General features: G+C 42.8%; 49 protein-coding genes and 1 pseudogene. 44 read left to right on the top strand and 6 right to left on the bottom strand.

Annotation, left to right across the window (positions count from 1 at the left end):
* Window positions 1–190 precede the first annotated feature (190 nt).
* On the top strand, window positions 191–1,576 hold the full coding sequence (locus GMC92_RS07640) for a glycoside hydrolase family 1 protein (protein ID WP_155200099.1): 1,386 nt from the start codon (window positions 191–193) through the stop codon (window positions 1,574–1,576).
* A gap of 380 nt (window positions 1,577–1,956) precedes the next feature.
* Entirely contained in the window at window positions 1,957–3,765 is a 1,809-nt protein-coding gene (gene glmS, locus GMC92_RS07650; RefSeq protein ID WP_155200100.1) for a glutamine--fructose-6-phosphate transaminase (isomerizing), read from the top strand.
* Window positions 3,766–3,822: 57 nt separating this feature from the next.
* Here the strand turns inward: glmS and GMC92_RS07655 are convergent, their stop codons facing one another.
* Window positions 3,823–4,680 (bottom strand): 5'-nucleotidase, lipoprotein e(P4) family, encoded by an 858-nt coding sequence (locus GMC92_RS07655; protein ID WP_003004374.1) that lies wholly within the window; start codon window positions 4,678–4,680, stop codon window positions 3,823–3,825.
* 435 nt (window positions 4,681–5,115) lie between these two features.
* On the opposite strand from GMC92_RS07655, the gene GMC92_RS07660 reads away from it, so the two are divergent.
* The 19 genes from GMC92_RS07660 to GMC92_RS07750 all read left to right on the top strand — a co-directional run bounded on the left by GMC92_RS07660 (window position 5,116) and on the right by GMC92_RS07750 (window position 22,248).
* Window positions 5,116–6,117 carry a uroporphyrinogen decarboxylase family protein gene (locus GMC92_RS07660; RefSeq protein ID WP_023919550.1) on the top strand — a complete coding sequence of 334 codons (1,002 nt, stop codon included), beginning with the start codon at window positions 5,116–5,118 and terminating at the stop codon, window positions 6,115–6,117.
* Window positions 6,118–6,134: 17 nt separating this feature from the next.
* A complete protein-coding gene (locus GMC92_RS07665; RefSeq protein WP_023919548.1) occupies window positions 6,135–6,335 on the top strand; it encodes a hypothetical protein in 201 nt (66 codons plus the stop codon).
* 99 nt (window positions 6,336–6,434) lie between these two features.
* Window positions 6,435–7,436 carry a uroporphyrinogen decarboxylase family protein gene (locus GMC92_RS07670; protein ID WP_023919547.1) on the top strand — a complete coding sequence of 334 codons (1,002 nt, stop codon included), beginning with the start codon at window positions 6,435–6,437 and terminating at the stop codon, window positions 7,434–7,436.
* Window positions 7,437–7,462: 26 nt separating this feature from the next.
* The gene (locus GMC92_RS07675; protein WP_023919545.1) at window positions 7,463–8,341 is read left to right on the top strand and encodes a transporter substrate-binding domain-containing protein; all 879 of its coding nucleotides are present in this window, start codon (window positions 7,463–7,465) and stop codon (window positions 8,339–8,341) included.
* Window positions 8,342–8,407: 66 nt separating this feature from the next.
* A complete protein-coding gene (locus tag GMC92_RS07680; RefSeq protein ID WP_155200101.1) occupies window positions 8,408–9,100 on the top strand; it encodes an amino acid ABC transporter permease in 693 nt (230 codons plus the stop codon).
* Window positions 9,101–9,103: 3 nt separating this feature from the next.
* Window positions 9,104–9,790: an amino acid ABC transporter permease gene (locus GMC92_RS07685; protein ID WP_024056362.1), complete on the top strand. Its 687-nt coding sequence runs from the start codon at window positions 9,104–9,106 to the stop codon at window positions 9,788–9,790.
* Window positions 9,791–9,809: 19 nt separating this feature from the next.
* Entirely contained in the window at window positions 9,810–10,574 is a 765-nt protein-coding gene (locus GMC92_RS07690) for an amino acid ABC transporter ATP-binding protein (RefSeq protein ID WP_155200102.1), read from the top strand.
* A 108-nt stretch (window positions 10,575–10,682) separates the two neighbouring features.
* On the top strand, window positions 10,683–11,081 hold the full coding sequence (locus tag GMC92_RS07695; RefSeq protein ID WP_049473089.1) for a DUF1310 family protein: 399 nt from the start codon (window positions 10,683–10,685) through the stop codon (window positions 11,079–11,081).
* Between the two features lie 191 nt (window positions 11,082–11,272).
* Entirely contained in the window at window positions 11,273–11,668 is a 396-nt protein-coding gene (locus GMC92_RS07700) for a DUF1310 family protein (protein ID WP_155200103.1), read from the top strand.
* Window positions 11,658–13,253 carry an alpha/beta hydrolase family protein gene (locus tag GMC92_RS07705; protein ID WP_155200104.1) on the top strand — a complete coding sequence of 532 codons (1,596 nt, stop codon included), beginning with the start codon at window positions 11,658–11,660 and terminating at the stop codon, window positions 13,251–13,253. Before GMC92_RS07700 ends, GMC92_RS07705 begins: the two co-directional genes overlap by 11 nt.
* The gene (locus GMC92_RS07710; RefSeq protein ID WP_049473086.1) at window positions 13,232–13,612 is read left to right on the top strand and encodes a type III secretion protein; all 381 of its coding nucleotides are present in this window, start codon (window positions 13,232–13,234) and stop codon (window positions 13,610–13,612) included. Before GMC92_RS07705 ends, GMC92_RS07710 begins: the two co-directional genes overlap by 22 nt.
* A gap of 18 nt (window positions 13,613–13,630) precedes the next feature.
* Window positions 13,631–13,930, top strand: a complete 300-nt coding sequence (locus GMC92_RS07715; RefSeq protein WP_049485861.1) for a hypothetical protein — start codon at window positions 13,631–13,633, stop codon at window positions 13,928–13,930.
* Between the two features lie 355 nt (window positions 13,931–14,285).
* Window positions 14,286–16,415 (top strand): AAA family ATPase, encoded by a 2,130-nt coding sequence (locus GMC92_RS07720; protein ID WP_021154368.1) that lies wholly within the window; start codon window positions 14,286–14,288, stop codon window positions 16,413–16,415.
* Between the two features lie 225 nt (window positions 16,416–16,640).
* Window positions 16,641–16,886 (top strand): hypothetical protein, encoded by a 246-nt coding sequence (locus GMC92_RS07725; RefSeq protein ID WP_003009969.1) that lies wholly within the window; start codon window positions 16,641–16,643, stop codon window positions 16,884–16,886.
* Window positions 16,887–17,042: 156 nt separating this feature from the next.
* Window positions 17,043–17,369: a preprotein translocase subunit YajC gene (gene yajC, locus GMC92_RS07730; protein WP_003004444.1), complete on the top strand. Its 327-nt coding sequence runs from the start codon at window positions 17,043–17,045 to the stop codon at window positions 17,367–17,369.
* 154 nt (window positions 17,370–17,523) lie between these two features.
* Window positions 17,524–18,273: an isoprenyl transferase gene (locus tag GMC92_RS07735; protein ID WP_003009971.1), complete on the top strand. Its 750-nt coding sequence runs from the start codon at window positions 17,524–17,526 to the stop codon at window positions 18,271–18,273.
* Between the two features lie 9 nt (window positions 18,274–18,282).
* Window positions 18,283–19,086 (top strand): phosphatidate cytidylyltransferase, encoded by an 804-nt coding sequence (locus GMC92_RS07740; RefSeq protein WP_023919527.1) that lies wholly within the window; start codon window positions 18,283–18,285, stop codon window positions 19,084–19,086.
* A gap of 36 nt (window positions 19,087–19,122) precedes the next feature.
* On the top strand, window positions 19,123–20,382 hold the full coding sequence (gene rseP, locus GMC92_RS07745; RefSeq protein WP_155200105.1) for an RIP metalloprotease RseP: 1,260 nt from the start codon (window positions 19,123–19,125) through the stop codon (window positions 20,380–20,382).
* Window positions 20,383–20,397: 15 nt separating this feature from the next.
* Window positions 20,398–22,248, top strand: coding sequence for a proline--tRNA ligase (locus tag GMC92_RS07750; protein ID WP_129824488.1), 1,851 nt, complete (start codon window positions 20,398–20,400; stop codon window positions 22,246–22,248).
* A 54-nt stretch (window positions 22,249–22,302) separates the two neighbouring features.
* Here the strand turns inward: GMC92_RS07750 and GMC92_RS07755 are convergent, their stop codons facing one another.
* Window positions 22,303–22,854 carry a hypothetical protein gene (locus tag GMC92_RS07755; RefSeq protein WP_118095931.1) on the bottom strand — a complete coding sequence of 184 codons (552 nt, stop codon included), beginning with the start codon at window positions 22,852–22,854 and terminating at the stop codon, window positions 22,303–22,305.
* A 476-nt stretch (window positions 22,855–23,330) separates the two neighbouring features.
* Between GMC92_RS07755 and GMC92_RS07760 the strand changes: the two genes are divergently transcribed.
* The 13 genes from GMC92_RS07760 (at window position 23,331) to GMC92_RS07820 (ending at window position 37,934) form a co-directional block, all read left to right on the top strand.
* Window positions 23,331–23,618: a WXG100 family type VII secretion target gene (locus GMC92_RS07760; RefSeq protein WP_003009979.1), complete on the top strand. Its 288-nt coding sequence runs from the start codon at window positions 23,331–23,333 to the stop codon at window positions 23,616–23,618.
* 131 nt (window positions 23,619–23,749) lie between these two features.
* Entirely contained in the window at window positions 23,750–26,773 is a 3,024-nt protein-coding gene (gene esaA / locus GMC92_RS07765; protein WP_338324050.1) for a type VII secretion protein EsaA, read from the top strand.
* Complete coding sequence (essA, locus tag GMC92_RS07770; protein ID WP_024054630.1) at window positions 26,770–27,225, top strand: type VII secretion protein EssA; 456 nt, start codon at window positions 26,770–26,772, stop codon at window positions 27,223–27,225. The genes esaA and essA overlap by 4 nt, the downstream gene beginning before the upstream one ends.
* Window positions 27,226–27,468: an EsaB/YukD family protein gene (locus tag GMC92_RS07775; protein WP_003013697.1), complete on the top strand. Its 243-nt coding sequence runs from the start codon at window positions 27,226–27,228 to the stop codon at window positions 27,466–27,468. It abuts the gene before it with no gap.
* A 1-nt stretch (window position 27,469) separates the two neighbouring features.
* The gene (gene essB, locus GMC92_RS07780) at window positions 27,470–28,759 is read left to right on the top strand and encodes a type VII secretion protein EssB (protein ID WP_338324049.1); all 1,290 of its coding nucleotides are present in this window, start codon (window positions 27,470–27,472) and stop codon (window positions 28,757–28,759) included.
* Window positions 28,760–28,762: 3 nt separating this feature from the next.
* Window positions 28,763–33,184, top strand: coding sequence for a type VII secretion protein EssC (gene essC, locus GMC92_RS07785; protein WP_155200107.1), 4,422 nt, complete (start codon window positions 28,763–28,765; stop codon window positions 33,182–33,184).
* A complete protein-coding gene (locus GMC92_RS07790) occupies window positions 33,177–34,262 on the top strand; it encodes a hypothetical protein (RefSeq protein WP_118095926.1) in 1,086 nt (361 codons plus the stop codon). The genes essC and GMC92_RS07790 overlap by 8 nt, the downstream gene beginning before the upstream one ends.
* 4 nt (window positions 34,263–34,266) lie before the next feature.
* Window positions 34,267–34,563 carry a DUF5344 family protein gene (locus GMC92_RS07795; protein WP_118095925.1) on the top strand — a complete coding sequence of 99 codons (297 nt, stop codon included), beginning with the start codon at window positions 34,267–34,269 and terminating at the stop codon, window positions 34,561–34,563.
* A gap of 22 nt (window positions 34,564–34,585) precedes the next feature.
* Window positions 34,586–35,965, top strand: a complete 1,380-nt coding sequence (locus tag GMC92_RS07800; RefSeq protein WP_118095924.1) for a T7SS effector LXG polymorphic toxin — start codon at window positions 34,586–34,588, stop codon at window positions 35,963–35,965.
* Window positions 35,966–35,995: 30 nt separating this feature from the next.
* Window positions 35,996–36,520 carry a hypothetical protein gene (locus GMC92_RS07805; protein ID WP_118095923.1) on the top strand — a complete coding sequence of 175 codons (525 nt, stop codon included), beginning with the start codon at window positions 35,996–35,998 and terminating at the stop codon, window positions 36,518–36,520.
* Window positions 36,521–36,533: 13 nt separating this feature from the next.
* Window positions 36,534–36,956: a hypothetical protein gene (locus GMC92_RS07810; protein WP_118095922.1), complete on the top strand. Its 423-nt coding sequence runs from the start codon at window positions 36,534–36,536 to the stop codon at window positions 36,954–36,956.
* A gap of 46 nt (window positions 36,957–37,002) precedes the next feature.
* Entirely contained in the window at window positions 37,003–37,410 is a 408-nt protein-coding gene (locus GMC92_RS07815; RefSeq protein ID WP_118095921.1) for a DUF5082 family protein, read from the top strand.
* 23 nt (window positions 37,411–37,433) lie between these two features.
* Complete coding sequence (locus GMC92_RS07820) at window positions 37,434–37,934, top strand: DUF3592 domain-containing protein (RefSeq protein WP_118095920.1); 501 nt, start codon at window positions 37,434–37,436, stop codon at window positions 37,932–37,934.
* A 353-nt stretch (window positions 37,935–38,287) separates the two neighbouring features.
* Here the strand turns inward: GMC92_RS07820 and GMC92_RS07825 are convergent, their stop codons facing one another.
* Together GMC92_RS07825 and GMC92_RS10940 are read right to left on the bottom strand one after the other, a co-directional pair.
* A complete protein-coding gene (locus GMC92_RS07825; RefSeq protein ID WP_238676506.1) occupies window positions 38,288–38,635 on the bottom strand; it encodes a Fic family protein in 348 nt (115 codons plus the stop codon).
* A 30-nt stretch (window positions 38,636–38,665) separates the two neighbouring features.
* Window positions 38,666–38,761: pseudogene (locus GMC92_RS10940) on the bottom strand (Fic family protein); the annotation flags it as partial.
* Window positions 38,762–38,898: 137 nt separating this feature from the next.
* On the opposite strand from GMC92_RS10940, the gene GMC92_RS07830 reads away from it, so the two are divergent.
* The 5 genes from GMC92_RS07830 to GMC92_RS07845 all read left to right on the top strand — a co-directional run bounded on the left by GMC92_RS07830 (window position 38,899) and on the right by GMC92_RS07845 (window position 48,710).
* The gene (locus GMC92_RS07830; RefSeq protein WP_118095919.1) at window positions 38,899–39,432 is read left to right on the top strand and encodes a hypothetical protein; all 534 of its coding nucleotides are present in this window, start codon (window positions 38,899–38,901) and stop codon (window positions 39,430–39,432) included.
* A gap of 195 nt (window positions 39,433–39,627) precedes the next feature.
* Entirely contained in the window at window positions 39,628–44,022 is a 4,395-nt protein-coding gene (locus GMC92_RS07835) for a PolC-type DNA polymerase III (protein WP_155200108.1), read from the top strand.
* 17 nt (window positions 44,023–44,039) lie between these two features.
* Entirely contained in the window at window positions 44,040–44,189 is a 150-nt protein-coding gene (locus GMC92_RS10755) for a hypothetical protein (protein WP_173019412.1), read from the top strand.
* 172 nt (window positions 44,190–44,361) lie between these two features.
* Window positions 44,362–47,214: an AAA family ATPase gene (locus GMC92_RS07840; RefSeq protein WP_118397458.1), complete on the top strand. Its 2,853-nt coding sequence runs from the start codon at window positions 44,362–44,364 to the stop codon at window positions 47,212–47,214.
* A gap of 254 nt (window positions 47,215–47,468) precedes the next feature.
* Window positions 47,469–48,710: an aminopeptidase gene (locus GMC92_RS07845; protein ID WP_118397338.1), complete on the top strand. Its 1,242-nt coding sequence runs from the start codon at window positions 47,469–47,471 to the stop codon at window positions 48,708–48,710.
* Between the two features lie 315 nt (window positions 48,711–49,025).
* Here the strand turns inward: GMC92_RS07845 and def are convergent, their stop codons facing one another.
* Window positions 49,026–49,640, bottom strand: coding sequence for a peptide deformylase (gene def, locus GMC92_RS07850; RefSeq protein ID WP_003004253.1), 615 nt, complete (start codon window positions 49,638–49,640; stop codon window positions 49,026–49,028).
* 60 nt (window positions 49,641–49,700) lie between these two features.
* Window positions 49,701–50,387, bottom strand: a complete 687-nt coding sequence (locus GMC92_RS07855; RefSeq protein ID WP_155200109.1) for a cyclic nucleotide-binding domain-containing protein — start codon at window positions 50,385–50,387, stop codon at window positions 49,701–49,703.
* 145 nt (window positions 50,388–50,532) lie between these two features.
* On the opposite strand from GMC92_RS07855, the gene GMC92_RS07860 reads away from it, so the two are divergent.
* The 5 genes from GMC92_RS07860 to rpsO all read left to right on the top strand — a co-directional run bounded on the left by GMC92_RS07860 (window position 50,533) and on the right by rpsO (window position 57,448).
* The gene (locus tag GMC92_RS07860; RefSeq protein ID WP_155200110.1) at window positions 50,533–51,696 is read left to right on the top strand and encodes an MFS transporter; all 1,164 of its coding nucleotides are present in this window, start codon (window positions 50,533–50,535) and stop codon (window positions 51,694–51,696) included.
* Between the two features lie 105 nt (window positions 51,697–51,801).
* Entirely contained in the window at window positions 51,802–52,953 is a 1,152-nt protein-coding gene (locus tag GMC92_RS07865) for an MFS transporter (RefSeq protein WP_155200111.1), read from the top strand.
* Window positions 52,954–52,955: 2 nt separating this feature from the next.
* A complete protein-coding gene (locus tag GMC92_RS07870) occupies window positions 52,956–53,684 on the top strand; it encodes a pseudouridine synthase (protein ID WP_155200112.1) in 729 nt (242 codons plus the stop codon).
* A gap of 372 nt (window positions 53,685–54,056) precedes the next feature.
* Window positions 54,057–56,768: a Cna B-type domain-containing protein gene (locus GMC92_RS07880; RefSeq protein ID WP_155200113.1), complete on the top strand. Its 2,712-nt coding sequence runs from the start codon at window positions 54,057–54,059 to the stop codon at window positions 56,766–56,768.
* A 410-nt stretch (window positions 56,769–57,178) separates the two neighbouring features.
* Entirely contained in the window at window positions 57,179–57,448 is a 270-nt protein-coding gene (rpsO, locus tag GMC92_RS07890) for a 30S ribosomal protein S15 (RefSeq protein WP_003004251.1), read from the top strand.
* Window positions 57,449–57,671: the final 223 nt, after the last annotated feature.

The raw sequence follows: 57,671 nt of genomic DNA on the forward strand, positions 1-57,671 counted from the left end.
TCTTCATAAGTTAATTTCATAATAAAAACACCCCAAAAGTTAGATTTTTTTCTGTCTAACTTTTGGGGTGCAGTTCAATTTTTCCTAAGGGGCTTTTTCTTTAATCTGCGTAAGAAAGACTGTAAATTGTGCCTAGGTTTTGGGGGAGGATTCGCTACAATAGAGCTAGTAGAATGAGGAGGATTAGGACATGTATCAATTTCCAAAGGATTTTTTATGGGGGAGTTCGACCTCGGGCCCTCAAACGGAAGGACGTTTCGCCCAGGATGGAAAGGGAGACAATCTCTGGGATTACTGGTATAGGATCGAGCCCAACCGCTTTTATCAAGGGCAAGGACCAGAGAAAACATCGACTTTTTATGAACACTGGGAAGAAGATCTGGACCTCTTGTTAGAAACTGGGCACACCGCCTTTCGAACCTCTATTCAGTGGTCCCGTATTTTCCCAGAAGGACGAGGGGAGATCAATCAAGCAGGTGTTGATTTTTACCGCCGTGTCTTTGAAAAGATTAAAGAAAAAGGGATTCACCTCTTGGTCAACCTCTATCATTTTGATTTACCGATGGCTCTTCAAGAGCAAGGGGATGGTTGGGAAAATAAAGAAACCGCCTATGCTTACCAGGAATATGCGCGTTTTTGTTTCAAGACCTATGGGGATCTGGTTGATCAGTGGATCACCTTTAATGAACCCATTGTGCCTGTGGAGTTTGGTTATTTTTATGATGCCCATTTTCCTCATAAGGTAGATGCAGCTGCAGCTGTAAAAGTAGCCTACCACACCCAGTTAGCAAGCTCTCTAGCGGTCAAGGCCTGTCACGAGGTGGATCCCAATTCCCGGATCGGGATTGTGCTCAATTTGACACCAGCCTATCCTCGGAGTCAGCATCCAGAAGATATTAAAGCTGCTCGTATCGCCGAGCTCTTTCAAGCCAAATCTTTTTTAGATCCTTCGGTTCTTGGCCACTATCCTCAAGAATTAGTGGAGATCTTGCGGGAGCGTGATCTCTTGCCAGATTATGATCCCTTTGAGTTGCGCTTGATGGAGGAAAATACCGTCGACTATCTAGGTGTTAACTATTACCAACCACTCCGTGTAGCAGCTCCTCGTTATGCTCCGAATCCAGCTTCTCCCCTACTCTTTGAGCAATTTTATGAACCCTATGTCATGCCAGGTCGCAAGATTAATCCCCACCGTGGTTGGGAAATCTATGAGCAAGGCCTGTATGACATTGCCAAAAATATCAAGGAAAACTATGGCAATATCGAGTGGATCCTGACAGAAAATGGGATGGGGGTCGAAGGAGAGGAAAAATTCCGCAAGGATGGAGTGATCCAAGACGACTACCGGATTGACTTTGTCAAAGACCATCTTCGTGAGCTCCATCGGGCTATTCAAGATGGTGCCAATTGTAAAGGCTATTTGATCTGGACCTTTATTGACTGCTGGTCTTGGCTCAATGGCTACAAGAACCGCTATGGTTTAGTTGAGTTGGATCTCGAAAGTCAAAAACGCACCCTCAAAAAATCCGGCCATTGGTTCCGTGAATTGAGCCAGCAGAATGGATTTGAAGAATAGAAAAACAGAGAGTGGGACAGAAATCGGTCATTCGTTAGAATTCGATTTCGTCGTCCCACCTCCGCACAGTTGAGTAGGGCTGTAAAAGCTGATGAAATCAGCGTAGTAGAGTCCACTCAACCACTGCGTCTTGCTCGATAATCCAAAGTCAATTGAGAGGCTAGGACTTTTGTCCCAGCCTCTTTTCTTAACCCTTTCTTAACTAGACCAATTTTCTTATATTTCCTAGTTGACAAACTGGAAGAAGCATTGTATACTGACTCCGCTGGTTACTTTTTTGGTAAATTAGACTAGACCAATTTCAAAGTAACTGAGAAATCGACCATGGGTCGTTTGACTAAGTAAAGGGGAAAGTATAGCAAGGCTATATCGTAAAGACTATGTGCGGAATCGTTGGTGTTGTAGGAAATACAAATGCTACTGATATTTTGATTCAAGGACTTGAAAAGCTCGAATACCGAGGTTATGACTCTGCGGGTGTTTTTCTGGCTAGTGAAGGCAAGAGCCAATTGGTAAAGGCAGTTGGCCGCATTGCAGAATTGTCGTCTAAGGCAGAAGGTGTTGAAGGAACAGCTGGGATCGGACATACTCGTTGGGCAACTCACGGAAAACCAACTGAGGATAATGCCCACCCACACCGTTCGGAGACAGGTCGCTTTGTTTTGGTACACAATGGTGTCATTGAAAACTACCTTGAAATCAAGGAAGAATACCTAGCAGGTCACCATTTCAAGGGGCAAACAGATACAGAAATCGCAGCCCACTTGATCGGAAAATTTGCTGAAGAAGATGGCTTGTCTACGCTCGAAGCCTTCAAAAAAGCCCTCCACATCATCCGTGGGGCCTATGCTTTTGCATTGATGGATGCGGAAGATCCAAGCATCATCTATGTGGCAAAAAATAAATCACCACTCTTGATCGGTCTTGGCGATGGCTACAATATGGTCTGCTCTGATGCCATGGCCATGATTCGCGAAACTAACCAATATATGGAAATCCATGACCAAGAGTTGGTCATTGTCAAGGCTGACAGCGTTGAAGTACAAGACTATGATGGAAACGTCAAAGAACGGGCTAGCTACACGGCTGAACTTGACCTTTCTGATATTGGAAAAGGGACTTACCCATACTACATGCTCAAAGAAATCGATGAGCAACCAACTGTCATGCGTAAGTTGATCCAAGCCTATACAGATGAATCTGGTCAAGTAGTGGTAGATCCAGCTATTATCAAGGCTGTTCAAGAGGCAGACCGCATCTATATCCTTGCGGCTGGTACCTCTTACCATGCTGGATTTGCGTCTAAAAAAATGTTGGAAGAGTTGACAGATACCCCAGTAGAACTCGGTATTTCATCTGAGTGGGGGTATGGTATGCCACTTCTCAGCAAGAAACCACTCTTCATCTTTATCAGCCAATCTGGTGAAACAGCTGATAGCCGCCAAGTATTGGTCAAAGCCAATGAAATGGGCATTCCAAGCTTGACAGTGACCAATGTTCCAGGTTCAACTCTTTCACGTGAAGCAGACATGACTATGTTGCTCCATGCTGGTCCTGAAATTGCGGTAGCTTCTACTAAGGCTTATACGGCTCAAATCGCAGCCCTTGCCTTTCTGGCTAAAGCTGTTGGGGAAGCCAATGGCAATGAGAAGGCCAAAGCCTTTGATTTGGTGCACGAATTGTCTATCGTTGCCCAATCGATCGAATCAACCCTTTCAGAAAAAGAAGTGATCGATGAAAAAGTTCGTGGCTTGTTGGAAACAACCCGCAATGCTTTCTATATCGGACGTGGTCAAGATTACTATGTTGCCATGGAAGCTAGTTTGAAACTAAAAGAAATTTCTTACATCCAATGTGAAGGCTTCGCTGCGGGTGAGTTGAAACACGGTACCATCGCTCTGATCGAAGACGGTACACCGGTCATCGCCCTCTTGTCTGATCCAGTCCTAGCCAGCCACACACGTGGGAACATCCAAGAAGTGGCAGCACGTGGGGCTCATGTCTTAACCATTGCAGAAGAAAATGTCGCTAAAGAGACAGATGATTTGGTCTTGACAGCGGTTCACCCTTACCTCTCTCCAATCTCAATGGTGGTGCCAACCCAATTGATTGCCTACTTTGCAACCCTTCATCGTGGGCTCGATGTTGATAAACCACGGAACCTTGCTAAGTCTGTAACCGTTGAATAAACTTGTTTATATAGAAAAAACATCCTCGTTAGGTTTTTCCTAGCGAGGATGTTTGCTTTATTTGTCAAAACCTTGCAAGGCTTTGAGGCGTTCTTCTGTTTGTCCCTTGGCATCTAGTTTTTTACCTTGGTAGACAGCAGATTCCCATGATCCATACATTGGATTTGGGAAGATGATGAATTTTTCACCAAATTCTTTTTGCAATTCGTCCAATTTCTTGTCGCGATCAGCTTCAGATGTCTTAGAGAAGTCTGCAAAGTCAACCAGGTTGTCCCCAAAAAGCAAGACAAGATTGGTCTTTTCTTGCACAGCTTGGCGACGGCCTTCTTTTGATTTGACGCCATCTTCTAAGAACATGAGGTGGTCACGTCCTTGAACAGGAATGCCTTCTTTTTCAAGATTCTTGATGGTATCATCTACTTGAGAGGTTGTACGGTCAGAAATGTAGTAGATTTGAACCCCGTTTTGATCCGCATATTGAAGAAAATCTTTGGCACCTGGCACCGCTTTTGCGGCTGCTTTTTTCACCCAAACATCCCAATCTTTAGGATTGAAGGCCGTACCATCTTTGACGTTTTGAACTTGGTAAGGGCTGTTGTCTAAAACAGTTTCGTCCAAATCCAAGACGATGGAATAAGGCTTATCAGAAGGAGTTTGGAGGATCTCTTTCAAACGGTCAGTAGCGACATTGTAGCCTTGTAAATACAAAGCCTTGGTTTCTGCTGCCTTTTGGTACCAGAGAACAGACATGGTATTTTCTTGTGAGCGCTGCTGATCATAGGTCATCGTCACCTGATTTTTAGTGCTACTTGCTTTTGTCTCTTGCGTTTTAGTGGTGTTGCTTCCACAACTCGTCAGTAAAATGACAGAAGCAAGAGCAGAAACGATGGTAAAGGTGGTTTTTGTTGTTTTCATAAACCGTACACTCCTTAAAATTATTCTATAAAAATTATACTCCTTTCAATCTTGCCTGACAAGAAAGAGAAGAAGGTGTCTAGGAATCGGTGAAAAGAACAAAGGAGGAAAAATGCTGTTATGAAAGGTTTCTTTGCTTTAACATACGCCATTTTTTCCTTCAAAAGAAGGGGTATAGTTTTTTGCTATAACCGGATCAAGAAAAGATCAAAGCAGCCTTTTTCTTCTAAAATGAAAGAATAAAGAAAGATAGCCGCAAGTCCCTATTTTCAAGGGCTTGCGTTTTTTTGATGGCTTTCTCAATAAAGAAATTTTAAGGCCTTGATAGGGAAAATATATTAGTCAGCTACTTTTTGAGGTGATATCATGGTTACAAATTCCAGAAGGAAAGCAGTCAGTCTTTCTGTTGGAGAAATATTGAGGAGGATGTACAGTATGAGTAAAAAAGAATTGGTTCTTCGTGCCATTCGAGGCGAAACAGTAGAGCGAATCCCTGTAGGATTTTGGCTCCATTATGTGACCCAAGAAGAAAAAGAATTGGGTCTAGACAATCCGGCTGTAGTAGAAAAAAGTATTAAGGGCCACCAACACTATGTAGAAGAAATTTCACCTGATTTTGTCAAGATCATGAGTGATGGCTTCTTCCGCTATCCGAGTGCTCTTTATTCGAGAGAGATCCAATCGATCCGAGAATTGAAGGATATTCAACCGATTGGAGAGCATCATCCATGGATTGAAAAACAAATCGAGGTGGTCAAGGAAATTTGTTCTCATTTCCATGAAGAGATTGCTTCTTTCTACAATATCTTCTCGCCCATTTCTTATTTGAAACGCTGGTTCCGTACGGACCAATCTCGTGGAGACCAAGTGATTGCAGACTTTATCAAGGAAGATCCAGAAACTTTAGCTCATGTCCTTGACGTGATTGCAGGAGACATCGCTACTTTAAGTCGTCGCTTGATCCAAGAAGCAGGTATTGAAGGTATTTACTTTTCAACCCAGCAGATCCAAGATGAGCGTGTGACAGATGAAGAATACCGCAAGTTCATTGAGCCTAGCAGCATCGCTGTCCTAGAAGCAGCCAATGAAGCTGGAGGCATCAATATCCTTCATATTTGTGGTTTTGAAGGGGCCAGCAATGAAGTGGAGCTCTTCAAGGATTATCCAGCTCAAGTCATTAACTGGGCGACCCATCATGAAGGTCTGAGCCTAGCCGCAGGTCGTAAACTTTTCGGCGATCGTGCCGTTTTGGGTGGCTTTGTCAACGGCAAGAAAGGTTTGCTCTACCAAGGGGAACGAGAAGCTATTGAGCAAGAAACGCGTCGCTTGGTGGCTGAAGCCGGAAGCCGTGGTTTGATTCTTGGAGCAGACTGTACCGTGCCAGATGATTTCCAATTGGAACGCTTAGATTGGGTACGTCAAGCAGCTGTATTGTAAGAAGAAAGGAGAGGGAGATGAAAAAAATCGATGTATGGTGTATCCTGGTAACCGTTTTGTTTTTGCTTCTAGGGCTCAGTAAAGTAGCTCTAGCAAGCAGTCAGGGGAAAGCAAAAAAAGATCCAGATATGGCAAGACTGGAGAAGATTCCAGCTCATAGTTTCTCCCTCATCCGCCCATCTGACCTAGCAGGAATTCTACTCCTTGAAGATCAGTGATAAAAAAAGATGAAGAGCTTGATAAAAAATATATATTAGTCAAACAATTATCGAAGTGATAAGATAACAAACAAGAAAAGATTAGAACGAGGTAAGAACATGTCATCAAAAAGAGAATTAGTGTTAAAAGCTTTCAAAGGAGAAGCAGTCGACCGTGTGCCAGTTGGATTTTGGCATCATTTTACAACAGAAGAAGAATGGTTGAAAGGATTTTCAAATCCGGAAATTATTGAAAAAAACCTCAATGGCCATAAAAACTTCCTTCACAAGGTCAAACCAGACTTTGTCAAACTCATGAGTGATGGTTACTTTGCTTATCCAAATCCAGCCATTCACAAAGGCCTTGAAAACATCTCTGACTTAGCAGGGATTGAACCACTCGGAGCAGATCATCCATGGATCACAGAGCAAGTAGAGCTCGTTAAAAAAATCCGTGCCGGTTTTGAAGAAGACATTGTGGCTATCTACAATATCTTTGCTCCGGTGACCTACTTCAAATGGTTGGTCGGAGAAGTTTCAGGAGGAGATGACTTGATCGCCAACTTTATCGATCAAGATGCAGCAACTCTTAAAAAAGTATTGGATACAATTGGCCAAGATATTGCAAGTTTGAGCCAACGCATCATTAAAGAAGCAGGAGCAGACGGGATCTACCTCAGTGTTCAAAGTATCCAAGATGCGCGGGTTACACAAGAAGTCTATAAAAACATTATTGCACCGAGTGAACTCCATGTCTTAGAGGCGGCCAATGAAGCCGGTGGCGTAAATATTCTTCATATCTGTGGCTACGAAGGAGCTCGCAATGATATCTATCTCTTCACAGACTACCCAGCCCAAGTCATTAACTGGGCAGTCGGACCAGAAGGAATCAGCCTAGCAGAAGGACGCGAAATCTTCGGTGGACGCACGGTTCTTGGTGGCTTTGAAAATGGTAAAAATGGTCTTCTTTACACAGGAGATAAGGCTGCGATCCAAGCAGAAACCAAACGCATCATCGCAGAAACCGGAACCACAGGCTTGGTCATCGGTGCGGATTGTACGATTCCAAGTGACATTGATGAAGAACGAATCGAATGGGTTCGTGAAGCTGCAGCAGAATAAGGAAAATAGAAAAGGGAGAACAGAGTATGAGTAAAAAAACATGGATTATCGGTGGGGTAGCAGTACTTGCCATTGCAGGTGCAACCATTCTTGGACGGAGCTTGAACCATGCAAACGACAGCAAAGGCTCAACAGGAACGAACAAGGTAACAACCTTGAAAGTAGCCCACACTCAAAACTATGTACCGTATGATTTCGTTGATGAAAAAGGAGAATCAGATGGCTATGAAGTAGCCGTTCTCAAAGCCATTGACGAAAAACTACCAGACTACAAGTTTGAGTACACTGGAACAAGTGATGACGATCTCTTAATCGGTCTAGAATCTGGTAAATACGATATCGGAACCAAAGGAGCTTGGTATACCGAAGAACGTGCTAAGAAATTTATCATTCCAAAAGAACCAATTGGAGCAAGTATCATCGGATTTACCGTACGGAAAGAAGATGCGAATAAATACAAGAACATCGATGACTTCGCTAAAGAAAAAGGAAAATTGGTTCCAATTTCACCACAAAATGCGCAGTGGAATGTTATTAAAGAATACAATGAAAAGCATAAGGACCAACAAATCGAATTAACAGCTGCGGAATCTTTCAAAGTCGCAGATGCCTATGCTTGGGTTCTTGAAGGACGTTACGATGCCTTCTTTGACATCAAACTTTCCTTTGAAAAAGCTGTCACAGATAAAGATGGTTCTTACCACCAATACGCGGACAAACTTAGCTGGTTTGCCTACAAAGGAATTCCAACTTACCCATTGATCCATAAGGATAAGAAAAACGAAAAATTTGCGGAAGCATACAGCAAGGCTATCAAAGAATTGGAAAAAGATGGGACACTTGCTAAATTGTCGAAAAAATATTTCGGTGAAGATGTCTTCAGTTATGTAGATAAAGAGAAATAAGATGGAACTGGGTGCGCATAGCCCCAGCTTCCTTATTTCTATCCGGATACAGAAAGGAAAAGAAACATGGTCTCATACGACATTTCCAAGGTCTGGTCATTTCTTCCAACCTTGGTCCAAGCTCTACCAGCGACCTTAGCTTTGATGGTGTTAACGACGCTTCTTGGTTCTGCATTTGGCTTGGTTTTGACTTGGGCACAAGTATCAGAAGAGAAGGTAGGAGCAAGTCTGGCAAAAGGCTATGTCTTTACCTTGCGTTGTACCCCTCCAATTGTCTTGCTCTTTTTGGTCTTTTATGGACTGCCCCAATTTTTGAACTGGTGGTTGGGCATTGACATTGACCACTGGTCCAAGTTTGTCTTTGTCCTTGTGGCCATGTTTCTTCTCTTTGCCGCGATGATTTCTGAGGTCTTTAAGGCAGCCTATTTGGCCATTCCCAAAGGTCAGATGGAGGCTGGCTTGAGTATCGGCTTGACGCCAGCTCAAACCATTTGGCGGATTGTCCTTCCCCAAGCCTTTCGCGTGGCTCTTCCAAATATGACGACGGCTATCTTGAACCTCATGCGCGACGCCGCTTTGGCTTATACTATTGGCTTTATCGATATCATGGGAGCAGGAAATAATTTGATCAGCCGCAATCTCGGAAATTATTCCCTTGAGACGTATACAGCCGTAGCAGTGATCTACTGGGCAATTGCCCTTGTGATCTCCTTCTCCGCTCAACTCCTTGAGAAACGACTCAGTGTAACAGAAAGGTAGCTTATGGATTTCAATTTTATTAGTAAAGCATTTCTAGCCACCTTGGGTGGTGTTCCAGTGACCCTTCTGATCATGGTCGTATCGATTCTTTTGAGTTTCTTTCCAGCCCTCTTTTTGGCACTCGGTCAGATCTATAAGGTCAAAGGTGTTCGCAGTTTCTCAGTGATTTACTTAGCCTTTATCCGCGCGACGCCTCCGATTCTCTTGATTCTCTTCTTTTATAGTCTCTTTCCCAGCCTCTTAAATAGCTTTTTTAAGAGTATTGGCAGTCACTTTAATGTCTTTGAGATCAATCCCATTTACTATGCCTTTATCATCTTTAGCTTGATGACAACGGGGAGTCTTGCTGAAATTCTACGGTCAGCTATTCTGACGGTGGATAAGGGCCAGCTTGAAGCAGCGCAAGCCATCGGTTTGACCAATCGCCAAGCCTATATCCGCATTGTTTTTCCACAAGCCTTGCGTGCAGCCCTTCCTAATTTGTGTAACTTGGTTATCAACTTGGTCAAAGGAACTTCCCTTGTCTTTGTCATGACCATCAAGGATATTACCGCAATTGCCAAGGTCGAAGCCTCTTATGGCTATCAATATTTTGAATCCTATCTAGTGATTTTTATTCTTTATATTGTCATTTGTGGAGTGATTCAGTGGGGATTCAATCGCTTAGAAAAACGCCTGACACTCGCATAGAAGAAGGAGAAATAAGAAGATGTTAGAAGTAGAACACGTATCGAAAAAATTTAAGGACCACCAAGTGCTGGTGGATGTTAATCTCAAGGTCAACCAAGGGGATGTCGTCGTTATTTTGGGGCCATCTGGATCAGGAAAAACAACCTTCCTTCGCTGCCTCAATCACTTGGAAAAGGCAGATACAGGTCACCTAACCCTAGGTGGAAAAGAGTATGACCTCTCAAAACTCAGCAAAAAAGAGATTCTAGAAATCCGCCAAAAGACAGCCTTTGTCTTCCAGCATTACAATCTCTTCGCTAATAAAACAGCGATTGAAAATATCTTAGAGGGCCTGATTGTGGCTCGGAAGATTCCAAAAGAAGAAGCCATCCAACGGGCAGAATCCGCCCTTGAAAAAGTCGGCCTCCTCGCTTATAAGGATTACTATCCTTCTCAATTGTCAGGTGGTCAGCAGCAACGGATCGGGATTGCGCGTGCTATCGCGGTCAAACCAGACGTGATCTTGCTGGACGAACCGACTTCAGCGCTAGACCCAGAGTTGGTCGGTGACGTCTTAGATGTCATGAAGCAATTGGCCCAAGAAGGAGTGACTATGGTTGTCGTAACCCATGAGATGGGCTTTGCGCGTGATGTGGCTAACCACGTTATCTTTATGGATGGCGGACACATCATCGAAGAAAATGAACCGCATGAATTCTTCAATAGTCCAAAGGAAGAGCGAACCAAACAATTCCTCTCACGGATTTTATCCGATGCCACTTATAGCGTCGAATACATGATTTAACAAGAGACACACCTAGTAAGGGTGTGTTTTTTAGGTTCTGGAAAAAATTTTTAAAAATTGGGTCATTTTTTAAAAATCATTACGAATAATATAAGTGAGAGGGAACATATGACTGATAAAAAACAACGATTAATGCTACTATTCTTACTGACTTTGTTTCTAGGAGGCTGCAGTCTTTTTACAGATAAAGCTGCTGAGAGAAGGGAAATGATTCAGATTGCAGAAAGCACGAAAATGGAGCGAGCGATAAAACACTTGTTAATCAGTATCGATCCGAAAGCTTTCACTTCAGAAGGAGTCATTCACTCCTATACCCTGATAAAAGGTGAATTGGAATACAATCCAATGGGAGGGATGAATGTCTATCTCGTTATCAATGGCGATAAAAAGTTAACGATCGATACGACTGTTCAAATGGAAGATTCAGGACAGTTCGAAGCAGGTAGTTACGGTATTTCAGCAAAATTAAGTGATCTGTTAAGTGAAGCAGAAGAGGCTGGGAAATAAACTCATTTAGGTAAACACCCCTAATCTAATATAGTTAAATAGAAACATTTATGGATCAAAACCAATATGTTACATCAATAGCTAGTGCTTGTAACGATTTGGCAACATTTTTTAACAAAAGTAACATTTCAGGTATGAATAGAATTTTGTATAATAAATTCTAAGAAACCTGAAGAAAGAATGGGAAGAAGATGAAAAAAAGTAAATTTATTGTGTTGATAATGGTAGTATTTAGCCTGAGCTTAGGAGGCTGTAGCTTTTTTAATGGACAATCTGCCAAGAAACAAGAAATGATTCAAATTGCAGAGAGTAAGAAGATGAAAGTGGCGATTGAAAATATGTTAAAGGATATTGATCCTGAAGCATTAACTCCGCAGGGGAAAATACACTCGTATAAAATCTTGGAAAATCAATTGGAATACAATCCAATGGGTGGGATGAATGTATATTTGGAAGTCAATAATGATGAAAAACTAACTATTGATACTACTGTTCATATGGAAGATTCGGGAGAATTTGAGGCTGGAAGTTATGGTATTTCTGCAGAGTTAAGTCGTTTACTGAGGGGAGATGAATATGGTAAATAACACAAATTTTTCAGACAGACAGCATGTAGAAGCATCATTAATTGAATATAGATCATTAAAATTAGGAAAAAATCAAAAAATTAAAGAAGGTAGTGAATATGTTGGCAATGTTTCTCACATCTATGATAGTGTAAATGGCAATGAAGAACAAGTCTTCGTACTAACGGATAGTGGCAAGGGTGTTGAACAAGATCCAGTCCCCTATACTGCTTCAGATGAAGAACGTGCCCAAATCCATGACGTGACTGTCTTGATGAAGGGATCTGAAACTGAAATAAGTACACAAAAATTACTCCATGATACATATACGGATTGGGTAAAGACAGATTTGCCAGCAGCTTCCAATATTTTGAACCCTGGTGGTGCGAGCGAGTATGCAACCGAATATGCGAAGAATTATGCGCGAGATAAGGCTAAGGATAGTTTTAATAATTTTGTAGAAGCTTTTGAAGATGCGATTATTCCTACTTCTGTTAATCTTCCTCCGGAGGCCACACCCTTAGGTAGGTTTATGAAAAAAGCGCTGGATAATCCTGTCAGCAATTTCGTACAGGAAAAAGCATCAGATGTGGTCGGCTTTTTTGCAGAAAGGACAGCCGAAGAACAGGTTAAATTTCCCGCTTTAGTGGGAGCTGCTTTTTTAAAAAAATACAATGATGAAAACGGGACTTTCCCGCCTCCGCAGTTTAAAGATGCTGCAGCTCATTTGAAAGAGGTGATCCGAAAATACCCCAATGCCAAGATCGATCTATACGGTCACTCTCTGGGTTCTATGAATATTCAGTATGCGCTTGCCTGTTTGACGGAAGAGGAAGCTTCTCATATTGGGACCGTACACCTATATAATGGCCCTAATGCCTATCCTATCTTAACACCTGAGCAAAAAGTGCGTATAGATTCGCTGAAGTACAAAATCTACAACCACATTGACCATAAAGATTTGGTTAGCTTGGGCTATCAGGATTCTGGAAGCAAGGAATCCAGTGGGATTGTCAAGCACCTCAAAACTAAGAATTTGATAAATACGGGCCTTCAGCACATGATGCATGGTTATATCTATGATAAGGACGGGAATTTGGTTCTTGAAAAGGGAACGGAAGCCATCACTCGCAAGGAAATCATTGAAGAGCGGATGAAGGTTTACTATCGCCTAAAGGATAAATTGCAAAAAACAGGTGGTGGACTGAGCTCAAGTGAACGGATCTATCTGGATGCTTTGCAGGCGCGCTTGGCTTCTGATGAGCTGATTCGAGTAGTGGATGAAGGGCTGGAGCAAGCTCAGAAATCTAAGGCACAACTGGATACAGATTTAGAAGCTTTGGAGAAAGTATTACAGACCGTTCCGAAAGGCTTCATTCTCAATCTTGTGGAAGTAGAAGAGGCCTATGCACAGGCTGGTGCAACAAAGCAAACAATTGTCACTGAAGTAAGAGAAAGGTTTGACAATCGTTTGGCTACATATCAGTCCTTATCGAATGAATTCCATGCTTTAAACGAGCAAGTGAATGCAGGAATTGAGCTCTTAAAAGCAAAAGATCAAGAAATAGCAGGAGAAATGAACCAGTGGGAACAACTAGCTTATTAATTTCATCTACTTTTTCAAAAAAGGAAAAGAAACTAGATCACTTGGAAAGAGAGTTCCAAAAAGCGCGTTTGGAGCTAGATGAAAAGCGTTGCCTAGTGGAAAGAAAACAGCAGCTCTTCACCCAGATGCTGGAAGAAGAGTTTGCGATGGCAGCTTCCTTCTTACAAGAGCAGGAGGTTGATGTCAATTGTGGATGGGAGTCCCTCCATCGCTGTATCGAAGAGTATGATCTCGAAGCTAGAGAAGCTGCACAAGTAGCCTTAAAACAGATCGAAATCGAGGAAGAGAATTTATGGCAATCCTACCGGAAAGATAGACGCCAACTGGAAGAGGAGTTTGCACAAGATAAAGTTTCATAGTATAGAAGAGGAGGAAGTATGGGTGATAGTCCAGTCAAAGATTTTTTTGATTTAGATATGAAAGATAAGATGAGGATCATCGAAAGCCGAAAGAAACTTGAAAAAGATTTAATCCGTGTTGTCTATGCGCCCGTTTTATTGACCTGCAAGGCAGGAGTTGAGAAACGTTACAATGATGGCTTGACTGCGATTGCAACAGTAGCCGAAGAAGACGTCCAGGTAGTTGGAAAACAACTGGATCAGTCCATGGTGGGGCAATTTGCTAAAAATGTACAGACAGTTATTCAAGAAAAAGCTGGGAAATTTAAATCTATCTAGCCAAGAACTTCTATTTAAAATGGAATCTGGAGTGACTCCAGATTTTTTTAATAAATTTAAAAAATTATGTAAAAAAGTGTTGACAAATAATTCAGTCTGCGTTATAATAATTTATGTAAACAAAAAGAGGTTGAAAAAACCTACTGGTTTACAAGATCAATAGTGGAAAGGAGATGGTGATATGCTATTTCCAAAATTAAGACAACTAATTGATAAAAGGGAAAATAGAAACTGTTAGCCTGTAGGGCTATTATTAAATTAATGAATTAAAATTATGTAAACAATTAAGCAGCAGCCAATTGGTCTGCTAATTTTCAAGAATGAATTAAAATTATGTAAATTAGAGGTATACAATATGAATAACAACTTTAACAATATGGATGATCTTTTCAATCAACTAATGGGAAACATGGGTGGTTTTCGTTCTGAAAGCCGTCGCTACATGATCAACGGTCGTGAAGTGACACCAGAAGAATTCGCTATTTACCGCCAAACTGGTCAACTTCCAAATGAAGGAAGTGAGCAAGTGCAACACCATCAAGGTAAAGGAATGAAACAAGATGGGATCCTTGCAAAACTTGGTCGTAACTTGACCGAAGAAGCTCGTGAAGGAAAATTGGATCCGGTCATCGGACGTAATAAAGAAATTCAAGAAACTGCTGAAATCTTGTCTCGTCGTACCAAGAACAACCCTGTCCTTGTAGGGGATGCCGGTGTTGGTAAAACAGCAGTTGTAGAAGGTTTGGCACAAGCTATTGTGAACGGGGATGTTCCAGCGGCTATCAAAAACAAAGAAATCATCTCGATTGATATTTCTGGTCTAGAAGCTGGTACGCAATACCGTGGTAGCTTTGAAGAAAATATTCAAAATCTGATCCAAGAAGTCAAGGCTATGGGAAATGTCATTCTCTTCTTTGATGAAATCCATCAAATCCTTGGTGCAGGCAGCACAGGTGATGGTCAAGGATCTAAAGGTCTTGCGGATATCATCAAACCTGCTCTTTCACGTGGGGAATTGACTGTCATTGGTGCAACCACTCAAGATGAATATCGTAACACCATCTTGAAGAATGCGGCTCTTGCTCGTCGTTTCAACGAAGTGAAAGTCAATGCTCCATCAGCTGAAGATACTTTCAAGATTCTCCAAGGGATCCGTGATCTTTATGAAAAACACCACAATGTCATCTTGCCAGATGAAGTTTTGAAAGCAGCAGTTGATTATTCGATCCAATACATTCCACAACGTAGCTTGCCTGATAAGGCCATTGACTTGGTCGATGTGACAGCTGCTCACTTGGCAGCCCAACATCCTGTAACAGATGTCCATGCTGTGGAACATGAAATTGAAGAAGAAAAAACCAAACAAGAAGAAGCTGCGGCTAAAGAAGATTACGAAGCAGCTTTGAAAGCAAAAGTTCGTATCGAAGAACTTGAAAAGAAAATTGAAAACCATACGGAAGACCATAAAGTAACAGCAACAATCAACGATGTGGCTGAATCAGTAGAACGGATGACGGGTATTCCAGTGTCTCAAATGGGTGCAACTGATATTGAACGTTTGAAAGATATGGGTCACCGCTTGCAAACTAAGGTTATCGGTCAAGATAAAGCCGTTGAAGCAGTGGCACGTGCTATCCGTCGGAACCGTGCAGGATTTGACGAAGGGAACCGTCCAATCGGTAGCTTCCTCTTTGTAGGTCCTACTGGTGTCGGTAAGACTGAATTGGCTAAACAATTGGCGCTTGATATGTTCGGAACCAAAGATGCGATCATCCGTTTGGATATGTCAGAATACAGCGACCGCACAGCCGTTTCTAAATTGATTGGTACAACAGCTGGTTATGTTGGTTACGATGACAACAGCAATACCTTGACAGAACGTGTTCGCCGTAACCCTTACTCTATCGTCCTTCTTGACGAAATTGAAAAGGCGGATCCTCAAGTGATCACCCTTCTCCTTCAAGTTTTGGATGATGGTCGTTTGACAGATGGTCAAGGGAACACGGTCAACTTCAAGAATACTGTGATTATCGCCACTTCAAACGCTGGATTTGGTTACGAAGCTAACTTGACAGAAGATGCGGATAAACCAGAACTCATGGATCGTTTGAAACCTTACTTCCGTCCAGAATTCCTCAACCGTTTCAACGCTGTCATTGAATTCTCACACTTGAGCAAGGAAGACCTTTCTAAGATTGTTGATTTGATGTTGGTAGATGTCAATAAGACCCTTTCTAAGAAAGAAATCGACTTGGCAGTGAGCGATGCAGCTAAAGAATACATGACTGAAGAAGGTTATGATGAAGTGATGGGTGTTCGTCCACTCCGTCGGGTAGTTGAACAACAAATCCGTGACAAAGTCACAGACTTCCACTTGGATAACTTGGATGCCAAACATCTCGAAGCAGACATGGAAGATGGTGTCCTTGTGATCAGAGAAAAAGACACAAAGAAGGAAGAAAACGCTGATAAACAAGCAGATTAAGGCGAATTAGTTTGTGAAAAATAGAGACTGCTATCATATAGCAGTCTTTATTTTTTCTTCCCACCTGGGGGAAATTATTCGCCGTATAAGGCCAAAATCCTCCTATTTGGGGTAAAAAAACATCAATAATTAGTGAAATTAATCCAATTTGAGCAAAATTATTAATAAATAAAGAAAATAAGTATATAATCTATACAAGAATAAAATTTGAGGAATGGAAGTAAGATGAGCAATACAATTGATATCTACTCAACTCCCGAATACAGAAAAGTGGAAGCCGTTGTTCAACTGATGGTTGACGGTCGCTTGACGAGCTATCGTGTCGCAACTGAAACAAACATCAGCAAAATGAGCTTAGCGACTTTGACGAAGGGAACGAGTAAAATCAAAAATATTACCTATCAAACGGCTTTGGCCTTGATTGATTGGTATGATGAGAATCATGAAAAGTATGGCATTACGATTGACTAGTCAGTAGCCCACTTTTCGTGGTTTTTTTCTTTTTCATCAAAACTTGCCTCCTCTCTAATACTGGAGTCTGATTTTACTTGAAGAGGATGGGAAAACTTGAAAAGACGGGCGAAATTTGATATAGTATAGCATATATGAAAATTAAAGGAGAAACATATGCAAGGCGGAAGTTTGCTAATTATGCTCGTTCTTATGGTCGGTTTGATGTACTTCATGAGCCGTAGCCAAAAGAAACAGTATCAAAAACGGATGGAAAGTTTGAATAAACTTCAAAAAGGAAATGAAGTCATCACGATTGGTGGCTTGTACGGAACCATCGATGAAGTCGATACAGATCGCAAGACCGTTGTCTTGGATGTTGATGGTGTCTACCTGACCTTTGAATTGGGAGCGATCAAAACAGTTCTTCCTGTATCAGAAGGAATCTCAGCCACTGCTACAGAAGGTGCTAGCTCAGATGCCGATTCAGCCATCGAAGAATAATCATCAAAGAAGAGGCAAGGGCCTCTTTTTTGGTGGGCAAATAGGACGATGTGATGAAGGAAAGCCTTGCTGGTTCAAAAAAGAGGCCAGAGTCCCTATTTTATGGGGATTTATGGTATAATGAAGCGATAAATATTGAAATAGGTAGAAAAACATGTTTCGTTTTAAGAAAAAAGAAAAAATCGAGATACCTTTAGAAGTCCCGAAACACATTGGGATCATTATGGATGGCAATGGTCGCTGGGCGAAAAAGCGGATGCAACCGCGCGTCTTCGGTCATAAGGCAGGGATGGAAGCTCTCCAAGAAGTGACCATTGCAGCAAAAAATATGGGGGTTCAGGTCCTGACTGTCTATGCCTTTTCTACGGAAAACTGGACACGCCCTGAAGATGAAGTCAAGTTCATCATGCACTTGCCGGTCGAGTTTTATGATCGTTTCGTCCCCGAATTGCATCGCAACAATGTCAAGATTCAAATGATCGGTGATACCAAGAAATTACCCAAAGAAACGCTGGAGGCTTTGGAAAGAGCAGAAGCGATGACCCATCTCAATACAGGCTTGATCCTGAATTTCGCGCTCAATTATGGTGGACGTGCTGAGATCACCCAGGCCGTGAAGCAGATCGCCCAAGAGGTCTTGGATGCGAAGTTCAGTCCGGAAGATATCACAGAAGAGATGATCGCAGATTCTCTCTATACTGAGAGTTTGCCACGCGTCCTAAGGGATCCGGATTTGATTATCCGTACCAGCGGAGAGATCCGTTTGAGTAATTTCCTTCCTTGGCAGGCTGCTTATAGTGAGTTGTATTTCACAGATGTGATGTGGCCAGATTTTGGAGAGGAAGCACTACGAAGTGCCATAGTAGAATATAGCCATCGCCATCGGAGATTTGGTGGTGTTTAGGAGAAGATGATGACGAAAGATTTACAAAAACGTGTGATTTTTGGAGGAATTGCCCTGCTCTTTTTCATTCCAACAGTAATGGTTGGAGGGGTGTTCTTCCAGATTGTGATTGGCTTGATCGCCATGCTAGGGGTTCATGAATTGCTCAAGATGAAGGGGCTTGAGACAGCGACTTTTGAAGGAGCGCTAGCCATGTTAGCGGCCTTCGTCCTGACTTTGCCGATCGAGGACTACCTCCCTTACCTTCCAGCAGATGGCAATATGATTGCCTATGGTCTGGTTGTCTTGATTCTCATGGGGACAACTGTTCTTGCTCAGAATTACAATTATGAAGATGTGGTCTACCCCATTGCCTCCAGCTTTTATGTTGGACTCGGCTTCCATTCCTTAGTAGATGCGCGAATCGCTGGTATTGATAAGGTTTTGTTAGCCCTCTTTATTGTCTGGGCTACAGATTCAGGTGCTTATCTGGTAGGAAGCCGGTTTGGGAAACGCAAGCTCATGCCTGCGGTTTCTCCTAATAAAACGATTGAAGGCAGTCTTGGGGGAATCTTGTCTGCAGTTGCGGTAACTGTGATCTATATGATCGTGGATCGCTCTGTGGCAGGTGGACATGGTTTTCTTGCTATGATCTTCTTTACCATCCTCTTTAGTATTGCAGGTCAGTTTGGAGATCTGGTAGAGAGTGCGATTAAACGCCACTTCGGTGTGAAAGATTCTGGGAAATTTATTCCAGGACATGGTGGTGTTCTAGACCGCTTTGATAGTTTGATTTTTGTCTTTCCCTTGATGCATTTCTTGGGTTTGTTCTAAGACAGAAGAAATAGAAAGGAAACCACGTATAGAACGATGCAGTTTATTGCCTTTATTGTTATTTTTGGAGTGATCGTTCTCGTTCACGAGTTTGGTCATTTCTATTTTGCAAAAAAATCGGGCATCCTGGTGCGAGAATTCTCGATCGGGATGGGTCCCAAGATCTTTGCCCATATTGGTCAAGATGGAACAGCCTATACGATTCGCATTCTACCTTTAGGTGGCTATGTTCGTATGGCTGGATGGGGTGAGGACACAACTGAGATTAAAATCGGAACGCCTGTCAGCTTGACGCTAAATGAGGCTGGTAAGGTCGTCCGGATCAATCTTTCAGGAAAGAATCTGGATCAGACAGCCCTTCCCATGAATGTTACCCAGTTTGACTTTGAAGATAAATTAGAAATCACGGGCTTGGTTCTCGATGAGACCAAGACTTATGATGTCGATCATGATGCGACTATTGTTGAGGAAGATGGGACAGAAGTGCGGATTGCGCCGAGAGATGTTCAGTATCAGAATGCCAGCATTTGGGGACGGTTGATCACCAACTTTGCGGGTCCTATGAACAACTTTATCCTCAGTATTGTCGTCTATTCACTCTTAGCCTTTATGCGCGGTGGTGCGATTGATTACTACAGCAACAATGTTCAGGTGGCACCCGATGGGGCGCTAGCTAAGGTTGGTGTTAAAAGCAATGTTCAGATCCTTCAAGTCAATAACGATACCGTTAGCAACTGGGATGAGCTGACAGATGCTGTCGAGAAAGCAACCAAGGACAGCAAGACGGCTCCTGAATTGACCCTGAAAGTCAAGACAGACGGCCAAGAAAAAGAAGTCAAAGTGAAGCCAACCAAGTCAGGGAATCGTTACTATTTGGGTGTGACAAACGGCCTCAAGACAGGATTTGTGGATAAACTCTTGTCTGGTTTTACAGATACCTGGAATACAGCGACACGGATTCTGGGAGCTTTGAAAGATATCATTTTCCACTTTAGTCTCAATAAACTGGGTGGTCCGGTTGCCATCTACAATGCCAGCTCACAAGCTGCTCAATTAGGGATTCCGGCAGTCTTGTCTCTTATGGCCATGCTCTCTATTAATATTGGGATCTTCAATCTAATCCCGATTCCGGCTTTGGATGGCGGTAAAATCTTGATCAATTTGATCGAGGTCGTCCGGAGAAAGCCACTGAAACAAGAAGTAGAAACCTATATGACGCTTGCAGGTGTAGCTGTAATGGTTATTTTGATGATTGCTGTCACCTGGAATGATATTATGAAATTATTTTTGAAATAGAAAAGGATATTGTCCATGAAACAAAGTAAAATGTTGATTCCAACGCTTCGCGAAATGCCAAGCGATGCTCAAGTCATTAGCCATGCTTTGATGTTGCGTGCAGGTTATGTTCGCCAAGTATCAGCTGGTGTCTATTCGTATTTGCCACTAGCTAATCGAGTGATTGAAAAAGCAAAAGGCATCATGCGCCAAGAATTCGAAAAAATTGGAGCAGTAGAGATGCTTGCTCCAGCCCTTTTGAGTGCGGATCTCTGGCGTGAATCTGGTCGTTACGAAACTTACGGGGAAGACCTTTATAAGTTGAAAAACCGTGAAGGCTCTGACTTTATCTTAGGTCCAACTCACGAAGAAACCTTTACCGCTATTGTGCGCGACTCAGTAAAATCTTACAAACAATTGCCATTGAATCTCTACCAAATTCAACCAAAATACCGCGATGAAAAACGCCCACGGAACGGTCTTCTTCGGACCCGTGAGTTCATCATGAAAGACGGTTATAGCTTCCATGCTAACTACGATAGCTTGGATGTCACTTACGATGAATACAAAGCAGCTTATGAGCGGATCTTCACCCGCAGTGGCATCGACTACAAAGCCATCATCGGTGATGGTGGTGCCATGGGCGGAAAAGATAGCCAAGAGTTTATGGCTGTTACACCTGCTCGTACAGACTTGGATCGTTGGGTTGTTTTAGACAAATCGGTGGCTTCCTTTGATGAGATCCCAGCAGAAGTGCAAGAAGAAATCAAAGCAGAATTGCTCAAATGGATGGTTTCTGGGGAAGATACCATTGCCTATTCAAGTGAATCAACCTATGCTGCCAACTTGGAAATGGCGACGAACGAATACAAGCCAAGTAACCGTGTTGTAGCGGAAGAAGAAGTAAAACGCGTGGAAACACCAGGTGTCAAATCGATTGATGAAGTAGCTGCATTCTTGAATGTTCCAGAAGAAGCTACGATCAAGACTTTGGTTTACGTCGCAGATGGTGAGCCTGTTGTTGCCCTTCTCGTAGGTAATGATCAGCTCAATGAAGTGAAGTTGAAAAACTACCTCGGAGCAGATTTCTTTGAACCGGCAACCGAAGTGGAAGTGAAAGAATTATTAGGAGCAGATTTTGGCTCTCTCGGTCCAGTAGATCTTCCTGAAAATGTTAAGATTATCGCAGACCGCAAGGTCCAAGACAGCCGCAATGCAGTAGTCGGTGCCAATGAAACAGGCTACCACTTGACTGGTGTCAACCCAGGACGTGACTTTACTGCAGAATACGTCGATATCCGTGAAGTTCGTGAAGGCGAAATCTCACCAGATGGGAAAGGGGTCTTGAACTTTGCGCGTGGGATCGAAATTGGTCACATTTTCAAACTCGGCACACGCTACTCAGCTAGCATGGGAGCAGATGTCTTGGACGAAAACGGTCGTGCGGTTCCAATCATCATGGGTTGCTACGGAATCGGTGTCAGCCGTCTTCTTTCAGCCGTTATGGAGCAACATGCACGCCTCTTTGTCAATAAGACTCCAAAAGGGGAATATCGTTACGCTTGGGGGATTAACTTCCCTAAAGAATTGGCGCCATTTGATGTGCACTTGATTCCAGTCAATGTCAAGGATGAAGCGAGTCTTGCTTTGACCGACCGGATCGAAGAAGCCTTGGTGAATAAAGGCTACGAAGTCTTGGTGGATGACCGAAATGAACGCGCTGGTGTCAAATTCAGCGATAGTGATTTGATTGGACTTCCAATCCGCGTAACAGTTGGTAAAAAAGCAGCTGAAGGTATCGTAGAAGTGAAAATCAAAGCAACAGGAGATACCATCGAAGTTCATGCGGACAATCTCCTTGAAACCCTTTCAATCTTGAACAAATAAGAAAAAGCTTTCTGAGCTCTCACCAGTGTGGTGATGAAACTCAGGAAGCTCTATTTATTTTTCTTCTTTGAGGCCTTGATCTTTGAAATAGGTAAAGAGATCTTGAGGTTTGCCATTGAGGTATTTCTTGAACTCAGCTGTTTCTTCCTCCCCTTGATCCCCGTAGATGGAAGCAAACTCATCTTTCTTGATTTTTGAGAAGTCAGCTTGTAAGACCTTGGCATAGGATTGTTTATCTTTCGAAATTTGAATGCGGAAGCTAAGACCAGGCTTGCCATTTAAGCTTTTATAGATATCGCTATGTTCTAATTCTTCTTGGTAGATTTCCTTTAACTCGGAAAGATCCATGTCTTGCAAATCTGAGGAAATGGGTTCAAAACTAAGAAAAGTAAAAGAGACAATTTCATCTTTTTTGTAGCCGATTTGAATTTTGTTTTGGTGGTGATCGCCGAGGTCACTAACAAAGGTCTTGTTTTGGACTTGCTCCTTTTTGGTTTGAGTGGCCTCTTGCTTGGAAGAAGCGTTAGTAGTCCCTTTGCCTTGTTGGCCTTGGCTACAAGCGGTAAGAGCTAGTAGACAGACAGAGACAAGTAGAAATTTTTTCATATATACTCCTTATAGGTTAATGGTGTTCGATCTTGTATGAAACAAGTTTTGAACAGGTTTCATTATACCATAAAAGTTTTAAAAATGAAAAAATATACAAAAATCATCAAAGATTGTATCTAAAATCACCTAAAATCAACATTTTTTATCTATGTGTCGAGTTAATATAACAGGACAGAGTGTCTTCTTTTCTTATCAGAAATAATACTAGTTGGAGACTACTGGGGCAAGGAATTTCAGATATATGTTACGTTTGTATAACAAATTATTTCAAAAATGTAACAAAGTTACAATATTTTATCAGTTGGGGCTCAAAACTTGACTTTCTCGCAATATTTCGTTAAGATATCTTTAAGTAAATAATACAAATAGGGAGTGAAAAGGTAAATATACAGTTTTTTGGATTTTTACTAATTCGTACTAAATGTATTGTTTATGAAAAAAATATTAGGGTATCAGCCCAAAAGGAGAAACATATGGCTCAAATTAAATTAACTCCGGAAGAACTACGTCAATCAGCACAACGCTATTCACAAGGTTCTCAAGAAATCGATCAAATCCTTAACACTTTGACTCATGAACAACAAGTCATCGACGCAAACTGGGATGGATCTGCATTTGATAGCTTTGAAGCACAATTCAACGAATTGTCTCCAAAAATCAAACAATTCGCTCAATTGTTGGAAGACATCAACGCTCAATTGATCAAAGTTGCTGATATCGTTGAACAAACTGACCAAGATATCGCTGCACAAATCCACTAAGATAGTCTTGGAGGTGATCTTACTTCTTGTAGGTAGATCACCCTTTTGTCTTTTGATATATAGAAAATAGGGGTTAGATTCTTAATTCCTAACCCCTATTTTGTATCTATGAATTAGAAAAAGGAAAAGGTATAGAAGTGAAAAAGAAAAAATGGTTAAAATACATCGGTCAGAGTGCAGTTGTGCTCCTTTTGATGGGATCTGTAGTGGGTCTTTATACGACGGTTCAAAAGGACCAAAAGCAAAACGAAGCCAAGACCGTACAAACGACAGAAAACACCAAGCTTAATATTGCGGTTGTCAATGAAGACAAAGCGGTCAAACTGAATGATAAAGAATACAACCTTGGGGCTAGCTATGTAAAGAATATCGAACGGGATAATTCGCAAAACTGGTCTGTACTCCCTCGTGGAGCCGCTGAGTCAGGGCTTGCAGATGGCAAGTACCAGTTGATGATTGTCATTCCAAGTGACTTCTCAGAGAAGGTCTTGGAAGTGAATGCGGTTAATGCAGAGAAGACCACGGTGACGTATAAGGTCAATGCGGCTGGAAATTCTCAGGTTGAAAACGAGGCCAATAAAGTCGCTAAAGATATCGTTTCAGACTTGAATAGCCAGTTGGTTGATATGTATATGGTCAGCATTTTGAGCAACCTTTATACAGCTCAGAAGAACGTGGAGACAAGTAATAAAATCCAATCGACCAACATTGGTTCATACCGAAGCAACTTGCTGGATTCGGCTTTAGATTCGAAGAATATCTTTCCAAGTCTCTATAGCTTGTCTACGTCTTCTGTCGAGTCGAACAATGCTTTGAAGACAGTCCTTGAGTCTTATACACAGGCTTTTGATCAATTGACCCAATCTCAGGATCAGTACGGTCAAAACTTCGACACATTGATCAAACAACGCTCTGAGGACAAGATCAGCCATGAAGAGTTCATGAACCAGCTGATGTCTATGAACCAGTCTGTTGTCAGTGAAAAGACCCAAGAGTTGTATAAGAATCTACAACAAAACCAAGAAGCAATTACCAAACAATTGAGTCAACCAACTGAAACAGAAGGAGATGCTTCAGGTACCAAGACTTATGCAGGCTTGACAAAAGATGTGAATGATCGTGTGGCAGACCTCGAAAAAGGGATCAAGGCAGAACGCGACAAATTAGATGAGCACGAAAAGAACATCGAGTCTTCTGTAAAAGCGAAGATCCTTGACTACTATGGTCTAAATGAAGGAGACAAAGTCACTCTTCGTACCTTGCTTGGAAAGCCAAAAATCGAAACTATCAGCAAGGCTCGAGATAAAGCGGATGATGACATTCGTCAAGCAATTGAAAAACTTCCGTCTTTAGATCCTGCTAGTCTTAATCTGAATAAGTATGGGAATCTCAACGCAGCGATTGATTTTGATAGTGCTTTTGCTGGAACGAAGGGGCAAGCAAAAGGGAACGCAGATGACTTGAAACGATTGGCTGCTGAAGTGGATGCTAAATTAACGGCAGTTGCGAATGTTCTCAATGCTAAATCTGGAAAACAAAAAGTTAGCATTCAAGTACCTGCAGGAGTTAAGGTTGATACCTGGACCTATGATGGACAGACTTATGCAGGCAGTGGTGAGCAGGAAGTCGAACTGAAAGATGGCAAACAAATTCAAATTCACCTTGTTGAAGATGGAGGAGCTATGCCAAGCGCGATTGATGTTGAAGTCCTTGTGAATGGAGTTTCTTCAACCAGTGTGACTGTATCTGCAGAAGACTTGAAAACAGCTGTCGCTAACTATGCATCGAAAGCTAGTGAAATCGCCCTGGATTATCAACGCGCGGGAGCATTGATCGATGCTTACTATCCAGAAGATGACAACCATGTTCGTCATTCGCTCTATGATCCGATCGAAGATATGGATTTGACAAATGCTTTGGTCGATGTCGTGAAGGCTGCCGTTTCAAGTAACATGAAGGACTACCGTAAGAGTATTGAAACGGATGAATCTGGGGATGCAACGAAGAGTGTGAAAGCCCAGTTAGATGGTACCCTTAAACAGTTGCAAGACTTGGGACCACAATTGCAGGCAAATCTTCAAGCAATCGAAAACACCAACAAGGATCTAACCCAAAATATCAACGATCAATTGAAGCAGTATGCAGACCTTCAAAGACGCCTAGAAGAGATCTCAAAAGCGCAGGAAACAGTGACACAGGCTCAAACCAAGACCGATGCAGATTTGTCAGCTCTTGGTTCTGAATACACGTCATTATTGAGCTCGACAGAAGGCGTTAAGAGCTCATCTCGTAGCAATGTAGAAGCTGCTAACTCTACCAATGAAATCTTTAGCCAATTGAACAAAGAATTAGAAAAAGCCCAAGGCAATACAGAGAAATTGTCTAGTAATGCGGAAAGTTTGATGGGTGAATTCGACAAGGAATTGTCTGAAAACGGGAACTTCGTCGAAGCCTTCCGTAAAGTCTTCAACAATGCCTATGAAAACGGAGTGCCGAATGAAGTCTTGCTCGATTTCTTGTCAAATCCAGTTGCAGAGAAATCGTCTTCTGTGAAAGCGACCATCAACGTCTACCGTCCATTTATCTGGATCTTTATGTTGGAAGTCTTGAGCCTCTTTACAGCTTATCTCTTTGCGACGCAACCAATCATCCGTAAGGTTAAGGATCGTTTCAAACTCGATCGTTTGCAAGAATCAGATCTCTTGTCTGTCGGTGTTCTTGTGGGACTTTCTCTCATCCTTGGACTAGTGATCGGAATGATTTCAAGTATTCAACTCTCTGTTGGTCGTGAATATGTACCTTCATGGGTATTCTTAGCGGTTCTAGCAAGCTTTGTCTTGGTACAACTACAATACCTTCTTTTGAAACACTTCCGTGTGATTGGAATGGGACTGGCCTTCTTCATGTTGATCAGCTATGTCTACCTATCAAGCGCGATCGGAACGACCGCGACCTTGTCAGGCCTTCCAGCACTGGTGAAAAATGTCAACCTCCTTTCTATTTTAGAAGGACAGTTTGCGGGTTACTTTGATGGACAAACAGCCGGTATCGGCGTCTTCTTCGGATTGTTGGTCTTCTTCGGACTTTTGGCGGTTGCCAATATCTTCATTCCTAAGAAGTTTACTCAAACAAAGGAAATTGAATCAAGCTTATGAAAAAAATGATGTATCTTCTCTTTGTCTTAAGTCTCTTGCCAGCGGTTGTTGTTTCTGCAGATGATTTTATTGATAATCGTCTGCAGGTCAACAACTCACGTCTTGAGACAGAGCAGGAAAAGACACTTGGGGGCCAATTGGATGCGACTGAGTCTCTTTTCAATGAGAAGGATCAGAAAAAATTAGCAGATGAAAAACGCAAGCAAGAGAAACAATTGACCGATTCAGACGGCCAGTTGTTTTCTGCTATAAAGGGAAAGAAAAAAACGGGGCCTGAAGCGGACCTGTTCCAGCCTGAAAATCAAAAATTATCTAAATTCGAGTCCAATGTGGAGGACAATTCGGCCAGCTTGTCGGATTTTATTCCAGCCTTGCAAATGCTGGCTTGGAGTGCTCTTCTCTTTGGGATTGCTGGCTATATTTCCTATCGAATCTATAGAAAAGAGGCCTAAATGGACCAACATATCAATGTCACCTTCCGTATGAATGGTGCAAGCCATGACCTCCGAATCCCAACGCGGATGGAGGTGCGACGCTTGATTCGGGAATTGGATCAGATCTTTGGGTCTGCCATGGAGCCTAGAAGCAAGTATCAGTTGCGCGTGGTAAATAAAGGCATCTTGCTGGATGAAGGCAAGGTGGTACAAGAGTATCCGATCACGAGTGGTGATCTGATCGAGATTGAGGAGTGGTAAGGTGAAAGAAGAACAATTTACACTGGAAGAACAAGTCTTCCGTTTTGAAAAAGAAGAAACGAGCTGGCGGCTGGACCTTAAGCGTTCAGAAGTGGATAGCCAGGATTTACGCAATTTATGGATTTTGGATCTCCATCATCCCTTGTTTTTAGAGCAAAGCATGACAGCGGATCAAGACCAGATTCATCTGACCTATCAGACAGACGCGCTAGGCTTGAGTGCAGAAGAAATCCAGGCATTACCGGTTTCAGACCGTCTGCGTCTAGCTATCAATGTCTTGGATTTGGCGCCAGCCTTGGAGCTTCCGGTGACCTTTATGTTGCATCCTATCAATTTGTTTGTGACCAAGGATGCGCAAGTCAAGATCGCTTATCGCGGGGTGCCGGGAATGATGGTGCCACGCAAGTGGGATCAGGTTGAATTCTTGCGGCAGGCCAAGTGCTATGCGGTCACTCTTTTTGGGGACTGGGATTTCATGGAGCTCTATCAAGGCACACTTGAATTAGAAGATCTGCCTGATTTCTTGGTAGAAATCCGTGATGCTGCTAGCTTAGAAGAGATGAAAGCTCTCTTAGAGAAAGCCTACCAAGAACGCAAGGAAGAGGAAGAAAAGACCTTGACCTTGGTTTCAAGTCGTCAACACCGAATCTTTAAGTTGGCAACAGTATGGCTTTCAGCTGTAGTGGCCCTCTTACTCTTGCCCTTGATTTATTTGGTCTTTTTCCAAGCCCCCTTTAAAGAAAAGTTGCTTCAAGCGGATACTGCTTTTCTTAAAGTAGACTACACCGGTGTGATCGATGAGTTGGAGGGAGTGGCTCCAAGCAGTCTTCCAACGACACAGAAATACGAGTTGGCGACGTCTTACTTGCAAGGCTTGAATTTCTCAGAGGACCAAAAGAAGGTCATCCTCAACAACGTCACGCTCAAATCAGACAGTCTCTATCTCCACTACTGGATCTATATCGGCCGTCATGACTTTACCCAAGCGCTGGATACAGCCAAGCGGATCGACGATTCAGACTTGATCATCTATGCCCTTCGTAAAGAAATCAAGGCGACACGTGATAGCGAAAAACTCTCTGGTGAACAGCGCGAGAAGAAACTCTCTGAGCTAGAGGGCGAATACAAGAAATACTGGGATGCCCGCTCTAAACTCTTGGAAGCAGAGACAGATGAAATCAAAGCTTCCACTAGCAGCTCAACAACGGCTTCGTCTACAGAAGGTTCCTCAACAGAAAGCTCGTCTTCTACAACTGCAAGCTCGACTGAGTCTAGCGACCACAAGGAGTAGTCTATGAAAAAACGTATCATACTCTATAAAAAAGGTTTTCGCTATGAGCTAGCGCTAGAAGAGGGAAAAACAGCGACTGTATCGAATCAAGAAACAGCTCAGTTGACCCTGGCTTCGCAAGAAAATCCCCTTCATTTCCAATGGAGTCAAGGAGAAATCTTCTACCAGTATGGTGAAGATAAGGGCGTGCTTGAAAATAGCAAAATCCTTGGGGATGTGGTCTGCTACTTGGCGACAGGAGAAGTCCATACCTATGAACTGCTAGACAAGGAAGAAATCCTCGTAGCAGATGAAAAGGGTGCGGATGTGCGCTTGCACTATCCAGTACGCTTTCTCCTTGTGAAAAAAGAGCAGACATGGACTTGCCAGCTCTTATCCGGAAAACTCTACCATAACCACAAACTCGTCAGTGAAGCGACTTTTCCACTGGCCTTTGGAGATGAGCTGGCGATTGGGGATGTGACCTTTAAGCTCTATCCTGAAGAATTTGGCGTGGAAGGGGCTGTCGAAGTAAGTCCTTATCTGGTGCCACGCTTGCATTCACGCTATGACTTCTACAAGGACTATCCAGAGTACCACCGGTCTCCGCGGATCATCTACCGGAGTTCGGAAGACAAGATCTTGATCAATCCTCCGGGAGCGGAGCCTCAAAAGCCATCAGATGAACTCTTGAAGTTGATCATGCCACCCCTCATCATGGTTGGGGTGACCCTCTTGATCACCATTTTCCAACCGCGGGGACTCTATATCATCGCGACGGTATCCATGTCTGTGGTTAGTGTGATCTTTTCTGTTCAAGGATTCTTCAAGAATCGTAAGAAATACAAAGAAGACAAGAAAGAGCGCGTGGAGCTCTACCATCTCTATCTCAAGGACAAGGCCAAGGACTTGGAACAGCTATCTCGGAAGCAACGAGAAGGCATGTTTTACCATTTCCCAGCGATCGAAGACTTGACCAAGATGGTCAAACGCTATGACTCGCGGATCTACGAAAAAACACCGCTTCATTTTGACTTTTTGGCCTATCGTTTGGGATTGGGCAAGGTTCCAACCAGCTATGAACTCAAATATGGTCAGGAAGAGCGCAGTGGGAAGAAAGATGCCTTGGAAGAAGAAGGCTATGCTCTTTTCCAAGCTCATCAAAAAATCGACAATCTTCCGATTGTAGCCAGCCTTAATCGGGGACCTGTAGGGTACGTCGGTCCTCGCCCTATCGTGCTAGAGCAGTTGCAACTCCTCGTTGCCCAATTGGCTGTCTTTCACTCTTACCATGATCTGACCATTATTCCGATCATTCCAGAAGAGGAAAAAGAAAGCTGGGATTGGATGCGCTGGTTGCCTCATGCAACTCTGCAAGACATGAATGTCCGTAGCTTCGTCTACAATCAGCGGACACGCGATCAGGTCTTGAACAGTCTCAACCAGATCCTCAAGCTCCGCAAGGCGCAAAAAGAGGAAGAAAAAGCCAATGATACCAAGATCTTCCACCCGCACTATGTGGTCCTCATCACTGATGAAACCTTGATTTTGGATCATGTCATCATGGAGTTCTTCCGTGAGGATCCGACAGAGCTAGGCTGCTCCATCATCTATGTGGCAGACGTGCTTTCATCTCTTTCTGAAAATATCCAAACCGTTATCTCCATCAAGGACCGCAACCAAGGACAATTGCTTTTGCAAGAAGGGGTTCTTCGTGAGCTTGACTTTCAATTGGATCACTTCCCTGAAGACTATGACAAGGAAGCCATCTCGCGTGGCCTTGCTCCACTGAAGCATATCCAACAGCTCAAGAGCTCAATTCCAGACTCGGTGACCTTCCTTGAAATGTACCAAGCAGAAACTTTCAATGACCTCAAGGTCTTGAGTCGTTGGGAGAGCCATGCCCCTTACCAAAGTTTGGCAGTGCCGATCGGTCTGCGCGGGAAGGATGATTTGGTCTACCTCAATCTCCATGAAAAAGCTCATGGTCCACACGGTTTGATCGCAGGGACGACTGGTTCTGGTAAGTCTGAAACCATTCAGTCTTATATCCTGAGCCTTGCCGTCAACTTCCACCCACACGATGTGGCTTTCCTCCTCATCGACTACAAGGGTGGGGGAATGGCCAACCTCTTCAAGGATCTGCCTCACTTGCTTGGAACCATCACCAACTTGGATGGTGCCCAGTCTATGCGGGCCCTAGCCTCTATCAATGCGGAGATCCATCGTCGGGAGCGTCTCTTTGGACAATATGGGGTCAACCATATCAACCAATACCAAAAGAAATTTAAACTCGGTGAAGCGACAGAACCGCTTCCTCACCTCTTCTTGATCAGTGATGAGTTCGCCGAACTCAAGGTCAACCAACCAGACTTCATCAAGGAGTTGGTCTCTATCGCGCGTGTCGGGCGTTCCCTCGGGGTACACTTGATCCTTGCGACGCAAAAACCTTCTGGGGTCGTGGATGACCAGATCTGGTCCAACTCCCGCTTCAAGCTAGCCCTCAAGGTGGCTGACCGTGGGGACTCCATGGAGATGCTGCGGACGGCAGATGCTGCTGAGATCACCCAGACCGGTCGTGCCTACCTCCAAGTCGGGAATAACGAAGTCTATGAACTCTTCCAAACCGCTTGGTCTGGAGCAGATTACCAGCCTGAGAAGGACCAGCTAGGGATCGAAGACCATACCATCTACTTGATCAATGAACTGGGCCAATACGAAGTCCTCAACCAAGACCTCTCCGGTCTGGATATGGCAGAAGAAATCAAGGAAGTGCCGACAGAACTGGATGTCATCGTGCAGGAAATCAATCACTTGCACCAACAAGAAGGCATCGCAGCTGTGGCCCAACCATGGTTGCCACCGCTCAAAGAGCGGATCACGCTGGATGAGTTGGACAAGGTCGTGCCGATCGAGGCTTGGCAAAAACGGACAGCTCCAAGCGTCCTGATCGGGGTCGCCGATATCCCGCAAGCGCAAAAGCAAGAAGCAGTCGCTATCGATCTGTCAAAAGATGGGAATATCCTCCTTTACGGAAGTCCAGGTACAGGAAAGACCACTTTCCTTCAGACAGCCGCAATGGATCTAGCTCGCAAGCAGAGCCCAGAAAATCTGACCATGTACCTGCTTGATTTCGGAACCAATGGTCTAGCACCCCTGACTCAATTGCCACATGTGGCTGATAGTCTGCTGCTCGATCAGACGGAGAAAATCCAGAAATTCATCCGGATTATCAACCGCGAGTTGGATCGCCGCAAGAAGCTCCTCTCTGAGCATGGGGTCGGCACCATCGCCCTCTACCGTGAAGTGACCGGCAAGCAAGAGCCAACCATGGTCATCCTCATGGATAGCTATGAGTCTATGAAGGACGAGCCTTATGAGACAGACCTCTTCAAGCTCTTCATGCGGATCTCCCGTGAAGGTCTCAGCATTGGTGTGCACTTGATCATCACAGCTAGCCGTCAGAACAACCTACGGGCTCAGCTCTATTCAAACTTCAAGCACCAGCTAACCTTGCCACAAAATGATATCTCTGAGATCCGTGGTATCGTGGGAGCAACGCCACTTGCGGCTACCATGGAAGACATCAAGGGACGGGCACTCATGAAACGTGACGAAGTCGATGTCGTCCAGTTCGCCCTACCAGTCGCAGGAGACAATGATATCCAAATCATCAACAACCTTCGCGATCAAGTCCAAAGTCTCAAAGAGATGTGGACAGGCCGCACACCAGCAGGAATCCCAATGGTGCCAGATGAGTTGACAGAAGCAGCCTTCTATGGACGTGAGGATGTAGCAGTCTTGCTGGATCAAGGAAAAGTGCCACTCGGATTGGATCTGGAACAAGTTCAACCGTTAAGTTGGGACTTAATTAAAGGAAATCTTCTGTATATTTTTGAACAAGAATGGCAAAAAATCAATATTATAAATACTATGTTGTTAAATTTCGAAAAGCTTCATTTTGATTCTATTCTTTTGACTACTTCGAAAACTCAAAAACAATATCGTATTTCAAAAGAAATTGGTTCGCTTTTGATAAGGAAGAATACTATAGAAGAGATATATGATCTAATCAGTGAAAATGTTGATTTAGATGAAGTACTTCCTAAACCGATGGTAATAATTTGGGATGAAATTGGAGAGTTGATTCAGGAAAATGAAATATTATCTGATAAAATACTATATATTATGACGAATGGACCTAAAGTTAAAGTATATAGCTTCATTACAACTCTCCCAATGTTATCTAATAGTCTAAATGTTGTTTCAAAATTCATTAAGCAATTAAAATATGCTGTTGTTGAGTTACGATTAAATGATCAGAAAATTATAAGTGTTTCGAATGTGAAATATTCGGAACCTGCTTTGAAAAAGTCAGTTGCTTATATGGTTGATGGAAATCATTATCAGGCTATGAAAGTAATTAAAGGAGTTAACAATGAGTAAACTGGATAAATTAGTTGTGCAAACTCAAAAGTGTAAAACAGATAGAATATATATTACCTTAGGGTATAATTTTGGTTTTTCACTATTTCTTTATGAAGTAGAAAAAAAACTTATAAATATTAATCCTGCTGCAATTGTGTTGCTAGCTTACTACAAACAAGAATATGCAAGAACTCAGCTACAGAAAAATATAGAAGTGACTGTTAATCCAGGCAATACTTTATTTTCCTTTGTTTCCACTTCATCAACACTTCTCAGTAGTTTGGATATATTACTTAAGGTAATAGATTTTGTTCCAAAAGGAGATTTTCAGCAGATTAAAACTGAATTTATTCAACAATACAAGAGTTCATATGTCAAAAATCAAACTTCATTAAATTTAACATTACTTGAGTTTATAGCTCAGAATAAGAGATTTAATAAAGATGAGTTTAATAGATTTATTGAAGAGTTGTCTAAAGAAGATGTGGAATTGGCTCAAAAGTATTTATTTAAAGGGATGGAATTTTGTGTTCATGCATTAGGGGAAATTAATGAGAGCGTAGAAAGCAAAATGAGGAAAAAAATAGTAGATTTTGATAATGAATCTTATACAAAATCTGTTTTTATTCCTTTATCATCTCGTGATATAATTCCACAGAAACTCTTATATAAGTCAAAAACTCTATCTAGATTTCTGTTGATTCATACAAATCCAGATCATATCAATCATTTAGAGGATATCTTATTTACATATCAATTACTTAATGAAATTTTTAGCAAAAATTTGCCTCAAATCATTATTGACAGTGCGGATATGGGAATGATACTACCAAATATTTCCTTAATAATGATTAAGAATTATCTAAACAAGGAAGATATTTCAAATTATATTGGCAAAGTAAAAGAACAATTTATTTATTTGTTGACACAAAAGCCAAAATTATTTTCAGAGATGTTTGTAATATTGTGGTTATCTGGTATTAATTATATCCATTACTACGAGATGCTGGAGAGTAAATCAGTTGAAGAATATCAGAAAGTAATTGAAATCGTATTAGGAAACAGCACATTCTGTAGTGTAGAAAGAGGAGAATAAAATAATGGTACAATTTTTAATTAATCCAGAAACATTAAAAAAAGAAATCAACTCTTTGAAAAAAGCAAAAGATGCCATATCTACTAAATTAGAATTAGACACTGTTGGTTTAGAATTGCAAACGATTGATAAACTAAAGGAAGTTGAAACTGAATTTAATAAAGTTATTGATATCTATAAAAAACTATTAGAACAAGATATCCAAAATTTAGAGGTTATCATTGCTGAATGGATGAAAGTTGATGCAAAATATGCAGGTCAAAATGCTTGGACTCGGTTTAAACAGGATTTTTGGAAGTGATATAGGATAAAGGAATTAAAGTATGAAACTAAGTAACTCTAAAGTATCGTTAATTGAATCAAAAATATCAAGTACTTATTCAGAAGTGGAGAATCAATTATATCAAGTTTATAAGGCTCTACAGATTTTAACGCAAACAAATAGCTTCAAAGGACAAGGTGCGGAAGCTGTAAAATCATTTATGAAATCAAACAGTTTAAATATGACTTATCTAATAGTTGAAGCTGTTAAAAAATTGGATGACAGCGTTAAACAAGTAAAATCAGGTTTTCTGGATTTCGAATCAGAGGAAACTGGTAAGATTTATGACAAAAAAGTAGATCAAGAAATAACAGAAATCAATAAAATAGCAATCAATACAGCAGAATTAGTGTCAGATTTAAAAACATGGGAGAATAAGGCAGATGAATTTATTACCGTAGAAAATTCTAGGACGGACGAGCTTGCTTTAGCATTCGATAGTATAAAACAAATGCTAGAAAATGTAAATAAAGATTTTGCCGAAAAAGATCAAGAGTTGTGTCAGATAGTAGGTGTTTTAACAGAAACCTTTGGTGGGCTTAATAATTCAATGTCTCAGGTGATGGACCATTATGTTCTACCTTCAGGTAGGTATGATGACTCCAAATTTGGTAGCTTAACAGGAGAAGAATGGTATATTCAGGGAACAGAGTCGGTCTTTAAGAAAAAATTTATAGAAGATCCTTTTATCTATAAGGCAGGTAATGTGGCTGTAGCTGAAACACAATATGCAATAGGTTATGCTAATGATCTTTATGCTTATGCTGGTGGTGATTTCCTTTCTGCAAATGGTACAATGAGTGTGCAAGACGGAGAATTGCATGCACAAGGCAAAGCTAGAGTTGCTGGTGGAGAACTTCATGCCAAAGCCGGTGATCTCGTTAACGTTTCAGGAACAGTAGATGTTCTTGCAGCTTCTACAGATAATAGACTTGGTAAGAACGGAATAATTTTATCAGCTGATGTAACGACTGCTAGAGCAAAGGTAGATACTAATGTAGGTTTACTGAATGCTAATGCAACTGCATATGGGCCTCAAGCAAGTGGTACAATAGCACGATACAGTAGTGAGGAAAAAACACAAATTGGATTTTCTGGTAAAGCATCTGTTGGGGGAGTTAATTATAGTGCAAATATCGGTGGCTTAGCGGTCAAATATAAAGCAGATGGTGCTGAAAAATCAGAAAACTTAATTGGTATTGGTGGGGGAGTCAGTGCTAAAGGTGGTGTTGATGCAACATTAATGTACACGAGTGAAAAGGTAAAGGATATTAATGATAGAATAAGTATATATTCTAATAAGCTTGAAATAGGAGCTACACTTGGTTTAGGTTTCTCTTTGAATGTTTCAGTTCCAAGTGTTAAAATTAAATTGTGGTAATAAATCTATTTTAAAATGAAAGAAAAGAAAATGAAAAAACTAATTATTATAGTATGCTTGATACTGACTCTGACTGCGTGTAGTGTTTCTAGTAAGAATGAAAATAATACAAAAAATCAAGATATTAGTAGTCAAAAAAAAGACATATCACTTATTGTCCCTCCAACAAATGAAGGATATTCAAAGGAGTTAATTGATTATGTTCGTGAAATTATAAGAAAAAATCCATCAATTGGTGAGGATGGAAAATTAAGTATGAATTACACAGATGCTACTTATACAATTAATGAACGAGAATATGCAGTATTTGTATTATTGAATCGAAGTCAACATGTAATTGACCAGAGTATAAATTTCAAATTGAACTGGTCATATGATGGACAGGTACTCTTTGAAAACCAGGAAATATTATATAATCACACTAAAAGAGGTGATTTAGATATGAATTGTGCAGCATTAATGATGATAGAGATAACACCTGCACAAAAACAAATAATTGATAGTATGAAAGATCCAAATAAAATGAAATTAGAAATTTTAGTTTCAAAAGGTTAAAAAGGAGAGGATAATGGAAAAAAATATTATTAATTTTAATAAACCAAATATTGAAGATGGCTATTCTCCTGAGTTAATAAATTATGTTGATAGACTTATTACAAAGCATCCATTGATTGGTGTTGAAGGAAAAGTTAGTCTGAATTATACAGGGGCAACATATACTTTTGATGGGAAAGAGTATGCGGTATTTTTACTAATTAATCGAACTTCTGTAACTATTAATAATAGTTTCGGATTGTATCTTAATTGGCAATACGATGGCTTCAGCGTGTATGATAATCAACCTATTTTTTATAATCATGAAAGTAGAGGTGATTTAGAAAGTAATCACGCAGTGCTAATGATGTTAGAGATTTCTTCCGAACAAAAGAAAATAGTTGATCGGATGGAAGATCCTCAGAAAATGGACATTGAATTAAGAGTTTATAAATAGTGAAAAACTCTAAAATGAATATGATTATTAAAAGGATGGGTAATTTATGACAAAACAAAGCCAGTTAGCGTCGCTAAGATCTCAAGCAGCTGCGATATGCCATCAGAAAGCAGATTATCAAGCAAAGATTAGGGAAATAAAAGAAATTTATAACCATTTACAGAAAATTAAGGGTCGTTATAGAACTGAAAAAAAATCTCTAAATAAATTAAAGAATGAAAATAGTGATGAGTGGACGGGAAATCTATATAAGACTCAATTTAATCAACCTGTAAGTAGCGTTATAAGTAATGAACTTAATACCACAATTAAAGCTATTGATAGAGATATGGATCGTCTAATTGATAAAATGAATGAATATGAGAATAAGATTTTTGAATGTGATGGTTTGCTTGGACAAATAGAAATATGGATTAATAATTTAGCTGGAACAATTGAGAAATGGTTCAATTAAATTGAGCGAATAAGGAGGTAATTATGCCTAAAAAAATATTATTTATAATTATAGGAATAATAACTCTGATATTTTTGATATTATTTTTGATTTTTTATTACTTATATCGTCGTGATATAAATATAAAAATTCAATCAACTTCGAAAGTTGAGGGAATTGTAGTGTCATATGATTCTAGAAATGAAGTTCCTGTATCTTTACCGATTGTTGAATATTCAGTGAATGGAATTAAATATAAAAAAAAATATGATTACTCTTATTTTATAGACATATCAACTGAATCTAAGCAATCAAATGTTTTTGATATAAAATATGTTCATGGAACGGGACAAAATTTGGATTTAAAAACCATTTTTCCAATCGGTTCCAGTATGATAGTATATTATAATCCTAAAAATCCTGAAATTGGCTTTGTTGAGAGATTCGCTGGATTGGACGGATATTATAATATTGCTATAAAAGTAACAATAGTGGTATATTTGTTAATCACATCTTTATTATTATATCTTTTAATTTTCAAATAGTTATAATTAATTTTCATTTAAGATACGTCATATGTGAACTACATTTATTCGGCTCTTTGTCAACTGTAGTGGGTTGATAAAAAGTTACAACCTGGAGAGAACCGAATTGGTTCTCTCTTTTTTGAATTTCAATGCAATATGTAGATTAGTCTTTTAGTTTCTTATAGTGTAGAAAATGTTGATGTTTTTGATCAGTTGATGAACACTCCTAATGTTGCAAATAAAAACAATTGCTCACTGACAGTTGCTTTTCTATGAATTTTAAGACTTCATTTTAATCTCTTATATTTTGTGGCTCTTCCGATGTCTTCTCGCTGGATTTCGCCTCTGGCTACTAATTTTATTAGTGAGCCTTAAACAGAACTGATGCTGAGGGATGAGCAGAGTTCAAGGATGCCTTGCTTGGTGAATCGTCCTAGTTTTTGTTGGGTTGCTTTTCGGACGAGTTCCAGGGCAGGAAGTTTTTCTTCGATGTTGGTAAATCGCTCTTCGAAGGCTTTGTAGGCTGCAAGGATGGTTCCTAGCAGATATTTCATAAAAGGTAGTACGTCCTCTTTTTCTTCATGCCAATGGTGTCCTGCCTTTCTAAAAGATTCATAATATGTTGCTTTGTTTTGGGCGATTAATGCTTCTAAGGAGATATATTTCTCTACATAGAAGCCACTTCGATATAATAATAGGGTCGTTAATAACCGACTCATTCTCTCATTTCCATCGTTAAAGTGGTGGATGAATAAGAAATCATGGATAAAAATAGGGATAGCAATCAGAGGTTCCACTTCAAAATTCCCTAGTATGCGATTGTATTCATGGCAGATCTTGTCCAAAGTTTCAGGCGTTTCGAAAGGTGCCAGCGGTGTAAATAGGACTTCCGTATGACCATCTAGTTACGAACTTGCTCTTCAAATTAATTTTCGGTATGATAATAAGGAATGATGTATAAATAATGAATGAGGAGTGACCGATGTCTAAAGAGACTTATTTACAGCTGAAAAAAGAATTTTGGATGCGTTTTGCTTTTAATGTGGGGATTGCGGGGATCGGTCTTGTGCTATTGATCGTTATGATTCTCAATCAATCGCGCTATATTCCCTACTTGCTCGTGGTCATGGGGATGATTTCCTTGATGAACCAAGTCTTGGTCATGCCAACCAAGACCAAGAAAGATGCCTGTGAGAAAGAGCATCCGGAGTGGAAGGACTTGTCGGTCAAAGGCGTCAAGGTTGATTCTCAGGAACAGCCAAAACGCTATGGGGTGAGCCTGATTGCGTTGATCGTGGTCATCGGGGCTTTCTTTGCCATGTATCGTCCGACCCTCCAAGCGCAAAAAGAGCAAGAGGAGAAAGTGGAAATCCGGCAGAAGTTGCAGCCTGCTATGGAGGACATCCAAAAGCAAAAGCAAGAACAAAGCTCAAGAGAAGCTGTCCAGTCGCAGATGAAGGATCTGCTTCGGACACCAAGCTCCAGCTCAGAAACAGAGGCGACAAGTGGAGAGTGATCAGGATTGTCTGCTGTTGACCAATCATCGAGAAATCACCGCTAGTTCGGTGATTTTTTTGTCTTCACTTCTCCCTCGAATTAATCCTTAAATTGTGATAAAATAAGGGTTACGAATGTTTTTAAATGGTCTGTTTTTACTTAGGAAGTAGGCCACTCAAAAGCGAGCAAAAGAATCAAGATCAAGGGAGAAACAATGTCCAACACCTTTGAAATTTTAATGGATCAGCTGGATATGCCGCTGGAGATGCGATCTTCCAGTGCCTTTTTGCATGCGGAGATTCAAGAAGTCGTGGTGCACAAGGTTAGTCGGGTTTGGGAGTTCCGCTTTGCCTTTGCGGAAGTTTTGCCGATTGCTTTGTTTAAGGAATTGCGCCAGCGCTTGAAGGATGAATTTTCAAAGACAGGAAACCAGGCGACCTTTACCATCCAAGTGGCCAATCAGGATTTTTCTGCAGATTTATTGCAGGCCTACTACCAGGAGGTCTTTGAAGATGGGCCTTGCGCTAGTCAAGGCTTTAAGGGACTTTACCAAGACTTGCAGGTGCGTGCGGAAGGGCAAGAATTGATCATCTCTGGGCCTTCTTCGGTTGATACGGAGCATTTTCGTAAGAACCATTTGCCTAACCTTGCCAAGCAGTTGGAAGCCTTTGGTTTTCCGCATTTCACCTGTCGAGTGGAGTCTGATGAGGAGTTGACAGAGCAAGAAGTGGCGCGCTTTGAGGAGGAAAATGAAAAGATCTTCCAAGCAGCCAATGAAGAGACCTTGAGGGCTATGGAATCCTTGGCCCAGATGGCTCCGCCACCAGCTGTTGAAGAAAAGCCAGTTTTTGACTTCAAAGCTAAGAAAGCTGCAGCTAAACCTAAGCTAGACAAGGCTGAGATCACTCCGATGATCGATATCACGACAGAAGAGAACCGGATTGTCTTTGAGGGTGTGGTCTTTGACGTGGAGCACAAGGTGACGCGGACTGGTCGGGTCTTGATCAGCTTTAAGATGACCGACTATACCTCGAGTTTTTCCCTTCAGAAATGGGTCAAAAATGAGGAAGAAGCCCAGAAGTTTGACATGATCAAGAAGAACAGCTGGCTACGGGTGCGGGGAAATATCGAAATGAACAATTTCACGCGCGACTTGACCATGAATGTCCAAGACATCCAGGAAGTCGTCCATTATGCCCGCAAAGACCTGATGCCAGAGGGTGAGCGCCGGGTGGAATTCCACGCGCATACAAATATGTCGACGATGGATGCCCTGCCGGAAGTCGAAGAGCTGATAGCCAAGGCAGCTGAGTGGGGCCATAAGGCGGTGGCTATCACTGACCATGGCAATGTGCAGAGCTTCCCACATGGCTTTAAAGCAGCCAAGAAAGCTGGGATCCAGTTGATCTATGGGATGGAAGCCAATATTGTAGAGGACAAGGTGCCCATCACCTATAACGAGGTGGACCTGGACCTCAATGAAGCGACCTATGTGGTCTTTGACGTGGAAACGACGGGACTTTCAGCTATTTATAATGACTTGATCCAGGTCGCTGCTTCTAAGATGTACAAGGGCAATGTCATTGAGGAGTTTGACGAATTTATCGATCCTGGCCATCCTCTGTCTGCCTTTACGACCCAATTGACAGGGATCACCAACGAGCATGTTCGGGGTGCCAAGCCCTTGGTGCAGGTCTTAAAGGAATTTCAGGCCTTCTGTGAGGGAACGGTTCTCGTTGCCCACAATGCTACCTTTGACGTAGGCTTCATGAATGCCAACTATGAGCGTCATGGCCTTCCCAAGATCACCCAGCCGGTCATCGATACCCTGGAATTTGCCCGTAACCTCTATCCAGATTTTAAACGGCATGGCTTGGGGCCATTGACCAAGCGCTTTGGGGTGGGCTTGGAGCATCACCACATGGCCAACTACGATGCGGAAGCGACGGGACGCTTGCTCTTTATCTTCATCAAAGATGTCGCTGAAAAGCATGGCGTGACCAATCTTAAGGATCTGAATATCGATTTGATCGATGAGAATTCTTATAAGAAGGCGCGGGTCAAGCATGCGACTCTCTATGTCAAGAATCAGACTGGCCTTAAGAATATGTTTAAACTGGTTTCACTTTCTGGGACCAAGTATTTCGAAGGAGTCCCACGGATTCCAAAGACTGTGCTGGACGATCACCGCGAGGGCTTGATCCTCGGATCGGCCTGCTCAGAAGGGGAAGTCTTTGATGCGGTCATGTCGCAAGGTGTGGATGCGGCAGTCGAAGTGGCCAAGTATTACGACTTTATCGAGGTTATGCCACCGGCTATTTATGCACCCCTCATTGCCAAGGAGCAGGTCAAGGACATGGAGGAGCTCCAGACCATTATCAAGAGCTTGATCGAAGTGGGAGATCGCCTCGGCAAGCCTGTTCTTGCGACAGGAAATGTCCACTATCTGGAGCCGGAAGATGAGATCTATCGGGAGATCATTGTCCGTAGTCTTGGTCAAGGAGCCATGATCAACCGGACCATCGGACACGGAGAAGATGCCCAGCCAGCGCCACTGCCAAAAGCGCATTTTAGAACCACCAATGAAATGCTGGATGAATTCGCCTTTTTGGGAGAAGACTTGGCGCGCAAGATTGTTATTGAAAACACCAATGCGCTCGCAGAGACCTTTGAGCCGGTCGAAGTGGTCAAGGGGGACCTCTATACGCCATTTATCGACAAGGCCGAAGAAACGGTTGCGGAATTGACCTATAAGCGGGCCTTTGAGATCTATGGTAATCCACTTCCTGATATTGTCGATCTGCGAATTGAAAAGGAATTGACTTCCATCTTGGGGAATGGTTTTGCCGTGATTTATCTGGCTTCACAGATGCTGGTGCACCGTTCCAATGAGCGGGGCTACCTGGTTGGATCGCGTGGATCCGTCGGATCCAGTTTTGTGGCGACCATGATCGGGATCACCGAGGTCAATCCACTTTCGCCTCACTATGTCTGCAGCCGGTGCCAGTACAGTGAATTCATCACAGACGGTTCTTATGGATCTGGTTTTGATATGCCGGACAAGGATTGTCCAAACTGCGGCCACAAGCTCAGCAAAAATGGACAGGATATTCCCTTTGAAACCTTCCTTGGTTTCGATGGGGACAAGGTACCCGATATCGATTTGAACTTCTCTGGGGAAGACCAGCCGAGTGCCCACTTGGATGTTCGCGATATCTTTGGGGAAGAATATGCTTTCCGAGCAGGAACAGTAGGTACGGTCGCAGCTAAGACTGCCTACGGTTTTGTCAAGGGCTATGAGCGGGATTTTGGCAAGTACTACCGAGATGCCGAGGTCGAACGCTTAGCCCTTGGTGCAGCTGGGGTCAAACGGACGACCGGTCAGCACCCGGGGGGAATCGTTGTTATTCCAAACTATATGGATGTCTATGACTTTACTCCGGTCCAGTATCCGGCAGATGATGTGACCGCTGAATGGCAGACCACTCACTTTAACTTCCACGATATCGATGAGAACGTCCTCAAGCTCGATGTCCTGGGACATGATGATCCGACCATGATTCGCAAGCTCCAAGACTTGTCGGGTATTGATCCGAATGATATTCCTATGGATGATCCAGGGGTCATGGCCCTCTTTTCTGGGACAGAAGTGCTAGGGGTGACAGCCGAGCAGATCGGAACGCCGACAGGAATGTTGGGGATTCCAGAGTTTGGGACCAACTTTGTTCGGGGCATGGTCGAAGAGACCCATCCGACGACCTTCGCAGAGTTACTTCAGCTCTCTGGTCTGTCTCACGGTACCGACGTGTGGTTGGGAAATGCCCAAGACTTGATCAAGGCGGGCATTGCCGATCTATCAACCGTTATCGGGTGTCGGGACGACATCATGGTCTACCTCATGCACGCGGGGCTCAAGCCTAAGATGGCCTTTACCATCATGGAGCGCGTGCGGAAAGGGATGTGGCTCAAGATCTCAGAAGAAGAGCGCAATGGCTACATCCAAGCCATGAAGGAAAACAATGTCCCTGAATGGTATATCGAGTCCTGTGGGAAGATCAAGTACATGTTCCCTAAAGCCCATGCGGCAGCCTATGTTATGATGGCCCTTCGTGTGGCCTACTTTAAGGTGCATCACCCACTTTATTACTACTGTGCTTACTTCTCGATTCGGGCTAAGGCCTTTGACATCAAAACCATGGGGGCAGGCCTTGAGGCCGTGAAAGCTCGGATGAAGGAAATCGCTGAAAAACGCAAGAACAACGAAGCTTCTAACGTAGAGATCGATCTCTACACCACCCTTGAGATTGTCAATGAGATGTGGGAGCGGGGCTTCAAGTTTGGCAAGCTAGACCTCTATCGCAGTCAGGCGACAGAATTCTTGATCGATGGGGATACCCTGATTCCACCATTTGTCGCTATGGATGGTCTGGGAGAGAACGTTGCCAAGCAAATCGTGCGGGCGCGTGAAGAAGGAGAATTCCTCTCTAAGACCGAGCTCCGGAAGCGTGGTGGTGTTTCGTCTACCCTGGTTGAAAAGATGGATGAGATGGGCATTCTTGGCAATATGCCAGAGGATAACCAGTTGAGCCTCTTTGATGATTTGTTCTAGAAACAAAGGAGGAGAACATGAAGGTTGACATTTTTGCGGAAGACAAACCAGCTGAAAAAGTCTTTGTCTACAAGCTAGAAGTGGCAGACCATGTGTTGCTCCTTTCCACCGCCATGCTCTCGGGAGCAATTGCTCTAGCCAGCTTATGTTCAGCCTTGAAAGATTAGATGATAGCCTCTATTTTCTTTTTGAAAATAGAGGTTTTTAAGTCCGTTCAGACCGGATAAGTGTTTTCTTTGGATCTGGATTGTGTTACAATTTTTAGTGACAAGTGTTTGTAAACAGGAAACAGAAAAACAATGGATGTTCTTCCAAAAAAATGAAACAGAGGAGAAGCGCGTGGCAAGATATTTAGTAGGTCCTTACAACAATAGTTGGAACTTTATGGATGCACTTGAAAAAGCGCAGGATGGGGATACCATCGAGTTTGAAAATGGGTATGTCTTTCAATGGCCGACAAATAAAGTGATCGAGATCGACAAGAACCTTCATTTTGTGGGGCATGTGGTCCCAAATCCAAATGGCAATGGGCGCATGTTTAACAACACGATTGAGGCTTCCTTCCGATTTGTAGAGGGAGCTCAGGTGACATTTGAAGATCTGTGGTTTAAAGTTGGTGGGAATTACACTACCTTGCTCTTATGGAATAGCTCAGATATCATCTGTAAACAGGTCTATTTTGAAGCAACCACTCCAACAAATAATGAATTTTTTATCTATATGGATACGCATTCGAAGTTGACACTGGAAGGAGTCGGGATGAAGGTTCCGGAAAAACACCAAAGTGCCATCGGTATGTCCGCTTCGGAATTGTCTATTCGCAATTCAACGATTTTTTCTAAGATTGATCTGTCAGAAGGATCTAAATTGACCTTAGAAAATGTCCATATTGAAATATTTGGGAATAATACGATCCATGCCAAGGACTCAGAAGTGATCGCAAAAAATTCAACGATTACAGGCGGGGATCTGGAAAAGGACTTTCCACCAGTTTGGTTGAGGAATGTCATCTGGGAGTCTGAAAACTGTAAAATTGAGTTGCCTACTGGTACTGGGGTCTGTCTTGATAATAATGTTCAATTCAATTCGGATTCGGATCATATGACCTCCATCAATTCATACAATAGTATGATCCGAGCTCATCAAGCTACATTTTCAGAATTTTTATGCGTCTATGAAGAATCCTTTGCTTCCCTGACTGGAGAAACAACCTTCTTGAATGAGAATGCTCAAACCATTTCATTTGGAGTTTTTGATGATGGTGTGCTGATGGCTGAGCATATGATTTGTCATAAGATTGCGGATCCCAATATACGGCTTCAAGGTGGAGCTTTTGCGAAGGTGGGCACCGTGACCTATAGGCAGGGCGATGCGCGTGATCTGACCAAGGAAATCGAGGATGACTGTGACTATCTTGTTGGCAGAGAAGTGGCGAAGGGCAATGCGCAAGTCGTTCCTACGGGACAGACGACGGATGCAACGGTGGCTCCAACCACCGCAAGAGACTCTGAACCAGAGAAGAAACAAGATGCTCTTCAAGAACTCAATAGCCTGATTGGTCTTGAAAAAGTCAAACATGAGATCAAGAAAATGATCAACATGGTGGAATTTAACAAGAAACGAATCGCCAGTGGCAAGGCTCCTGAAAAGCAAACCTTGCATGCTGCCTTTATGGGAAATCCTGGTACAGGGAAAACCACTGTGGCCCGTCTGTTGGGACAAGTGCTCTTTGATGCAGGTGTCCTCTCAGGAGAAGAATTCCGTTTCGTGGAAGCAACGGAGTCCGATCTGATCTCTTCAAATATTGGAGGAACAGCTGAACAGACCCAAGCCCTGCTTGAAAAAGCGCGAGGAGGCATCCTCTTTATTGATGAAGCCTATAGCTTGGATAAAAAGGACAGCGGTGCGGACTTTGGGATCGAGGCGATCAATACCATCCTCAAATTTATGGAGGACAATCGTGACGACATCATGATTATCTTTGCCGGCTATACCAAGGAAATGGAGGAGTTCTTAAAGACCAATCCAGGCCTTCGTTCTCGGGTACCAAATAATTTCATCTTTGAAGATTTTACAGGAGATGAGATTGTCCAACTAGGTGAAATGATCCTAAGCAAAGGAGACTACAAACTCGAAGACCGGGATTACTATGCGCGGCATGTTAAGCGGGCTTATGATGGCTCGCTAGATAAGAGCAATGGTCGCTGGATCCGTAACCTGGATGAACAATTGACCAAGACCATGGCAGATCGGGTGGTGGCCCAAGGTTCTGACGATATTGAGACCATCCTCAATAGCGATATCGATGCTGTTCTTAACCAAGGAAAGTATCAAGCCGGAGCCGACAAGGAAGAAGATGGAATGGCTGCCCTCAACCGTTTGGTTGGAATTGCTAAGGTGAAAGAGCAAGTCGAACAATTCGTAGCCATGGCTGAGTTCAATCAAAAACGGGCTGAACAAGGTGGCATCGTCGAAGATACGACCTTGCACTCTCTCTTTCTTGGAAATCCTGGTACAGGGAAAACCACCGTGGCCCGCATTTTGGGCAATATCCTCTTCCAAAAAGGGGTTATCAAGCAGAAGAAATTCATCGAAGTATCGCGGAGTAATCTGGTTGGAGGCTACCAAGGTCAAACAGCCTTGAAGACGCGTGAAGTTTTGGAGAGTGCACTGGGTGGGGTCCTCTTTATCGATGAGGCCTACACGCTCTATACCGGTTTAAATGATGATTTTGGGAAGGAAGCCTTGGATGAAGTCCTCAAATTTATGGAGGACCACCGCCGCGATATCGTTATTATCTTTGCTGGTTACACGAAAGAGATGCACGACTTCTTGCAGGTCAATTCAGGTCTGCAAAGCCGGATCCCGACTACATTTGATTTTGAAGACTACAGCCCAGATGAGATCGTGGAGATCGGTCTGTTAGGTTTGCGTAAGCAAGGTTACCAGGTCAATGAAGCCCTTTATGGAGAGATTGTGAAAGGGAATTATATGCGTGCCAATGACCATAGTAATGGTCGCTGGGTCCGCAATCTTAATGAAAAACTCTTGCGCCAAGTATCGACTCGGGTAACCCGTGAAGGTAGTACAGACTACAATTCCATTTTGGATCAAGATTTGGAAGCTTTGAGAGAGAATAGCAGTTCAGAGCAACCCCATACCGTGGATGATCAAGGCTATGTTCTTCCTTAAGCTGAAGGAACAAGAAAAAAGAGGCTGGGACAAAAGTCCTAGCCTCTCAATTATTTTTGGATTGTCGAGCAAGACGCAGTGGTTGAGTGGGCTCTACTACGCTGATTTCATCAGCTTTTACAGCCCTACTCAACTGTGCGGAGGTGGGACGACGAAATCGAATTCTAACGAATTATCGATTTCTGTCCCACTCTCTTTTTACATGGACTTATGGTATACTAGGAGGAGATCATTCACTTATGAAGGAGAAAACAATGCTTTTACCAAATTTTAAAGAAAACCTCGAAAAATACGCTAAATTGTTAGTGGCGAACGGTATCAATGTGCAACCTGGGCATACCTTGGTCTTGAACATCGATGTGGAACAAAGAGAATTGGCCCACTTGATCGTGAAGGAAGCCTATGCCTTGGGGGCGCATGAAGTGATTGTCCAATGGGCAGATGATTTCACTACCCGGGAAAAATTCCTCCATGCACCGATGGATCGTTTGGACAATGTGCCAGACTACAAGATTGCGGAGATGAACTACCTCTTAGACCACAAAGCTAGTCGCTTGGGTGTGCGCTCGTCTGATCCAGGTGCCTTAAATGGTGTTGATGCAGAGAAGCTATCTGCCTCGGCTAAGGCCTTGGGCATAGCCATGAAACCAATGCGCATCGCTACTCAATCTAACAAGGTCAGCTGGACCGTTGCTGCAGCAGCAGGTTTAGAATGGGCGAAAAAGGTCTTTCCAAATGCGGCGAGCGATGAAGAAGCAGTGGATCTCCTTTGGGATCAAATCTTCAAGACCTGCCGGGTCTATGAGGAAGATCCCGTCAAGGCTTGGGAAGAGCATGCTGCTATTCTCAAGAGCAAGGCAGATACACTAAATAAGGAACAATTCTCAGCCCTTCATTACACAGCCCCAGGGACTGATTTGACTCTTGGCTTGCCGAAAAACCACGTCTGGGAATCTGCCGGAGCCATCAATGCCCAAGGTGAAAGCTTCTTGCCAAACATGCCGACAGAAGAGGTCTTCACAGCTCCTGACTTCCGTCGTGCTGAAGGTTATGTCACCTCTACAAAACCGCTTAGCTACAATGGGAACATCATTGAAGGGATCAAAGTGACCTTTGAAAATGGAGAAATTGTGGATATCACAGCTGAAAAAGGCGATCAAGTCATGAAAGATTTGGTCTTCAAAAACAAGGGAGCGCGTGCCTTGGGTGAATGTGCTCTCGTACCAGATCCAAGCCCAATTTCCCAATCAGGCATTACCTTCTTCAACACTCTCTTTGATGAAAATGCCTCTAACCACTTGGCCATCGGGGCAGCCTATGCAACCAGCGTAGAAGGTGGTGCAGAGTTCACAGAAGAAGAACTCGAAGCAGCCGGCCTCAACCGCTCAGACGTCCACGTCGACTTCATGATCGGCTCAAGCCAAATGGATATCGACGGCATCAGAGAAGATGGCACCCGCGTCCCAGTCTTCCGCAACGGAGATTGGGCAATATAGGGAGCAGGACAGAAATCGGTAGACGCAGTCTCGATTTCGTAGTCCTGCCCCCGCACAGTTGATTAGGAAGTACGAGTACCGTAGGTAGGAGTAGTTCCAATCAACCACTGCGCCAAGAGACAGAAATCGGTAGACGCAGTCTCGATTTCGTAGTCCTGCCCCCACACAGTTGATTAGACTGGACGAAGAACCGAAAGGTTCGAGTACCGTCAATCAACCACTGCGCCGAGAGACAGAAATCGGTAGACGCAGTCTCGTAAAAAAAGTAAGGTAGTAGTGAATCATCACTACTACCTTACTTTTTTGTTATTTGCTCTATTCTAAAATCAAAAGGCCTTCTTTGATTTCAAATGGGTTATTTGGGTTGATGCGGTCATAGAACATGATGCCGTTGGTGTGGTCGATCTCATGTTGAACGACGATGGAGTTGTAGCCCTTGAGTTTGATGCGTTTCTTTTCCCCATCTTTTGTGAAATACTCAACAGTCACACGGGCATGGCGAACCACATAGCCTGGGACGTTGCGGTCTACAGAGAGACAGCCTTCCCCGTCGCCAAGAGCCGCATCTTGAACAGAATGGGCGACAACCTTTGGATTGTACATGACTTCTTGAAGACTATAGGCTTCTTTTGGTGGGTTGCCATCGGCATCTTCTGGATTGGGAACCAAAACAGCGATGATCCGTTTTGAGATATCCAGCTGAGGGGCCGCGAGTCCCACTCCTCCACGGAGGCCGAGTTTTTCAGCCATGACAGGGTCTTGAGAATGGTGCAAGAATTGCATCATTTTTTCACCTAGGATAATTTCCTGGTCAGACAAAGGGAAGGTCACATCCTCCGCAACCGCTCGAAGTGTGGGATTTCCTTCGCGGATAATGTCATCCATATCAATCAAATGGGATGCTCTTGTAACTTTTTCAATTGCTTTCATCGTTTTACTCTCACTTTCTTTCTACCCTCCATGATAACACAAAAGAGCCTAAAATTAAAGTTATCTGTCGACGGTTTCCGCATGTTTGATGGACAAATCATTCATCCTTTTTGCATCTAAAATCGTATAGACTCTCCCTTCTCTTTGGACTAAGCCCTCTTCGATCATCTGCTTGATGACGCGGCTAAGGTGGCGGTAGCTGATCCCAAAATGCAGGGCCAGCTGATTCATCTTGGGCTTGAGGGTCCCATTTTCATCGCAATGTTCCAAAAAATGTGTAGCGAGGCGCTCCTTGACCGAATAATGAAAGTTGGCAGGAGCCAAATAGTTGATCTGGTGCAATTTCTCAGCCAAGGTCTTGGCCGTAGAACGCAAAAAGGTCGGGTCCAGCAGTAGGCGGTCCTTGAAATGCCGAGCAGAGAGCTGGACGACTAGTGAGTCTTGGTCTGCAATGACCGATGTGATACAGACCCGATCGAGCAGGAGCTCAATCTCTCCTAACAGTCCAGGTTTTTCTTGGATTTCAAGGATGGTGTCGCTACCATTTTCAAGACTGTGGACGATCTTGAGCCGGCCTTTGAGAAAATAAGGAATGACATCTTGGTCAGAACCCTGGCGGCAGATATACTCTCCAGCCTGATAGAGAACAAGGTCCAGCTGACTAAGACAGTCACCTGGAAAGATCTGATCCAATTGGTAGTCAGTGATGATCTCCATGAGTTTCGTAGATGGGGAAATTTTTTTCATCTTAATCTCCTAAAATAGGACAAATGTCCTGTTTTTCTCTTTCTAAATTGATTATACTAGGATTCTATTGAAAATACCAGTTTGAATCTTTTCTAAATAAATTAGTAAAGTCAAATGTTACCAGTAAAGTGTAGGAAATAAAAAAATGAAAAAAATAATGGAAAGAATCAGTCTCTTGAGCTTGTCGCTCATGCTGATCTCATCATTTTCAATTACAGCCGGTTTGCCGGCTATGAAGGCCTATTTTAGCCAATTTGGATATTCAGCAGGCCAGGTGGAACTCTTGGTTTCCCTGCCGGCCTTTGCGGTTGTGGCCATGCTCTTTTTAAATAGCCTGATCGAGCGGTGGATGAGTGAGCGCCAGATGATTGTCGCAGGGCTTTTGCTCTTTTCAACTAGCGGCCTTGTGCCTTTGGTCGTGCAGGACTATCCTCTCATCTTTCTGAGTCGTATTCTCTTTGGTTTGGGGACAGGAATGATCAATGCCAAGGCTATTTCGATTATCAGTGAGCGCTACTCAGGCAATGACAAGACTCGGATGCTGGGCTATCGGGGGTCTGCTGAAGTGGTGGGCTCTGCCATCTTGACTTTTATTGTTGGACAACTCTTACCCCTAGGCTGGCCAGCGATCTTTGCCGTATATGGAGGTGGTTACTTGATTTTACTCCTCTATATCCTTTTTGTCCCCTATCCTAAGGGGAAAAAACAGGCTAGCTTGAAGGAGAAAAAGAAAGGTTCCGCACGCCTTCGCTCCCCTCAATGGCGTTTTAGTCTAATGCTAGCTGTGATTGCTGGTATCATCATTTGCTTCAATTCCATCATTAGCCTGCGCGTGCCGGATATCATTGTTGAGGCTCGTATGGGAACGGCGACAACAGCTGGAACGGTCCTAAGTCTGATGCAATTGACAGGGATTGTAGCAGGAGTGGGCTTTGCTAGTTTGACACATGTTTTCAAAAAGAACTTGCTCATGATCATGTGCTTTGGTTTCGGTCTAGCGTTAGCCTTGATTGGCTTGTCTGGACAGCTGTGGAGCCTGGTTCTAGGAACCCTCTTGGCAGGATTTACCTACAGTACGGGAGTCACCAGTATCTTCTATCACTTATCTGAAAAAATTCCGACTAATCTCCTGAATCTTGCGACCTCGCTTGTCTTGATTGGCTGCAATCTTGGATCAGCCGTCTCCTCTTTCTTCATCCAGTTGGTGACGCCACTAGCTCCTTCCAATCATCTGCTCTTTGTCTTGATTGGTGCTTTGATGCTCCTAACAGGAGTCTTCGCCTCACAATTACTAGCACGAACGAAATGATTGAAAAATCATTTCGTTTTTTTAATTCAATCTATTGCGTCCTGTCACTAGCTCGTGTTATTATAGGAGGAGTGTGAAAAAAAGAATAGTTTAAAGGAAAAAATAATGAAAAGAATCATGGAGAAAGTGAGTATTCTCGCGCTTTCATTTATTTTGACGACCTCGTTTTCGATTTCGAGTGCGCAGTCGGCCATGTTTGCCTATTACAAGGAAATTCCTCACAGCATGATTGAGCTCTTGGTCTCGCTTCCTTCTGCAGGGATCATGGTTTCACTCATCTTCAATAAATGGATTGGGCGCCTATTTTCAGAGCGTCAGATGATTGTGACAGGCCTAGTCGCTTACGCTCTATGTGGCTTTATTCCCTTAATCAGTCCAGCCTATCCAGTTGTCTTTTTGTCTCGGATTATTTTCGGGATGGCGGTTGGCTTGCTCAATGTTTCTGCCATTGCCATTATCAGTGAGCGCTATAAAGGAAAAGAACGTGTCCAAACACTTGGCATTCGGGGTTCTGCAGAGGTTGTTGGGACAGCTGTTTTGACCTTTGGAGTGAGTCTCTTGATTCGCTTTGGCTGGCAGGCTGCCTTTCTCGTCTACGGTATCAGTATTCCAATCTTACTTTTGTATCTCTTATTTGTGCCTTATGGTTCGAAAACAGTGGATGCAGAGGAGAAACATCGGAATGATCAGATGACAGCTGGTCAATGGCGGACGGCACTAGGCTTAGCTGTTGTTGCGGCGTCGATCGTCTTATCTAATGTCATGATTACTGTTCGGATTCCAAGTGTGGTGGAGCAAGTTGGGCATGGCACTGCCCAAACTGCAGGGCTTATTTTAGCAGCTATGCAATTTGTCGGGATCCTTGCAGGATTAGCCTTCTCACCCTTGACCCAGCTCTTCCGCGATCGCTTGTTGCTCGTTTCGGGAGTGGCCTATGGCTTGACCCAACTGTTGATCGGGCTTTCTGCCAATCTCTGGATGCTTGCCATTGTGACCGTCATTGCAGGCTTTGCCTATAGTGTAGCTCTCACAACTGTTTTTAATGTCATATCTGATCAGATGCCTGCTGGAGTACTAAGTCAGGCAACTTCCATTGCGATTTTGGGGTGTAGTGCAGGTTCGATCGCGACGACCTTTGTCCTTAGTCTATTAGGGACGATCTCATCTGCTCCAGTCTTCATTTTTGGATTTTCTGGTATCCTCATGATCCTGGTTTCCTTTTTTGGTCTTTGGATTGTACGAAAGAGCGGGAAGTAATCATGCGACTAGATAAATTTTTAGTGGATTGTGGCGTGGGGAGCAGGTCCGAGGTCAAACAACTCCTCAAGCAAAAGAAAATCGCAGTAAATGGAAAAAAAGGGACAGCAGGAAAACTACAGATTGATCCAGACAAGGATCAGGTGACCTTTATGGGAGAAGACCTGGTCCATGAAACCTTCGTGTATTATCTGCTCAATAAACCAGCTGGGGTCATCTCAGCGACTGAAGATGACCATCACCAAACTGTGATGGATTTATTGGATGAGACAGCCCGTCACAAGGAAGTCTTTCCTGTCGGGCGCTTAGATATCGATACCCATGGCTTACTCCTTTTGACCAATAATGGCAAGCTCGCCCATGCCATGCTTTCGCCGAAGAAGCATGTGTCGAAGATCTACCGTGCCCAGGTGGCTGGGATCATGGATGAGGTAGATGTAGCCCGTTTTGAAGCAGGCATTGACCTCAAAGACTTTACCACCCTGCCCGCGAGATTGCAGATCGTAGAGGTGAATGAGACAAATGCCAGCTCCTACGTCGAAATCGAAATCGCTGAAGGAAAATTCCATCAGGTCAAGCGCATGGTCGCTGCCTGTGGTAAGGAAGTGGTGGATTTAGAGCGGATTTCTATGGGTCCTCTAACGCTAGATCCAACTCTTCCATTGGGAGAATGGCGGAGACTCCATCCTTCTGAACTCAAGTCCCTAGAGGTCTTCGGAGTTCCCTTATAAGAAAAAAACCAAGAGGCTGGGACAAAAGTCCTAGCCTCTCAATTATTTTTAGATTTTCGAGCAAGACGCAGTGGTTGAGTGGGCTCTACTACGCTGATTTCATCAGCTTTTACAGCCCTACTCAACTGTGCGCAGGTGGGACGACGAAATCGAATTCTAACGAATGACCGATTTCTGTCCCACTCTCTATTTTTTCTTTGTTTCAAAAAAATGTACTTAAAATACAAAAAGCATATATATTAGCTTGTCTTCTCAAAGTAAATCAATTATAATGAAACAAGATAGGTTGTGTATAAAATCACAATATGTAGTGATAATTTTTCGACTCACATACCTTATCTAGTAAACGTAGAAAAAGGAGAAAAATCGTTTATGAAAAAGTGGCTCTATTCTGTTGTGACAGCAGTTGCCCTATTTTTACTAGCGGCTTTAGGATTTGCCAAACCAAATAGTATAGCTAAAGTCCATGCAGATACTATTAATAGTGTAGTCAAATCTGTAAACATTTCGAAATCAACTGGTGGAGCGATTACAGATCCACTCGGTGTTTGGGAGAGCTTTCAAGTTGAAGCAGACTTTGAGTTGCCGAATGGGAGTGTAAAAGCAGGGGATCAGACTGAAATCCAACTTGGAGATGGCTTTAAGGTCTTTGAAACGGACACCATTGACCTGCTGGATCCAAGTGGTCAAAAGGTTGCGACAGCAACGGTAGATGATCAAAGAAAAAAGATTACAGTGACCTATACGGACTATCCTGAAAGAATGGCCAATGTGACAGGGAAACTGCGTTTCTTTGCGCGTGTAGACCACCAAGTTGTCAAAGGACAAAAGACACTTGAATTCAAACTTAAAATCGGTAAAGATGTGATTCCAGGTGGGAATATCGATTACAAAGGGGTCAATCCAGGTGAGAATCCTCCTACTCCAGAAGTCTTTAGCAAGTGGGGTTGGACCAATTCAGATGATAAATTAAAATTGACCTATACCTTGAATATCAATCAAGGCCACACAGCCCTTCATAATATTGATATCAAAGACCACTTGGCCTTTACAGATGGGAAGATCAAGGCAGATTCTGTTAACATCCATACAGGAACTTGGCAGGTTAGTGATGAAGATGGGGCTTATCATTTACGAGACACCACAAATGTCACGAAAAATTATTCCCCTGTTGTCAGTGCTGATGGTCAATCTCTAACGGTTCATATTGGAGATCTAGCTCCAGAACAAGGAATGACGATTCGCTATGATGTCTATTTGGACAAGGTCCCAGCCATCAATACATCCTTTAAAAACAATGCTAGCATGACAGCTACAGAAATCAAGGAGCAAAATAAGGTAGCAGACATTCTGTATCAGTTCTTTGATGGACACTTCAATGGTGAGAAGTACTCATTCACCATTCATAAAAAAGGTGAAAATGGCCAAGCGCTTGCCGGTGCCGTCTTTGATGTGACAGCAGATGATACTGGTGAGCAAGTGGGAACCATTACGACAGATGAGAATGGTGTTGGTGCCATTACGGGCTTGATCAAACAAGCTTACACGGTTCAAGAAATTCAAGCTCCAACAGGCTATGTTCTCTCTAAAGAACCTATCAAGATCAGCAAGGACGATTTTGGAAATGACCTTGCGATTTCTCGTGATGTTGTGAACCAAAAAGAAAAGACAAGCGTTGCTGGTCAAAAGACATGGAATGACAATGACGATCAAGATGGCAAGCGTCCATCAAAAATCACAGTCAATCTCCTAGCAAATGGTGTCAAAGTCGCTTCTAAAGAAGTGAAACCAGATGCTACAGGAACTTGGGCCTATCATTTTGATAATCTCGATGTGGTCGATGATGCTGGTAATGTCATTGCCTACACTGTTTCAGAAGAACCTGTTGAAGGCTATGAAGCGACTATTGAAGGAACCAATATTACCAACAGTCGGACACCAGAAGTTGTTGAGATTCCAGTAACGAAAGTTTGGAAAGACAATGATAACCAAGATGGCGTTCGTCCTGACAAGGTCACTGTTCGTCTCCTTGCAGATGGTACAGAAGTAGCTAGCCAAGAGCTAAGTGCAGCGACTGATTGGAAGACAGTCTTTACCAATCTTCCAAAATACAATCACGGTAAACAAATTGTCTACACAGTCACAGAAGACACAGTAGCCAATTATTCTGCTGCGATTGATGGGACAACCATTACCAATAGCTACAAGCCAGGTAAAACCAGCGTCACTGTTACAAAACGTTGGGAAGACAACAATGACCAAGATGGCAAACGTCCAAATACCATTAAGGTACAGCTCTATGCAGATGGCAAAGCTCAAGGAAAAGAAGTGGAACTTTCTGCTAAAAATAACTGGACTCATACCTTTAGCAATTTGCCTCTAAAAGCGAAAGGTAAAGAGATTCAGTACCAAGTGAAAGAAGTTGGGGCAGTCAAAGGCTATACTAGTACGGTTGATGACAGTAACAAGGGAAATGTAGTGATTACCAATAGCCGCACGCCAGAAGTAACGGAAGTAGCAGTTAAGAAGATCTGGGATGATGCAGACAATAAAGAGGGTCTTCGTCCTGAAAAAATCACAGTTCGCCTCCTTGCGGATGGTCAAGAAGTAGCTGTAAAAGAAATCACTGCTACTGATAATTGGCAAGCAAGCTTTACGGATCTACCCGTATACAAGGAAGGTAAGAAGATTGCCTACACGATTACAGAGGATCCAGTAGCAGGTTATACAAGCAACATTGATGGTTTCACGGTAACCAATCGTCATACACCACCAACAACACCACCAACAACACCACCAACAACACCTCCTACCACACCACCAAGTACACCGCCAACGACTCCGCCTACAACCCCACCAACGACACCGCCAACAACTCCTCCTACAACTCCACCGACGACACCACCAACAACGCCGCCAAGCACACCGGAAAAACCAGAAACTCCAACTACACCAAAAGAAGGAAAGAAAAAAATTCTTCCATCAACTGGTGAAGTTGTTGCTTACGGATTGACCATACTCGGTGCCCTCTTAGCAATTTTTGCTTTGGCTTTGCTCTTGCGTGGTAAACGGAAAGAGAAATAAGATTCATACCGATAAAGAGGCTGGGACAAAAGTCCTAGCCTCTCGATTATTTTTGGATTGTCGAGCAAGACGCAGTGGTTGAGTGGGCTCTACTACGCTGATTTCATCAGCTTTTACAGCCCTACTCAACTGTGCGGAGGTGGGACGACGAAATCAAATTCTAACGAATTACCGATTTCTGTCCCACTCTCTTTTGAATAAGTTGCTTGAAGAATGATCCATCAAATTGTCCATATTCCCAAGGTTCTTTTTAGAAATGAGAAAAGCTCCTCTCAAAGGAAACATAAGTGTTTGACAGAAAGATGAAATCTTGGTAGAATAAGAAAGTCGAATAGACAACTAACTCTTTCTTGGTAGCAGGATATGCCAAACCTGCCACTCGGATAGAGCATAAAGAAAAGGAGCTTATCATGGCAATCTCAAAAGAGAAAAAAAATGAAATCATTGCACAATACGCACGTCACGAAGGTGACACTGGTTCAGTAGAAGTACAAGTTGCTGTCCTTACTTGGGAAATCAACCACTTGAACGAACACATCAAACAACACAAAAAAGACCACGCTACTTACCGTGGTTTGATGAAGAAAATCGGTCGCCGTCGTAACTTGTTGGCTTACCTTCGTACAAACGACGTTAACCGTTACCGTGAGTTGATCAACTCTCTTGGACTTCGTCGTTAATTCAAGATACAAAGGCCGTCAAAAGCACAAAGCAAAAATAGGAAAATTGACGAAGAAGCTTCAGCTTCTAGGAGATTTTATCTTTTTTGCCAAGTGCTTAGGCCGTGTTCAATTGAGCATATCTTGAAAATAAGGCTACTCTAGTTGAGTAGCTTTTTTGTTTTTTGTCACCTTGCCTCGATATACTCGAGTATAATCTTCGGCTACGGTTCCTAGCATCGTA

This window comes from Streptococcus parasanguinis, from assembly GCF_009717775.1.
Lineage (GTDB): Bacteria > Bacillota > Bacilli > Lactobacillales > Streptococcaceae > Streptococcus > Streptococcus parasanguinis_AG.

Bases quoted from the DNA above. Each gene is read 5' to 3' on its own strand.
- GMC92_RS07640 (WP_155200099.1), top strand. From the start codon at position 191: ATGTATCAATTTCCAAAGGATTTTTTATGGGGGAGTTCGACCTCGGGC.
- glmS (WP_155200100.1), top strand. From the start codon at position 1,957: ATGTGCGGAATCGTTGGTGTTGTAGGAAATACAAATGCTACTGATATT.
- GMC92_RS07655 (WP_003004374.1), bottom strand. From the start codon at position 4,680: ATGAAAACAACAAAAACCACCTTTACCATCGTTTCTGCTCTTGCTTCT.
- GMC92_RS07660 (WP_023919550.1), top strand. From the start codon at position 5,116: ATGAGTAAAAAAGAATTGGTTCTTCGTGCCATTCGAGGCGAAACAGTA.
- GMC92_RS07665 (WP_023919548.1), top strand. From the start codon at position 6,135: ATGAAAAAAATCGATGTATGGTGTATCCTGGTAACCGTTTTGTTTTTG.
- GMC92_RS07670 (WP_023919547.1), top strand. From the start codon at position 6,435: ATGTCATCAAAAAGAGAATTAGTGTTAAAAGCTTTCAAAGGAGAAGCA.
- GMC92_RS07675 (WP_023919545.1), top strand. From the start codon at position 7,463: ATGAGTAAAAAAACATGGATTATCGGTGGGGTAGCAGTACTTGCCATT.
- GMC92_RS07680 (WP_155200101.1), top strand. From the start codon at position 8,408: ATGGTCTCATACGACATTTCCAAGGTCTGGTCATTTCTTCCAACCTTG.
- GMC92_RS07685 (WP_024056362.1), top strand. From the start codon at position 9,104: ATGGATTTCAATTTTATTAGTAAAGCATTTCTAGCCACCTTGGGTGGT.
- GMC92_RS07690 (WP_155200102.1), top strand. From the start codon at position 9,810: ATGTTAGAAGTAGAACACGTATCGAAAAAATTTAAGGACCACCAAGTG.
- GMC92_RS07695 (WP_049473089.1), top strand. From the start codon at position 10,683: ATGACTGATAAAAAACAACGATTAATGCTACTATTCTTACTGACTTTG.
- GMC92_RS07700 (WP_155200103.1), top strand. From the start codon at position 11,273: ATGAAAAAAAGTAAATTTATTGTGTTGATAATGGTAGTATTTAGCCTG.
- GMC92_RS07705 (WP_155200104.1), top strand. From the start codon at position 11,658: ATGGTAAATAACACAAATTTTTCAGACAGACAGCATGTAGAAGCATCA.
- GMC92_RS07715 (WP_049485861.1), top strand. From the start codon at position 13,631: ATGGGTGATAGTCCAGTCAAAGATTTTTTTGATTTAGATATGAAAGAT.
- GMC92_RS07720 (WP_021154368.1), top strand. From the start codon at position 14,286: ATGAATAACAACTTTAACAATATGGATGATCTTTTCAATCAACTAATG.
- GMC92_RS07725 (WP_003009969.1), top strand. From the start codon at position 16,641: ATGAGCAATACAATTGATATCTACTCAACTCCCGAATACAGAAAAGTG.
- yajC (WP_003004444.1), top strand. From the start codon at position 17,043: ATGCAAGGCGGAAGTTTGCTAATTATGCTCGTTCTTATGGTCGGTTTG.
- GMC92_RS07735 (WP_003009971.1), top strand. From the start codon at position 17,524: ATGTTTCGTTTTAAGAAAAAAGAAAAAATCGAGATACCTTTAGAAGTC.
- GMC92_RS07740 (WP_023919527.1), top strand. From the start codon at position 18,283: ATGACGAAAGATTTACAAAAACGTGTGATTTTTGGAGGAATTGCCCTG.
- rseP (WP_155200105.1), top strand. From the start codon at position 19,123: ATGCAGTTTATTGCCTTTATTGTTATTTTTGGAGTGATCGTTCTCGTT.
- GMC92_RS07750 (WP_129824488.1), top strand. From the start codon at position 20,398: ATGAAACAAAGTAAAATGTTGATTCCAACGCTTCGCGAAATGCCAAGC.
- GMC92_RS07755 (WP_118095931.1), bottom strand. From the start codon at position 22,854: ATGAAAAAATTTCTACTTGTCTCTGTCTGTCTACTAGCTCTTACCGCT.
- GMC92_RS07760 (WP_003009979.1), top strand. From the start codon at position 23,331: ATGGCTCAAATTAAATTAACTCCGGAAGAACTACGTCAATCAGCACAA.
- essA (WP_024054630.1), top strand. From the start codon at position 26,770: ATGAAAAAAATGATGTATCTTCTCTTTGTCTTAAGTCTCTTGCCAGCG.
- GMC92_RS07775 (WP_003013697.1), top strand. From the start codon at position 27,226: ATGGACCAACATATCAATGTCACCTTCCGTATGAATGGTGCAAGCCAT.
- essC (WP_155200107.1), top strand. From the start codon at position 28,763: ATGAAAAAACGTATCATACTCTATAAAAAAGGTTTTCGCTATGAGCTA.
- GMC92_RS07790 (WP_118095926.1), top strand. From the start codon at position 33,177: ATGAGTAAACTGGATAAATTAGTTGTGCAAACTCAAAAGTGTAAAACA.
- GMC92_RS07795 (WP_118095925.1), top strand. From the start codon at position 34,267: ATGGTACAATTTTTAATTAATCCAGAAACATTAAAAAAAGAAATCAAC.
- GMC92_RS07800 (WP_118095924.1), top strand. From the start codon at position 34,586: ATGAAACTAAGTAACTCTAAAGTATCGTTAATTGAATCAAAAATATCA.
- GMC92_RS07805 (WP_118095923.1), top strand. From the start codon at position 35,996: ATGAAAAAACTAATTATTATAGTATGCTTGATACTGACTCTGACTGCG.
- GMC92_RS07810 (WP_118095922.1), top strand. From the start codon at position 36,534: ATGGAAAAAAATATTATTAATTTTAATAAACCAAATATTGAAGATGGC.
- GMC92_RS07815 (WP_118095921.1), top strand. From the start codon at position 37,003: ATGACAAAACAAAGCCAGTTAGCGTCGCTAAGATCTCAAGCAGCTGCG.
- GMC92_RS07820 (WP_118095920.1), top strand. From the start codon at position 37,434: ATGCCTAAAAAAATATTATTTATAATTATAGGAATAATAACTCTGATA.
- GMC92_RS07825 (WP_238676506.1), bottom strand. From the start codon at position 38,635: ATGAGTCGGTTATTAACGACCCTATTATTATATCGAAGTGGCTTCTAT.
- GMC92_RS07830 (WP_118095919.1), top strand. From the start codon at position 38,899: ATGTCTAAAGAGACTTATTTACAGCTGAAAAAAGAATTTTGGATGCGT.
- GMC92_RS07835 (WP_155200108.1), top strand. From the start codon at position 39,628: ATGTCCAACACCTTTGAAATTTTAATGGATCAGCTGGATATGCCGCTG.
- GMC92_RS10755 (WP_173019412.1), top strand. From the start codon at position 44,040: ATGAAGGTTGACATTTTTGCGGAAGACAAACCAGCTGAAAAAGTCTTT.
- GMC92_RS07845 (WP_118397338.1), top strand. From the start codon at position 47,469: ATGCTTTTACCAAATTTTAAAGAAAACCTCGAAAAATACGCTAAATTG.
- def (WP_003004253.1), bottom strand. From the start codon at position 49,640: ATGAAAGCAATTGAAAAAGTTACAAGAGCATCCCATTTGATTGATATG.
- GMC92_RS07855 (WP_155200109.1), bottom strand. From the start codon at position 50,387: ATGAAAAAAATTTCCCCATCTACGAAACTCATGGAGATCATCACTGAC.
- GMC92_RS07860 (WP_155200110.1), top strand. From the start codon at position 50,533: ATGAAAAAAATAATGGAAAGAATCAGTCTCTTGAGCTTGTCGCTCATG.
- GMC92_RS07865 (WP_155200111.1), top strand. From the start codon at position 51,802: ATGAAAAGAATCATGGAGAAAGTGAGTATTCTCGCGCTTTCATTTATT.
- GMC92_RS07870 (WP_155200112.1), top strand. From the start codon at position 52,956: ATGCGACTAGATAAATTTTTAGTGGATTGTGGCGTGGGGAGCAGGTCC.
- GMC92_RS07880 (WP_155200113.1), top strand. From the start codon at position 54,057: ATGAAAAAGTGGCTCTATTCTGTTGTGACAGCAGTTGCCCTATTTTTA.
- rpsO (WP_003004251.1), top strand. From the start codon at position 57,179: ATGGCAATCTCAAAAGAGAAAAAAAATGAAATCATTGCACAATACGCA.